This is a genomic window from Bacteroides sp. 14(A) (assembly GCF_000526555.1).
GTDB lineage: Bacteria > Bacteroidota > Bacteroidia > Bacteroidales > Bacteroidaceae > Bacteroides > Bacteroides cellulosilyticus.
In genome coordinates this window covers 173,015-230,685 of the sequence record NZ_JAGH01000002.1, presented here as the reverse complement: position 1 = coordinate 230,685, position 57,671 = coordinate 173,015, and the positions used below count along the sequence as shown (strand labels likewise).

The following is a 57,671-nucleotide window of genomic DNA, read 5'->3' as shown; positions in this document are numbered from 1 at the left end:
CATGTTCCCTTCTTCTTCGGCCCGCAACCGTGGAAGAAATGCCTCGACCAGCGAACTGGAAGACCTGATAAATGATATACTGACTATAGAAAACTGACAATCTAAAAAAATACTCAAAGTAGAATGAGAAAGTTCATTTATCCGTTCGCGATGATGGCCGGACTGATCATCGCCTCCTCTTGTACGGAGAACGAAGGGGTAAGAATGAGGGAACTACGCACAAGAAGCATCAGTACCGCAGCATCCGCCAGCGATAACACCGGCAACCCGGACGCAACTCCCGATGCCAACCGTCCAAGCCCCGACACGCGCATGGCGTATGAGGACAACAACGAGGCAGGCATGGCCCTGAGCTGGCAACCGACAGACGCCTTCAAAGGATTCTATACCACACCGCACGTGCAGGAAGTAGTGGGACAGGAAACATCCGCCCTGTTCACCTATAGCGAGGCTTCCGCAACCGGTGACAACGCTCACGCCCAGTTCACGGGAAACGTTGCCGAAGATGTGGATGCGAACACCTCTTTCAACCTCTTCTATCCTGCTGCCCGCAGCACCGGAAACACGTGGCAGGAAGCCCAAGCCTCTCTGACGGGACAAGTGCAGAACGGCAACAATTCCACCGCTCACCTCTCTACCTACGACTACATGCGTGCTACCGGTATTACCGGAATAGAATCCTCCCTCGTTCCCTTCGAGCATCTGCTCGCCATCATGCGCTTCGACCTCACGCTGGAAGGCTACGACCCGAAAGCTGACGGCGAACCTTGCCTCTTCCTGCTCCACTACGAAGGCGAAAAGCCTTTCTACGAAACCCTTTCCGCCTCCACCGCCGCCGGCATCGCCGACAGCCGGACGAGAAACCTAAGTGTCGGATTGGAGAACATAGAAATCCCCTCGCAAGCCACGGAAACCCTGCCTGCCAACGGGTTACGCGTCTACTTCATGATGGTTCCCACCACCTTGCCGGCAGGCGAACTTACCGCCACTGTGGTTTGCCGGAACGGCACGCGTTACGTGAAGACGCAAACGCTCTCTTCTGAAGTCACCTACGAGGCAGGCAAACGCTACCGCGCCATGAACTTCAGCCTCAGCAAAAGCGGTGAGGAAATAATAGAATATGATGATCCTCATGCTGTAACTCCTATGGAGTATAATGGAAGCGGAACTGAAGCAGATCCGTATATCATTGAATCTACCGAAAATCTGCAACAACTGATACAGTATGTCAACAGGGACGATTATGCCGGGAAGTATTTCCGGTTAACCAAGGACATCTTAATCAATTCCGACAAATGGAGCCCGATTGGCGGGCACAACAATGAAACCGGGGTAGACGGTAAATTCTTTTACTTCAAAGGACATTTGGACGGGGACGGGCATATAGTCAAAGGAGTCATGAAATGCCAGAGTTTTACCGCTGCATTCATAGGTGCGGCAAGTGAAGGGAGCGTAAAGGACCTGCATATTTTGGCGGATGTGGAAAATAACCCAAGAAGCACTGCACAAGCAGCCCATACCGCCGGACTGATAGCCTACATAAGCGGAACTGTGCCCTACAGCATCAGCAATTGCAGTTATAACGGTCGAATCACCAGTGCCGGAGGAGGGAATCACGTTGCAGGACTGATGGGAAGCACTTATGCTCCACTCACTATGAATGGTTGTATCAACCGTGGTTCTGTGTCAGCCACCGACAATGCCGCAAGCAGCAGCACCCAGACGTATGTAGGTGGCATCATCGGCTATGCCCAGTCAAACGTAACCATCAGCCAATGCAGCAATTACGGCACATTCCGAATAAAGGATGCTGTCAGTTCCGGTTCAGGCGGCATCATCGGTTACTCTTCTTCCTCCACCAACCTCGATTGCCGCTACTGCGACAACTATGCCGACATACATCGCGGTAGCGGATGTACCTACGTTGGCGGCATTTGCGGCCAGGTATCAGGTAGTGCCTCGCTGCATTCTTGCAATAACCACGCCGTTCTGTCGGTCAATGCCGACAAAGAAACAACCGTGCGTGGAAGCATAGCAGGCAAAGCCACCTCACAGGCTTCCATAAAGGATTGCTGTATAGATGCCCGCGGTAACACCCTACCTTTGATAGGAGAAGGGCAGACAATTTCTTCCTGTAACGAAAATCACGGGAATTCCACTTCCCTCTGAGCTGTTGCTAAGATAAGATGAAAATAGTCCGTCTCGTATGCCCAAATTGCGATCTGCTTTTCGGCTTACGAGACGGACTATTTTCAAATACTTTCAATTCCTGTTATTCTTTCTCTCTATAAGCGCGTTTCACTACCCACTTATCGTTGCTCTTGTAACACTGCACTACCATCATGGTGTTTTCTTTCTCGAAGTTGAAAGCAACCCATCCTCCTTTTTCCGTTGTCAGGAATACATTCATCGCTTCTAGAGCTGTCTTGTCACGACCATTCACGTAAGCGTCGAAATAGCCATTATTCTTTTCAGTGTCCGAACTCCAGTTTATCTCAACAGCCTCACCATACATCTTCTTTATGTCTCTATAATATTGGAACACTAAAGTGAAAGGCACTTGTGTATCAAACAGGTTTACTTCCTGCACCATATATAGCTTATCATTCTTGAAGGTGTAGCCGACAGTCGTCTCTTTACCTCCCTCCACTGAAGAACCGAACTCACTACTCAAGACAGCGGCATACAGGTCGGTATTCCCTTCTTGTTTCTCCAGCACACTGCCACAGTTCCGTTGCGTCTCTGCAAGGTTATCACCCCAGAAAGAATTACGCACATCGCAAGCCACTACCTGCAAATCTTTCTTTATGACATCGTCTCTGTAGATTTCGCCCGTCGCATCAGGATAGTTGAATAAGTAGCGTACCTTAAAACTAACCGGGTATGTACCCGCTTCTCTGAAGGCGTACGTATAGGTACAGACATTATTCTCCGCCTCTACGGGCAAATCGGCTATACCGCCCAGATTGAAAGAGTACTCTGCTTTCAACACGTCCGGGCTGACTGACGCGGGCAAAGCAAAACTCATTTTCACAGGCTGGCCTACTCCCACCCGCGTACGGTCAAACGTTATGTTTCCGGAAAGTTGCGGAACATTGGCAACCGGAGTATCATCCGAAGAACAAGCTCCCAATAAAAACACAGTAAGCAGGCATAAAGATAGCCTAAAAATTCTTTTCATCTTCATTTTCTTTTTATGTTTAGAAATATAGCGAGCAAAGTTAAGCCATAAACATTATTTATTAGCTGGAAAAGAGAAATGACAGGCGACAAATAGTCCATATAGATGCGACAAGATGCTAAATACAGGCAGATAAACTATTCTGGATGTGCAATATCTATATATCCATTGTATAAAAACAACGAAGGGCTTCCTCCCGGAACCCCTTTCGCTTGATGTTTGTTAAACTATCCTTTTTATAATAATCGTAAGAGAGAATCTTAAAGTTTGTACAAGCTCTTCTTCGGGTAATCCAGTTCCGGATTTCCTTTGTAGCCTATCTTTCCGCTGCCGCTGGTGCGTGCTTTCAGGAACTCGGTTGCAAAACATTTGATGCTGCCCGAGCCTGCTACACTGGCGGTAACGCGTTGAGCCTCGTAACCTTCTGTAAGCAAATCGCCTGATCCGGCTACGCTGTAAGTAGCTGTTTGGGTTGTACCGGTAATAGTTGCCGAGCCTGATCCGGCCACACTTGCTTCCGTGCCCGTAGCTGTTACATTTCTCAATACCATGTCACCCGATCCTGCAACGGATACTTTCAGGTTATTACAAGTAATATTATCAGCATTGATATCGCCCGATCCGGCTACAGATACTTTCATATCATTGCATTTGATGCCACTGCCTTTGATATCTCCTGAACCGGCAACATTGATTGATAAATTGTCATTAGTCTGGAGACCGTTTTTCAGGAAGACATCCCCTGAACCGGCAACAGAAATTCCATTCAGAGTTTCGGCAGATACACGTACTTCCAGTTTCTTGTAAGACACATTGACATCCTTCTTGAAACCTATATATAAGGTGTTGTCCTTTACTTTAATATCCAACAAATCAACAATATTGTCCGAGGTGTAGACTTCTACTTCGGGGCGTCCCGACTTTTGAGTAAACGTAACATCGGGGCTACCAGCTACACTGATTTTCTTGAAGTTATCTACCTTGATGTCCTTTGTTACGTATTTGTTGCTGGCTATCACTTTTTTACTACCCCAGTTGCCTGAACTGTAGTTCTTGCTTTGTGAGCACGCTGTTGTACTAAGGATTAAACAGATGCATGTAAGGAGGCTTGCTAACTTTTTCATAACTTTTTTAGTTTTATAATTATTCATTTATATTATTCCTGTTTATCTATTAGACGTAAGTTGCTTAAAAAAGGTTGCATACTTTTTTCTCTTTTTTCAGAAACTTTTTTGGCAACGTCCGGTTGCATCTTATAACTCAATATTCATGCCAATTTAATAAAGTGCTGATAATTAGTGTGCATTCTTTTAGGACAAGTGTTCATTTTCGGACACTTGTCCGTTTTTGGGTATCTAGTCATTTGTATATTCGAACGATATTTCGTTTATTTGTCTGTTTATTCATTGGGAGGTTTTGTCGTTTTGGAAAATGTATTGGAAGATAATGAACTTGGACGCTTTCTTATTAAAGTGAATACCCGTGCGCGGCGTTTGACTTTTCGTACGCGGGAAGACGCTATCTATGTAACCATTCCACCGGGAACTACACTTAAAGAGATAAAGAATGCGATAGAAGAACTGCGTCCCCGTTTGCGGGTGGCCCGGAAAAAACATACTCATCCTCTGATAGACTTAAATTTTCGGATTGATACGGAGTTCTTCAAATTAAGTCTTGTAAGCGGACAGCGCGAACGTTTCCTTTCACGCTCCGAGTTGGGAGAGATGCAGATTATCTGTCCGCCGGGAGCTGATTTTGCTGATGCGGAATTACAAGCATGGTTACGTAAAGTTATCGAGGAGGCTCTGCGTCGTAATGCAAAGATCATTCTTCCACCCCGTCTGTATATGCTTTCACAGAAACACAATCTGCCTTACCAAAGTGTAAAAATCAATTCCAGCAGTGGACGCTGGGGGAGTTGTTCGGCACGGCGCACAATCAACCTGTCTTACTATCTGGTTTTGTTGCCGAAACATCTGATAGACTATGTACTTCTGCACGAATTGTCTCATACTCGTGAGATGAATCACGGAGAGCGTTTCTGGGCACTTCTCGATGAATTGACGGAAGGAAAAGCCCAAGCTTTGCGGAAAGAATTGAGGCAATATCGCACGGAGTTTTAACCACTTGAAGTCGTGCCACATATTGCTACTGTACACTTACCGCGACTTACCGACTCACTTATCACGACTTGGCTTACCCTTAAATCGTATCTGAGCCGTACTTGCTCCGTACCAACTCCGTAGTTCCTTCGGTCAGAGGTACCTCTGAGTGGAGAATGTACGGTGCAGATACGGTTCGGGTACGATGCGGACATGATTCTGATACAATCGGTACACGGTATAGGGGTTGTCACTGTTTTCCGTGATTGTATTTCTTTTTTGAGTTAATAAACGTAAACGCTCTTGCGGTTTGATAACAAATGTTTATTTTTGAAAAATTAAAGTAAGATGCAAGTTCAGAAGTTTAAATTATATAATTCAAGAAGTTTATGAGAAAGATTGTACTCTTAGTGTTTTGTGTGGTATATTCACTTGCCGGTTATTGCCAGAACTTTGATGAGCCGAAGGGAAAACCTACGGTATTCATTGACTATTTCAAACGATCCAGCGATGCACCGTTCTCGTGGGTAGAGGGCTTGCGTAATACGGTGATTGAGGGTATACAGAAGATGGAACGTGTGATTCTGATTGATGTGGATGCACAGGATGCCTTGCGTATTGAATCGCAACGTCGCTCATCTGCTAATATCTCTTCGGGTGACGATAATGAAATGGACCGCCTCTCAGTGATGGAAGAATTGGGGGCACAGTTCATCATTACAGGTCAGGTATCTTCTATGACTGCTGCTTATAAGACAAGAGATGGAAAAGGATATTATGATGGCTCAGTATCTTATACACTGAAAGTTATCAATCCGAAGAACGGTACATTGATCGGTACAAAGACGTTCCAGCACAGCGGACTGACCGGAGGAACCGGTGGCAATAAGGAAGAAGCCATTGCCAACACTATCAAAAGTGCGGTATACAGCATGCGCGACTTTGTGGATGAATACTTCAAAATGGAAGGAACTATCCTTGAAGTAAATAGCGAGAAGAAGGGCAAGGCAGAGGAAGTGTACATTAACCTCGGCTCCATGAATGGTGTGAAAGAAGCCCAGAAATTTACTGTTTATGCCATACGTGAAGTTGCCGGACGCGAAGCCAAGAAGGAAATCGGCCGTTTGACCGTGAAGGCGGTTGAAGGAGATGATATCTCTTTGTGTAAGGTGCAGAAGGGTGGTGAAGAAATCATGAAAGCCATCCGTGATGAGCAACCGATAAAGATCGTTTCCCGCGAACAGACATTGATGGGCGGGATTTTCAACTAATAAAACCATACAGTTATTATGAAGCATTGTTTTATGTTTCTTTTGGGAATATTTCTGTCCGCCACTCTTTGCGGACAGAATTATTCCAGTGAAGTGGTCTTTCTGCAACAGCAGGGAAACACATTGACTGTCCGTGCCCTGGGTATCAGTGAGAAGAAGAAAGAGGCGGCAAATATGGCATTGAAGTCTGCCTTCTATACCTTATTCTATACGGGGGTGGATGGAGTCAATAAGGGAAATCCGATGGTTTCTACTGCAAAACCTGACTATGACCGCCGCTTTTTCGATGAAAACCGTTATTCCGTGTTTGTTAAGGACTATACAGTTACGGAGGGACCGGAAAAACAAGGTAAGCAATACCGCTGCACGGTGGAAATGACTATTCTGTTCGATGCTTTGCAGAAAGATCTGAACCGGAATAAGGTGCAGACTAATCTTGGTATGGCAGTGGGCACTCCCAACAGCCAGGTAAGTTTGCCTACGGTGACGGTGGTTCCTTATACCAGGGAAGATGAAGATATACGTGCTATCCTGGATCACAATCAGATGTTGAGTTATGCCGTGAGCAAAATGACCAGTGAGTTCAGTTCACGCGGATATAAGACGAAAGATTTCCTTGCCCAACTGAAACGGGCGAAACGGAATGACGTGCTGACAGCCGGTACTCAGTCTGATGCCGTAACTAAGATGATTCAGAATATGGGCGCGGATATCATTGTGACTGCCAAAGTGATGACAACCACTGATACAAGACGTCAAAGCGAAGTGTCGCTGGAGCTGACAGCAACTGAATTTCAGACGGCAGGCAATCTGGCAAGCGCCACTTTCCAAAGTGGTAAGTACGTCACTACAGATACCATTAAGCTGACGGACTATGCTCTCAAAAAGGTAAAAGATGAGTTCTTTACCAAGTTGCAGGCCTCTTTCAATGACATTGTGAAGAATGGTCGTGAGATGGCTATCCAAATGGTACTGGCGAAATCCATCACCGACTGGGATTTTGACCAGCCGGTGCCCGATGGAAGCGCAAGTTTCAAGACCGTATTGGAAGACTGGTTGCAGGTTCACGCCTTGAATGGTGTTTACGATATGAGCCGCAGCAACGACAAGGTGATCGATATGTCCGTACAAGTGCCAATTTGGGATGAAGCGCAGGGACGCGCTTATACCATTTCCCGCTTTAGTACCGAACTGAAGAACTTCCTCGATGAGAAATTAGGGGGAGAATATGTTGCCTCTGTAGTTACAATGGGGCAAGGGTTGACTGTAACCATTAAATAAATCTGCATTTTATGAAGAAGAATAGATTTCTATGGGCTTTACTGCTGCTCGTTTCGCTGGGTGCGGCGGCGCAGGATAACATTCATTTTGTGGCGGGTACGCCCACGCAGAAGGGATTAAGCCAGAAGAACATGGATGCACTGAAACTGAAAGTGGAGCAAATTATTGCCCGCAATAATGCCGGAACTGCTTCACTTTACAATGCGTTCGTCATTCAGCCCGAACTTGTTCTCGGAGAGACGAAGAAGACGGAAGGATTACTGCGGGACGTGACGCTGGTTACAGGTGAGTTTTCATTGACTGCCCGCAATAAGTATGACGACAGTGTATATGGAACGGCCGTTATCGAGGTACAGGGAGACGCTACCGGGAGTAAGGACGATGCGATTGCTTCGCTTATCTCCGGCATCAAGGTTACCGATCCGGCTTTTGTACGTTTCATCCGCACTACACGTAAGCGTATTGCTGATTTCTACCAGCAGAATTGTCCTGTCATCATTAAAAAAGCGGAGGTGCTGATAGATGCCGGGCTCTTGAATGAAGCTGCGGATTATTTGTCTATAGTTCCCGAAACGGTACCTTGCTACGATGAAGTGTTGGGTATATTGCAAAAGATAGGGAAGCGGGAGCCGCAAGAATCACCTGTTACTCCTGAACCGGCTCCCGAAGAACCGGCTTCCCCGGAACCTGCTCCGGAAGTGCAACCTACTCCTGTCGCAGAGCCTGTGACGTCTCCTGAACCGGTTGTCGTGCAGCCTGAGAAGTCTCCTTTGCCCGAATGTAAGATTTCGGTTTCCTGCAATGACCTTTCTTTCGAACTGGTGTCTTGTGAAGGCAATGAAACGGCTGAAAGTATTCGTGTCTATGCCCGCTTCACCAATACAGGTGTGACGAATAACAGTGCGACTATTCGTATGACTTCGGCGATTGATCCGGATGGTGCGACCTTTACTAATTTCTCTCAGATAGAGACGAATGGCTGTACTTCCTGGACTTATGGAAACAAGATGCCAAAAGGTGTCAGAATAGGTAAGGTGTTCGAAATCAAAGGTGTCAGTACTCCTTGTGCTACACTTTCGTATGTAGAAATGACGGTGGATAACTGTAAAGTGATTATCCATAATCTGCCCGTTGATTGGAAATAAAGAAAGGAAAACCGCTTATGAAGATGAAAAGAATAGGAATTACGGTTGCCTTGCTTTTCTGCATGGGAACAGTTTCATTGTTTGCCCAGGCATATAAAGTCGTTGAGAAGAGTGATAAGAAAGCTCCCGTCTGGTATGAGTCTGCGGAGTCCGGCTATATCGTGGCTTCTGCTGAGACTGGTTCGATGGAAGAGGCGCGTCAGCAATGCCTGGAAAGCGTGAAGAGACAGATTATTCAAGCTGTGGCACAGAATGTCGAGTTCTCGGATTCGCATACAGTGAAACAGACTTCCGGTAACGGTGACCGTATCACGGAGTTTGTCGATCAGTATATGGCCGAAGGTTCTACCCGTGCAGCTTCTTTGCCTTTTATCAAGGGAATCTCACTTTCTAAAGTTGATGGTTCGTACTGGGAGAAACGCCGTGATAAGAAGTCCGGTAAGATAACGTACGCTTATGCGATACGCTACCCCTTTCCTGAAAGCGAACATAAAGCGTTGGTCCGTCAGTTTGAAGAGCAGGACCGTGCGATGGAGGACTTGATAAAGAAGATGGAAGAGCATATTTCTGATATCTCTTCTGTGGAAGAAATAGACCAGTGCATCACAAAAATGCGTCCCGCCGTAGAATACTTCTTCGATAAGACACGCCGCGAATGGGCGGAAGGTGTCGTTCAGAACTATCGGAAGTTGCCAACCTTTATCACTGCCGAAGGAAAGTCGGACGGCAAGGATGCTTATATAGTCTCCTTATTTATAAAAGGAAAGAAGATAACTACGGCTGCTATGCCGAAACTTACTTCTAACTGCGCTTCCCAACTGAAAGCTGTGCCATGTGGCGAAGACATTCTGATAACTTATAATAGCGAAGACTGTCTGGAAGATGAAGAGAACTTTGTGGAACTGACATTTAAGATGCCGGGAAAATCACTGAAGCATAAGTTCTATTTTCAGGTGAAATAAGTTCTCACCACAGAGTAGCACAGAGTCTCACAGAGTTTTATTTCAATAGATTAAACTCTGTGAGACTCTGTGCTACTCTGTGGTGAATTATTTTTGCGCCAACTGTTTTACTTCCCCATTCTCTTTTTCAAACCGGTAGTTACCACCTTTCTCACTCAGTTCAAACAGGGATAGCTGATCCGTTGCTTTATCCACAATCAACAATGCGCTCTGTTCGGCAAAACGTTTCACATCCATACTGAATGGTTCTTCGGTTATTTTCTTATTCACCAGTACGCTGTCATTAATCATTAGTGACAGGGAGTCTCCAATAAATCCTTTTTCCAGGGTGATGGTGTACGTTTCGATAAAGTTCCGGTCTTCATCTTTCTGCTTCTGCAGGCGCAGGCTCATGTAAATGAAGATGACGACAACGAAAATAACTGCAAAGGCTAGGATGCCGTTGCCTACCATAAACTGTTTGTTGGTATTCAAGTGGTGTGCCATAATTGTAAGAAATTGAATGCTTGCGCAAATGTAATGATTAAAATTGAACGTACAGACAATCTTTTCAACAATTAAGAAGCCGCTCTTTAAAATTATTTGCCTAATATTGCAGCTACAAACCTTTAAACAAATATGCCATGAAAAGGAAAGTGACACTTCTGTTGCTATTATTCTGTATGTTAACCCTGCATGCGCAGGAAGTATATAAAACCGTAAAAGACCTGCCGTATATTGCCAAGTCCGAGACTGACGCTTACCGGAAGGAACGTTGCAAACTGGATGTCTACTATCCGGTGGACAAAAAAGATTTTCCCACTATCGTATGGTTTCATGGCGGTGGTCTGGAAGGCGGTGGAAAACACATCCCCCAGGAACTGATGAACAGAGGTTTTGCAGTGGTGGCGGTGAACTACCGTCTAAGTCCTAAGGCCAAGAATCCCGCTTATATTGAAGATGCTGCGGCTGCCGTGGCATGGACATTCAACCATATAGAGGAATATGGCGGCAGTAAAGACAAGATATTTGTTTCCGGACATTCCGCAGGCGGCTACCTTGCACTGATATTGGCTATGGATAAGAAGTACATGGAAGCTTATGGTGCGGATGCCGATAAAGTAGCGGCTTATCTTCCCGTCAGCGGACAAACAGTGACTCATTTCACGATTCGTAAAGAACGCGGGTTGCCGAACGGTATTCCTATTATAGATGAATATGCCCCGGTGAACCGTGTGCGTAAAGATACCCCTCCTGTCATACTGATTACCGGAGACCGCAATCTGGAAATGGCGGATCGATGGGAAGAGAACGCTTTATTCGCTTCCGTAGCGAAGAATATCGGCAATAAGAAGGTGACTCTGTATGAGTTGCAAGGCTTCAATCACGGCACAGTACTCGAACCTGCCTGTTTCCTGATTATAAACTATATTCGTGAACATTGATATATACATACTTATGAAAAGATTAACAGCTTTAACTGTCGCCTTGCTAATTGGTGTGACGATGTTTGCACAACAAGCCCTTTGGGGAACTGCTCCCGTGGTATCTCCCGAGATTCATGACAACAATACCGTAACCTTCCGCTTCAAAGCACCAAAAGCGGTGAGAGTACAGCTTACAGGAGATTTCCTGCCTGTACAGAAGAATGCTAAGTTCGAGGCTCCCGGAATTGTGGATCTGAAGGAAGGGCAGGAGGGTGTATGGGAATATACTACTCCCGAACCTCTGAAACCGGAGCTTTACAGCTACTCTTTCATAGTAGATGGCTTGCGGATGAACGATCCCGCCAATGTCTACCTGATCCGTGATGTGTCCACCTTAACCAACGTATTTATCATAGGCGGTGATCGTGCCGATTTTTATAAAGTCAATCCGGTGCCTCACGGAACCGTCTCCCGGATATGGTATGATAGTCCGGCGCTTGGTCTGGAACGTCGTATGACGGTCTATACCCCTGCCGGTTATGAAACCAGCGGCAAGCGCTATCCCGTGCTTTACCTCCTTCATGGAATGGGGGGTGATGAAGAGGCATGGATTTCCCTGGGCCGTACTGCACAGATACTGGACAACCTGATTGCACAAGGGAAAGCAAAGCCTATGATTGTAGTAATGCCGAACGGCAATGCTTCACAGGAGGCTGCTCCCGGAGAGTCATCCCGTGGAATGGTTCCCCCGACAATGCAGTTACCCAAGACAATGGAGGGATCTTATGAACAGGCGTTTCCCGAGATCGTGAAGTTCATCGATAAAAACTACCGTACGATAAAGAGTAAATCCGGTCGTGCCATTGCCGGTTTGTCTATGGGTGGTTTCCATTCTTTGCATATTTCCAAGCAATATCCTGATATGTTTAATTATATCGGACTGTTTTCTGCTGCCATTATGCCTAATAAAGAGGTGTCTTCACCGATATACGAGAATATGGAAGGAAAACTGAAAGTGCAGTTTGACAAGAATCCCGCCCTTTACTGGATTGCCATCGGTAAGACGGATTTCCTCTACAAAGCCAATGAGGAATACCGTAAACTGCTGGATGAAAAGGGATATAAATATACCTATTATGAATCGGACGAAGGACATATCTGGAAGAACTGGCGTATTTATCTGACGGAGTTCGTTCCGATGTTGTTCAGATAAGAAACTTATCCCCACAGATTACGCAGATTGACACGGATTGAATACAATATATATAAATAATCTGTGTGAATCTGTGTGATCTGTGGTAACTTTTGACATATCTTTGCCTCCGAAAACCCAAAAACAATACCATGAATAGAAAATTAATCTTATCCGCAGCCCTCTCCGGGCTGATGTTGATCGCTACGGCGCAAACTACAGTGGCTCCTGCCATCCCAAGAGACGGGAAAATAGAAAAGAAGGTAGAAGCCTTGCTCAAGAAGATGACCCTTGAAGAGAAGATTGGGCAGATGACCGAGCTTACCATTGACGTCATTACCAAACGTGATAATTCGACCCAAGAATTTCAGATAGACGATGCTTTGCTGGATACCGTTATCGGCAAATACAAAGTCGGCTCTATCCTGAATGTACCCCAGGGCGTTGCCCAATCCAAAGAGAAGTGGGAAGAAATCATCCGGAAGATACAGGACAAATCGATGAAAGTCATGGGTATTCCTTGTATTTATGGTGTAGACCAGATACATGGAACAACTTATACATTGGGCGGAACTTTCTTCCCTCAGGGCATCAATATGGCAGCTACCTTCAACCGCGAACTGGTGCGTGAAGGTGCCCGCATCTCCGCTTATGAAACCAAGGCCGGAAGTATCCCCTGGACCTATGCTCCGGTGCTCGACCTGGCACGTGACGCCCGCTGGCCCCGTCATTGGGAGAACTACGGCGAAGATTGCTACGTGAATGCCGAAATGGGGCGCGAAGCCGTATTCGGTTTTCAGGGCAGTGATCCTAACCATATAGGAAAGCAACAAGTGGCCGCCTGCATCAAGCATTATATGGGTTACGGTGTGCCTGTTTCCGGTAAAGACCGTACCCCTTCGTCCATCACCGTGCAGGATATGCGCGAGAAACATTTCGCTCCGTTCCTCGAAGGTATCAAGGCAGGTGCTTTGTCTGTTATGGTGAACTCCGCCATGAACAACGGGCTTCCTTTCCATGCCAACTACGAACTGCTGACCGAGTGGCTGAAAGAGGACTTGAACTGGGACGGCATGATTGTGACCGACTGGGCGGATATCAATAACCTCTACACCCGCGATAAGATTGCAGGCAGCAAGAAAGAGGCTATCAAGATAGCTATCAATGCCGGTATCGATATGTCGATGGTGCCTTATGAATGGAGTTTCTGTACATACCTGAAAGAATTGGTGGAAGAAGGCGAAGTGCCGATGAGCCGCATTGACGATGCTGTACGCCGCGTGCTGCGCATGAAGTATCGCTTGGGCTTGTTCGAAACACCTGCTTATAATCACAAGGATTTCCCCCTGTTCGGAGGTAAAGAGCATGCTGCGGCTGCTTTGCAGGCTGCCGAAGAGTCTCTGGTCTTATTGAAGAATACCGATCACATCTTGCCGTTACCCAAAGATAAAAAACTGTTGATTACAGGTCCTAATGCCAACTCCATGCGTACGCTCAACGGTGGTTGGTCTTACACTTGGCAAGGACACAGGGCGGATGAATTAGCGGCGGATTATAACACCATTCTTGAATCGTTCACTCAGAAGTTCGGTGCTTCCAATATCATCTATGAGCCGGGTGTCACTTATAAGGAAGGTGGCGCATGGTGGGAAGAGAATGCTCCGGAAATAGATAAGGCCGTAGCTGCTGCCGCCAATGCGGATTATATCATCGCTTGTGTGGGTGAGAACTCCTATTGCGAAACTCCGGGTAACCTGAACAACCTCTTCCTCTCCGAAAGCCAACTCAATCTGGTGAAAGCATTGGCTGCCACCGGAAAGCCGGTTGTTTTGGTTCTGAACGAAGGCCGTCCGCGCATCGTCAACGAAATAGAACCGTTGGCAAAGGCTGTTATCAACACCATGCTTCCGGGTAACTATGGAGGCGATGCTTTGGCAAACCTCGTGGCAGGAGACGCCAACTTCAGCGGTAAAATGCCTTATACTTATCCGAAGGAAATCAATTCATTGTTCACTTACGACTACAAGCCGTGCGAAGACCTTGAAAAGATGTCGGGTGCTTATGATTACGATGCCGTGATGTCCGTGCAATGGGCATTTGGTTACGGATTGAGCTACACTACCTATGCTTACAGCAATCTCAAAGCGGATAAAACCAACTTTACGGCTGACGATGTACTTACTTTCACCGTTGATGTGAAGAATACCGGTAACCGTATCGGCAAGGAAAGCGTTCTGCTGTTCAGTAGCGATCTGATCGCTTCCCTGACTCCTGATATCCGCCGCCTGCGTGCTTTTGAGAAAGTAGAACTGCAACCGGGAGAAACGAAAACCGTTACGCTGAAAGTGAAAGGCTCCGACCTTGCTTTCGTGGGTTATGATGGCAAATGGATTCTGGAAAAAGGCGACTTCCGCATACAGACGGGTAATCAAACTTTGAATATTACTTGTACGGATACCAGGAAATGGGATACGCCGAATAAATAAAAATATATAAAAGTTCAGGTACATTTTACCTCCTATGGATAGAGCCAATAGTTCCCTTATTTCGAACTATTGGCCTTCTAGTATGCAGAAAGATAGTAAAAAGCCTGTATTACTTACGCTCCGTTTTTATAAAAGAGTGGAAATAGCATCTTGTTCTGTCTCCTAAAGGAATATAAATACGGAATATTGAATAATATACTGTCGTTATACAGACTTTATGCAAGATAACTATGCATCTTACGCCTCAAAACTATATATCTAATGTCTGCTATCTATATATCTAACGCTTACGATCTATATATCTAATACTTGCCATCTATATATGGAACGCCTACGATCCATATATCCAATGCAAACCAACAGTTTATGGTTGCCAAACCGCGTCTGTTTTATTTTTCAGCATTGTCCGTATTTATGTATCCCTCTGTCAGTCTGCCGGATACACTTTTTTACTTGCGTATTTCCATTCAGACCGGCGGAAGGACGGATATACGGCATTCTCCTTATGCATAAAATACAAAATGTCAGAATCGACCTTGCCATATCGAAGCGGTTTTACAGAAGTCATTTGCATTACTTTCTTCTTTCAGGAGCGTTAAATCATTCTTTTTTTCTCTAATATTTTGTAGTCGAATAGATTATTTATATCTTTGCAACCGCAATGGATGAAAGGTGGAGGGGCAATTAAGCTCCTTTTTTTGTTCTTATATAGTTAATCAATGGTAGAAAAGAAAACTGTTTGTCAGATTGTTGACGAGTGGCTGGACGGAAAAGAGTACTTTCTGGTGGAAGTAGCTATCAGCCCGGACGACAAGATTGTGGTGGAAATTGACCACAAAGAAGGGGTTTGGATTGAAGATTGTGTGGAGTTGAGCCGATACATCGAATCCAAGTTGAACCGTGAGGATGAGGATTATGAGTTGGAGGTAGGTTCTGCCGGTATCGGACAGCCATTTAAAGTGTTGCAACAGTACACCAACCACATCGGAAAAGAAGTGGAAGTGCTGAGAAAAGATGGACGCAAGTTGTGCGGCGTGCTGAAGGCAGCCGATGAACAGCATTTCACTGTAACTGTAGAGAAGAAAGTGAAACCCGAAGGAGCCAAGCGTCCCCAGCTGGTGCAGGAAGACGAAATGCTTGCGTATGATGAAATAAAATATACTAAATACTTAATCAGTTTTAAATAAGACTATGGCCAAGAAAGTAGAAACTATCAGCCTGATAGATACATTTTCGGAATTTAAGGAACTGAAAAATATCGATAGAACCACCATGGTGAGCGTGCTCGAAGAGTCGTTCCGTAGTGTGATCGCGAAGATGTTCGGCACCGATGAGAATTACGACGTAATTGTGAACCCGGACAAGGGCGACTTCGAAATATGGCGCAACCGTGAAGTAGTGGCGGATGAAGACCTGGAAAATCCGAACTTGCAGATTGCATTATCGGAAGCACAGAAAATAGATGCTTCTTATGAAGTGGGCGAGGAAGTGACGGATGAAGTAATCTTCGCGAACTTCGGACGACGTGCCATCCTGAACCTGCGTCAGACGTTGGCCTCTAAAATTTTGGAACTGGAAAAAGACAGTATCTATAATAAATATATTGATAAGGTGGGTAATATCATCAATGCGGAAGTATACCAGATATGGAAGAAGGAAATGCTGCTGCTCGATGATGAAGGAAACGAATTGCTGCTGCCCAAGACGGAACAGATTCCGAGCGATTTCTATCGCAAGGGAGAAACGGCGCGTGCCGTGGTGGCCCGTGTGGACAACAAGAATAACAATCCGAAGATTATCCTTTCCCGTACATCGCCTGTATTCCTGCAGCGTCTGTTCGAGATGGAAGTGCCCGAAATCAATGACGGACTGATTACCATTAAGAAGATTGCCCGTATCCCCGGTGAGCGTGCCAAGATTGCCGTTGAGTCGTACGACGACCGTATCGACCCGGTAGGTGCCTGCGTAGGTGTAAAGGGTAGCCGTATTCATGGCATTGTTCGTGAGTTGCGCAACGAGAATATTGACGTAATCAACTATACGTCCAATATCCAGTTGTTTATTCAGCGTGCCCTCAGCCCCGCGAAGATATCTTCTATTCGTCTGAATGAAGAAGAACGTAAGGCAGAAGTATTTCTGAGGCCTGAAGAGGTTTCGCTGGCTATTGGTAAAGGCGGTTTGAATATCAAACTTGCCAGTATGTTGACCGAGTACACCATTGACGTATTCCGTGAGTTGGATCAGGCTGTTGAGGATGAAGATATCTATCTGGATGAGTTCAGAGACGAAATTGACGGTTGGGTGATTGATGCCATCAAGTCGATTGGTATCGATACAGCGAAGGCCGTGCTGAACGCTCCGCGCGAGTTGTTGATTGAAAAGACCGACTTGGAAGAAGAAACGGTGGACGAGGTATTACGCATTTTAAGTTTGGAGTTTGAAGAAGGCGAACCTGAATTGGAACCGGCACCTGAGGTTGTGCCTGAGACAGAGCCCGAGGTTGCCCCTGAGGCAGAGCCCGAGGCAGAATAAAGTGTCTGTCGACATCTGTTTCTGTTTGCACTAACTTCTTTCTCCACATTATTCATTAATTTTTTAGTATGACGATAAGGTTAAATAAAGTAACAAGAGATTTGAATGTAGGAATTTCAACGGTCGTTGAGTTCTTGCAGAAAAAAGGATTTGCCGTTGAGGCAAACCCCAACACAAAAATTAACGAGGAGCAATATGCCTTGCTCGTGAAAGAGTTCAGTACAGATAAGAATCTTAGACTTGAATCGGAACGTTTCATTCAGGAACGGCAGAATAAAGACCGTAACAAAGCATCGGTATCTATCGATGGTTACGAAGCTGAGACTACGGAGAAACCGAAAGTTGAAGAAATAAAGACTGTTGTACCCGAAGATGCACGTCCGAAGTTTAAACCTGTCGGAAAAATAGACTTGGATAAACTGAACCGGAAACCGGTAGTAGAAAAAGTGGAAGAAAAGAAAGTGGAAACATCTGCGCCTGTGGTAAAGGAAGAACCTAAACCGCAGCCCAAACCGGAACCGAAGCCTGAGTTCAGACCGGAACCGAAGCCGGAACCCAGACCGGAATTAAAGCCCGAACCGAAACCGGAACCGAAGCCGACTCCGGCTCCCGAACCGGCTCCTGTGGTGAAAGAAGAACCGAAGCCAGCAGTCGTTGCAGAAAAACCTGCACCCAACCCCGCTCCGGTAGTAGCGAAAGAAGTAGTAAAAAAAGAAACACCTGCTCCCGCGGCACCTGTCCGGGAAGAGGCGAAACCTGCTGTGGCAGAAGAAGCGCCTGCAAAGAGTGGTGAGGCGGAAATCTTCACAATTCACAAGCCGGAGTTTGTTTCTAAGATCAATATCATCGGTCAGATTGATTTGGCGACATTGAACCAGTCTACACGCCCTAAGAAGAAATCCAAAGAGGAGAAACGTAAGGAGCGCGAAGAGAAGGAGAAGATTCGTCAGGATCAGAAGAAGCTGATGAAAGAGGCGATCATCAAAGAAATCCGCCGCGAAGACACCAAAGCGAAGGATGGCAAGGAGAAAGATGCCGATGCCAACGCCAACAAGAAGAAACGTCTCCGCATTAATAATAATAAGGAGAAGGTGGATATCAACAATGCATCCAACTTCCAGCGTGGAGGCGACAACCGTGGTGGTGGAGGTAAAGGACCTCATGCCGGCGGCGGTCAGCAAGGTGCCGGTGGTGGTAATAATCACCAAGGTGGCAACAAGAACAACCGTAACAACAATAACAGGGATCGTTTCAAGAAACCGGTCATCAAGCAGGAGGTTAGCGAGGAAGACGTAGCTAAGCAGGTAAAAGAAACCTTGGCACGCCTCACTTCCAAAGGTAAGAGCAAGACTTCCAAATACCGTAAGGACAAGCGCGATATAGCGAACAGCCGTATGCAGGAGCAGGAAGACCGCGAAATGGCGGACAGCAGAGTGCTGAAGATAACGGAATTCGTGACTGCCAACGAGTTGGCAAGCATGATGGATGTTTCCGTGACGCAGGTCATCGCTACTTGCATGAGTATCGGTATCATGGTGTCTATCAACCAGCGTCTGGATGCTGAAACCATCAATCTGGTGGCGGAAGAGTTCGGATACAAGACTGAATATGTCAGTGCGGAAGTGGCACAGGCCATTGTAGAGGAGGAGGATTCTGAAGAGGATCTGGAACCGCGCGCGCCGATTGTTACCGTCATGGGTCACGTAGACCACGGTAAGACATCATTGCTCGACTATATCCGTAAGGCGAACGTTATTGCCGGTGAAGCCGGTGGTATCACGCAGCACATCGGTGCTTACAACGTGAAACTGGAAGACGGACGTGAGATTACGTTCCTCGATACTCCGGGTCATGAGGCGTTTACTGCTATGCGTGCCCGTGGTGCGAAGGTGACGGACGTGGTTATCATTATTGTCGCTGCCGATGATAACGTGATGCCGCAAACGAAGGAAGCTATCAACCATGCTATGGCTGCGGGTGTACCTATCGTATTCGCAATTAACAAGATTGATAAACCGACTGCCAATGCTGACAAGATTAAGGAAGAGCTGGCAAGTATGAACTATCTCGTTGAAGAATGGGGTGGCAAATATCAATCGCAAGATATCTCGGCCAAGAAAGGCTTGGGTGTGAAAGAACTGTTGGAGAAAGTATTGCTGGAAGCAGAAATGCTTGATCTGAAAGCAAACCCGAACCGTAAGGCAACAGGTTCCATCATCGAGTCTTCGTTGGACAAAGGACGTGGTTACGTAGCTACCATGCTGGTATCAAATGGTACACTTCAGGTGGGAGACATCGTACTGGCAGGTACAGCGTATGGTAAGGTGAAAGCTATGTTCAATGAACGTAACCAGCGCCTGAAAGAGGCCGGACCGTCTGAGCCGGTATTGATTCTGGGATTGAACGGTGCACCTGCTGCCGGTGATACGTTCCACGTAATCGATACGGAACAGGAAGCACGTGAAATCGCTAACAAGCGTGAACAGTTGCAACGTGAACAAGGTCTGCGTACTCAGAAGATGCTTACTTTGGATGAAGTTGGCCGTCGTCTGGCACTGGGTGACTTCCATGAACTGAATGTTATCGTTAAGGGTGACGTGGACGGTTCTGTTGAGGCGTTGAGCGATTCACTGATCAAACTGTCTACAGAGCAGGTACAGGTAAATGTAATCCACAAAGGCGTTGGAGCAATCTCCGAATCCGATGTTTCATTGGCTGCCGCTTCGGATGCTATCATCATCGGCTTCCAGGTACGTCCGTCGAATGCCGCTGCAAAGATGGCAGAGAACGAAGGTGTGGATATCCGCAAGTACTCAGTGATTTACGACGCTATCGAAGAGGTGAAGGCCGCTATGGAAGGTATGTTGGCACCGCAGGTGAAGGAGCAGGTAACTGCAACCATCGAGGTACGCGAGGTGTTCAATATCACCAAGGTAGGTCTCGTAGCCGGTGCGGTAGTGAAGACCGGAAAGGTGAAACGCAGCGACAAGGCCCGTTTGATCCGCGACGGTATCGTAATCTTTACCGGTTCTATCAATGCTTTGAAACGTTTCAAAGACGACGTGAAGGAAGTAGGTACCAACTTTGAGTGCGGTATCAGCCTGACGAACTGCAACGATATCAAGGTAGGCGATATGATCGAATCTTACGAAGAAATAGAAGTAAAACAGACTCTGTAAGCGAAATAATCTTTTAGACACGGATTACACGGATTTCACGGATTGGTTTAAAAGAAAAACCGTGCTTATCCGTGTAATCCGTGTCTTTTTTAGATATAGTTATGACAATAATAGATATCATCTTATTAGTGGTGATTGGTGCGGGAGCAGTCATCGGTTTTATAAAAGGCTTCATCAAGCAACTGGCATCCATCCTCGGATTGATTGTCGGATTGCTGGCTGCAAAAGCACTGTATGTGTCGGTAGCGGAGAGAGTCTTTTCTAAGATAACGGACTCCATGACGTTTGCCCAGATATTGGCGTTTGTTGTTATTTGGATAGTGGTTCCGTTGTTGTTCCTGCTGGTAGCGGCTTTGCTGACGAAGGCGATGGAAGCAGTCTCGCTCGGTTGGCTGAACCGCTGGCTGGGTGCCGGACTGGGCGCGTTGAAGTTTCTGCTGCTGGTGAGTCTGCTTATCTGTGTTGTCGAGTTTATCGACTCGGATAATACGATGATTGATAGAACAATGAAGGAGGAATCCGTGTTATATTATCCTATAGAGTCGTTCGCGGGAATGTTTTTCCCGGCTGCAAAAGAAGTTACAGAACAATATATACTTAATACATAATGCAACCCGAAGAACCCAATAAATATGTAAAGGAACTAACGCAGGAGAAGTACAAGTACGGCTTCACCACCGATGTACATACGGAAGTCATTGAGCGTGGGCTGAATGAAGATGTTGTACGGCTGATCTCTGCGAAGAAGAACGAGCCGGAATGGCTGTTGGAGTTCCGTCTGAAAGCATACCGTCACTGGTTGACGATGGAGATGCCTACATGGGCACATCTCCGTATTCCTGAGATAGATTATCAGGCTATTTCCTACTATGCTGATCCGTTGGCGAAGAAGAAAGACGCGCCTAAGAGCATGGATGAAGTAGACCCAGAGTTGATAAAAACCTTCAATAAGCTGGGCATCCCCTTGGAAGAACAGATGGCGTTGAGTGGCATGGCAGTGGATGCCGTGATGGACTCCGTATCTGTGAAAACTACGTTTAAGGAAACGTTGATGGAGAAAGGAATTATTTTCTGTTCCATCAGTGAAGCCGTACGTGAGCATCCGGATTTGGTGCAGAAGTATCTTGGTTCCGTAGTGGGATACCGTGATAACTTCTTTGCCGCACTGAACTCGGCGGTATTCTCCGACGGTTCGTTTGTATATATCCCGAAAGGAGTACGCTGCCCGATGGAATTGTCCACGTATTTCCGTATCAATGCGCGTAATACAGGTCAGTTTGAGCGGACACTGATTGTGGCGGATGATGATTCGTATGTTTCCTATCTGGAAGGTTGTACGGCTCCGATGCGCGATGAGAACCAGTTGCATGCCGCTATTGTGGAGATTGTGGTGCACGAGCGTGCGGAGGTGAAGTACAGTACCGTACAGAACTGGTATCCGGGTGATGCCGAAGGTAAAGGCGGTGTTTATAACTTTGTTACGAAACGTGGTAACTGCAAAGGTGCGAACAGTAAACTTTCCTGGACACAAGTGGAGACGGGATCAGCTATTACGTGGAAATACCCTTCCTGCATTCTGACTGGAGATAATTCCTCGGCTGAATTCTACAGTGTGGCGGTGACGAATAACTACCAACAGGCGGATACGGGTACGAAGATGATTCATCTGGGTAAGAATACCAGTAGTACCATTGTCAGCAAAGGTATCTCTGCCGGACATAGTGAGAACTCTTACCGTGGTCTGGTGCGTGTAGCTCAAAAGGCGGACAATGCGCGTAACTATAGTCAGTGCGATTCTTTGTTGCTGGGTGATAAATGTGGTGCGCATACCTTCCCGTATATGGATATCCATAATGAGACGGCGGTTGTGGAGCATGAGGCGACTACCAGCAAGATCAATGAAGACCAGATCTTCTATTGCAACCAGCGTGGAATTTCTACGGAGGATGCAGTAGGGCTGATTGTGAACGGTTATGCTAAGGAAGTGCTTAATAAACTGCCTATGGAGTTTGCGGTAGAGGCTCAGAAGTTGTTGGCTATTTCGCTGGAAGGCAGCGTAGGGTGATTTACTATTAGACGATTTACTATTTACTATTTTGCTGCACAATCGGCAGATGAATGGTAGATAAGTAAAAGGTCGGTAGTAATAGTGAATAGTGGAGAAGTGACATTAAATAGTAAATTGTAAATAGTCTAATAGTAAATATAAAGATGTTAGAGATAAAAGACCTGCATGCCAGTGTAAATGGCAAAGAGATATTGAAAGGCATCAACCTGTCGGTAAAAGCAGGTGAGGTGCATGCTATTATGGGACCGAACGGTTCCGGAAAGAGTACTCTTTCGGCTGTATTGGTAGGTAATCCTGCCTTTGAGGTGACGAAGGGAAGCGTGACTTTCTGCGGTAAGAACCTGTTGGACTTTTCACCGGAAGACCGTAGTCACGAGGGTATCTTTCTCAGCTTCCAGTATCCGGTAGAAATTCCGGGTGTGAGTATGGTTAACTTTATGCGTGCAGCGGTGAATGAGCAACGTAAATACAATCATCTGCCCGCTCTCAGTGCAAGCGAGTTCCTGAAGTTGATGCGTGAAAAGCGTGCCATTGTGGAACTGGATAATAAACTGGCTAACCGTTCGGTGAATGAAGGTTTCTCCGGTGGAGAGAAGAAGCGGAATGAAATCTTCCAGATGGCGATGCTGGAACCGAAATTAAGTATTCTGGATGAAACGGATTCCGGGCTGGATATCGATGCTTTGCGTATCGTAGCCGAAGGTGTGAACAAGTTGAAAACACCGGAGAACAGTACCATTGTCATCACCCACTACCAACGCTTACTGGATTATATCAAACCTGACGTTGTACATGTGCTTTACAAAGGTCGTATCGTGAAGACTGCGGGACCGGAATTGGCTCTGGAACTGGAAGAGAAGGGGTATGACTGGATTAAGAAGGAACTAGGAGAGTAATTACATTTTTTAGACGCGGATGGCACGGATGACGCGGATTTTTTATTAGTGTATTATGAGTTTGACACAGGCGGATAAAACTGATGCTATTATAAATGCATTTTATGATGTGTATAATGAGCTTGGGTATGGGTTTATTGAAAATGTATATCAGAATGCATTATATAGGGAGCTGTTGAGACGTGATATTCCCTGTGTAGCACATCCGAAAATAAATGTTTATTATAAGGATGAAGTAGTCGGTTATTATGAAGCTGATATAATTGTATATAATTCTGTTATTTTAGAATTAAAAGCGGTCACCCGACTATCTAAAGAACATGAATTGCAATTGGTCAATTATTTGAAAGCAACAGATATAGAAGTGGGATTATTATTAAACTTTGGTCCCAAACCAGAAATTAGTAGAAAGGTTTTTTCCCATTACTATAGAGAACGTCTACAGAATAATAGTGAATCCGCGTCATCCGCGTTATCCGTGTCTAAGAAATAAAATATAAACGTATATGAATGCAGAACAACAATACATAGATCTTTTCTCCCAGACGGAAGCGATGATATGCCAGCACAGCACCGAGGTGATGAATACCCCTCGTGCGACTGCGTTTGCCGACTTTGAGCGGCTTGGCTTTCCTACCCGCAAACAGGAGAAATATAAATATACCGATGTCAGCAAGTTCTTTGAACCGGACTATGGGTTGAACCTGAACCGCCTGGATATTCCGGTAAATCCCTATGAGGTATTCAAATGTGACGTACCCAATATGAGCACTTCTCTGTACTTTGTAGTGAACGATGCTTTTTACAATAAAGCGCTACCTGCTTCACATCTGCCCGAAGGAGTTATCTTCGGTAGTTTGAAGGAGATGGCGGCGAAGCATCCGGAATTGGTAAAGAAGTACTATGGCAAGCTGGCAGATACTTCAAAAGACGGAGTGACAGCATTCAATACCGCTTTTGCACAAGACGGTGTGCTGTTGTATATACCTAAGAACGTCGCTTTGGAACGTCCCATTCAGTTGGTAAACATCCTGCGTGGTGACGTGAACTTCCTGGTGAACCGCCGGGTATTGATTGTATTGGAAGATGGCGCACAGGCGCGTATGCTGGTGTGTGATCATGCCATGGATGCCGTGAATTTCCTGGCAACCCAGGTGATAGAAGTATTCGTCGGTGAGAATGCTGTCTTTGACCTTTACGAACTGGAAGAAACGCATACAAGTACCGTACGTATCAGCAATATGTATGTGAAGCAGGAAGCCAACAGCAATGTATTGCTGAATGGCATGACCTTGCATAACGGCACTTCCCGCAACACCACCGAAGTATTGCTGGCAGGTGAAGGTGCCGAAATCAACCTTTGCGGTATGGCCATTGCAGATAAGAATCAGCATGTAGACAACAATACAAGTATCGATCATGCCGTACCTAACTGCACGAGCAATGAACTTTTCAAGTATGTACTCGATGACCAGTCAGTCGGTGCATTTGCCGGTTTGGTATTAGTGCGCCCGGATGCGCAACATACCAATTCGCAACAAACGAATCGGAACCTTTGCGCTACCCGTGAGGCACGTATGTATACGCAACCGCAACTGGAAATTTATGCCGATGATGTAAAGTGTAGTCATGGCGCTACCGTTGGTCAGTTGGACGAAAATGCACTTTTCTATATGCGCCAGCGCGGTATTCCGGCACGTGAAGCCCGCTTATTGCTGATGTTTGCCTTCGTGAACGAAGTAATCGATACCATCCGTCTGGATGCATTGAAAGATCGCTTACATCTCTTGGTTGAGAAACGTTTCCGTGGTGAACTGAATAAGTGCCAGGGCTGTGCGATATGCAAGTGAGAATATATTAATACCTAAACAACATGTATGATATTCAACAGATAAGAGCCGATTTTCCGATACTATCCCGTGAAGTGTACGGCAAACCATTGGTCTATTTGGATAATGGGGCGACTACACAGAAGCCACGTTGTGTGGTGGATGCCATAACGGATGAATATTATTCTGTCAATGCCAATGTGCATCGTGGCGTACACTTTCTGTCGCAACAGGCAACGGAACTGCACGAGGCAAGTCGAGAGACAGTGCGAAAGTTTATCAATGCCGGTTCTATAAATGAAATCGTATTTACAAGGGGAACTACGGAAAGCATTAATTTGTTAGCCTCCAGCTTCGGCGAAGCATTCCTGCATCCGGGTGATGAAGTGATTGTTTCCGTAATGGAACATCATAGTAACATTGTCCCCTGGCAACTGCTGGCTGAACGGAAATGCATCAATCTGAAAGTTATTCCGATGAATGATCGCGGTGAACTTCTGATGGATGAATACGAGAAGCTTTTCACTGACCGAACGAAGATTGTGAGCGTGGTACATGTGTCCAATGTTTTGGGTACGGTTAATCCTATCAAGGAAATGATTAAGATTGCCCATAATCATGATGTACCTTTCCTGGTAGATGCGGCACAATCCATCCCTCACATGGCAGTGGACGTGAAAGATCTGGACGCTGATTTCCTTGTATTCTCCGGTCATAAAGTGTATGGGCCTACCGGTGTGGGCGTGCTTTATGGTAAGGAAGAATGGCTGAATAAGTTACCTCCTTATCAAGGTGGCGGTGAGATGATAAAGCATGTATCTTTTGAACGTACTACCTTCAATGAATTGCCGTTTAAGTTCGAAGCCGGTACTCCTGACTATATCGGTACTACGGGACTGGCGAAAGCTCTCGATTATGTTTCTGCCATTGGCATGGATAAGATTGCCGCTTATGAGCATGAATTGACGGAATATGCCACACAGCGATTGAAAACAATCCCTGGTATGCGCATCTTTGGTGAAGCTGCTGAGAAAGGGAGTGTCATCTCTTTCCTTATGGGTGATATTCATCACTTCGATATGGGCACATTGCTCGATCGTCTCGGTATTGCCGTACGTACAGGACACCATTGCGCCCAACCGCTGATGCAACGCCTCGGCATAGAAGGAACAGTGCGTGCTTCCTTTGGAATCTATAATACGAAAGAAGAAATCGATGTTTTGGTGGCAGGTATCGAACGTGTCAGCAAGATGTTCTAGTTAGTGATTAGGGGTTATCACTAACCCCTAATCACTAATCTTCGTTTCCGCCAGTTTCTTCTGCCACTTATCCCGTGCCAGCTTCTGCATATCCGTTACGGAGTCTTTTTCATCTACAATCTCAAAACCTAAGGCTGTTTCGATAATATCCTCCATTGTGACAATTCCCCAGAAGCAGCCATATTCATCAATCAAGATTGAAATATGCTCTTTTTTTTCAAGCATCTGTTCCCAGACTGTGGAAACAGAACTATTTTCCGGGAAGGAAAGGATAGGGCGGGCCACATCCTTCAGACACATATCGAATCTGTCTTCTGCTAACTTTTCGAGTACAGTCTGCCGCAACACATATCCTGTGATATAATCTTCACTATCATTATAGATTGGGATACGAGAGTAAAACTTATACTTTCCATCCTGATAGAACTCTTTCAGAGACATACTTTCGGGAGCTGTTGCTACTACAGTACGAGGAGTCATAATGGATTGTGATTTTACTTTATCCAGTTTAATGAGGTTTTGTATCATCTTGTTTTCTTTCATCTGGAAAACACCTTCTTCTACCCCGATGGAAATCATAGCCGAAACCTCTTCGCGGCTTACGGATAATTCTTGTTTGCCGGAAGAAAACAGACGGGTAATCAGCTCGGACAACCACACCAGGGGATAACAGATGATAATAAGGAAATTAATGATACGGGCTGATGGAAGTGCCAGTGTGCGCCAGTAGCAGGCGCCTATCGTTTTAGGAATGATCTCTGAGAGAACGAGGATTAAAATAGTCAGTATGGCGGAGATTACACCGAAGTAAGCTTCTCCGAATATCTTTACTGCTTCGGCACCTACACCGGCAGCACCCACGGTGTGGGCAATGGTGTTCAAGGATAATATGGCAGCAATAGGCCGGTCGATGTCTTGTTTGAACTTCTTTAATAAGATAGCGCTTTTCCCGTGTGTTTTCTCTTTGGTGGAGATGTACGACATTGGGGTAGATAACAAAACTGCTTCAAGAATGGAGCATAAAAATGATAAAGCTAATGCGAGGGTTAAGTATAATAAAACAAGTCCCATATATAAGTTTATTAATTAGACATAGCGGAACGAATGTATGATTCGTCCCGGATAGAATATAAAAATACGGTAATAGAAGGACTTGTGCTAAAGCCGATATATACAAAGTAGAGAGCGTTCGGGTGAATATACGCTCCTGAGGTTGTACGGTTGGCTGCCGTCACTATATTGATATAAATTAGTGTTCTCAGTAGAGAAAGTATAAGTAGTCGTAGTCTCTGCACAGAGCTTACGCGCACGGTTTAAAGAAAGTGTACGTGAGATAACAGCTTCATCGTTAAACTCTTCAGGCGAATGATGCTCATTTTGTTCGATGCAAAGAAAGGGAGGTTCGTTTTCGGAAAAGGAATTATAATCTTCTGGTTGCAGAGCAAAAAGCACTACGACCAGATACATCATTATTTTAAATATAAAATGCTTTGTTTCCATTTCTTCGGCACAAAGATAGATAAATGCTGACTTTGCTCATATATAGGTGCTCTCTTTTTTGTTTTTTTATTATAATGAAGAGGTATAAAAGTTCTCGCCACTGCAACTTTTCGCCCTATTCATGCGTCTAATAGGGTGCAAATAACTTAAATAAATAGAGAAAGATTATGTTAGTAACAACAACACCAACTATCGAGGGTGGACGTATCACCCGCTATTACGGTATCGTTTCAGGCGAGACGATTATCGGTGCCAATGTATTCCGTGACTTTTTTGCCAGTATCCGCGATGTAGTGGGCGGACGTAGCGGCTCTTATGAGGAAGTGCTGCGCGAAGCGAAAGATATCGCCCTGCGTGAAATGCAGGAACACGCCAGAGCTCTCGGAGCCAATGCTGTGATTGGCGTGGATTTGGACTATGAAACTGTAGGTGGAAGCGGTAGTATGCTGATGGTAACCGCTTGCGGTACGGCTGTGACAGTAGAATAATAAATACAGGGGGAAGAGCCGAAAAGCTCTTCCTCTGCGTATCAATGCTTGGGAGAATAATTGCTGATGATTACTTTTCCCTTTTTTTGTTCCAGTTTGGCTATTCCCAGATCATTGAGCGCTTGCACTACTTCTTCCAAAGAAGTTGTTCGCGGGAAGCGGAAATGGATGCGTTGTTTCAGCAAGTCGGGCGAATGAAAGATGATACTGGTGTTATACCATGTGCCTACAGACTTCATAATCTCCGCTAGTTCGGCATCATCGAAGCTGAATTCTCCTTTGGTCCATCCTTCCGTTGCGGTGAGTTGTGCTTCGGATATGGTGAAACCATTATCTTCAGACAATATAGCTTGCTGTCCGGGCAATATGTCTTTCTGCTGTGTTTGTTTCTCGTCGCTGACGCGGACGCGCCCCTGAAATAAAGTAACTGCCGCTACTTTTCCCGGATAGGCATTTACATCGAATACCGTGCCCAATACCTGTGTCTGTATCTTACCGGAAGAAACAATGAAAGGACGTGCACTATCTTTTGCCACTTCGAAACGTGCTTCTCCTGTCAGATGGACTTCACGGGTCCCCTCTGCCGGGAATTGTTTAGGATATTCCAGGCGGGAATTGGCGTTGAGCGTAACCTGTGTACCATCGTCCAGGATGATTTGCGTAGTAGTGGCTGGGGGAGTCGAAAGAGTAATCCTACCATTGCTCTCTGAGGTGATGATTGCTTCGGGGGCATCCAGGGCCGCAAAGATTTCAATATCTTGAATCGTGTCTTCGTTGGTAATACGGGGCACGATAAGCACTACCAGCACTACGATGGCAGCTGCAATGCCGGAAGTCCACATCTGTATGATGCGTCTGCGTTTTTGAGCGTCTTGCCGGGAGGCAAAAGCATTCCATGCCGCGCGGGTTTCTTCTTCCGAAGGTAAGTCTCCGATCGCTTCTCCGAAAGCATTCAGTAATCTGAGGTCTTCAGTATCCATCTTGAAATCATTTTCTTTTTTCTCTTCCATCATCGGTTCCTCCTTTCAGGGCATAGCTTCGCGCAAGGTACGCAAAGCTTTGGATATATGTTTCTTTACGGTGTCGGGACTGATGCCAAGCTGTTCGGCTACTTCCCGATAGGTTTTATGTTCATAATAGCAGAGCCGCAATATCGTGCAGGTTGGTTCCGGTAGGTTGCGGGCAATGCTTTCCGCTTGTTGCAGTAGTCGTTCATGTTCCCGGTAGTCGGTCGCTACATCCATACGAGTGGCTTCGCGCAGCGCTTCCAGGTTGGTGGCTTCTACTTGCAGATGCTTCAGACGGTTAAGGCAGGCGTTACGTGCGGCAGTATAAAGCCAGGCTCCCCGGTTTTCCGGTTCCAGCTTTTCGAATTGTTTCCACGCCTGCTCCATCACACTACCCACAATATCACGGGCTTCTTCTCCGTCGCCCAATAGTTGGGTGGCGTAACGCACCAGACGGGGATATAGCTCCGTGAACATCTGTCCGAAAACTTCTCTTTTTGTGTCTTTTTTATGAAACAAGGACATTCTCCGATTCTTTTTTTAGTCCGCAAAGGTAAGGATTATCCTTTATCCCTCGTTTACTGCAATGCTTAAAGACGTCCTTTTTCACTTTCTCCGGCACCTTTACCTTTATATTTATTCTTAGTGGCATTGAACTGATAGTTGAGGCGTATGCCGAAACGTTGTTTGTCGGCATAATTTTCAAACTCGTTGTAGGTGCGGTCGCCATATACACGAAAGTGATAGGTACCTGTACGAAATATATCATTCGCTACCAGTGAGACGCGCAACGCACGGTCTTTCAGGAAAGATTTGGTAAGTTGCGCATCTACAGTCCCTTCTGTTTTTTTGATGGCATAGCTTTGCTTTGCACTAAATGCCAGTCTTCCTTTTATATTGAGAAACCAGCCACGAGGCAATGTAAAACTGTTATTCAAAATGAAATCCGGTTGCACCTCATTCCAAAGAGGTTGAATATTCAGTGAACGGGCGTTGGACTGGAACCAGAACAGGCTGGCCGTAAATTGCGGTTGCCACCAGCCGAACTTTGGGGAGAGTACCAAGGCACCTCCGTATGCATAGGAGTTAGGGATGCTTGCCATTGTCCACAATACTACACCGGGGTGCTTTGCGTCATCATAGGGTTTGGCATAAGTGGTGTACATGTTTCGTGAATGATCGAAGTATAAACTGGCATTGATCCATTTCCAGCCCCCTTCCAATGAGAAGGCATTATGCTTTTGCGGTTCCAGTTCAGGATTTCCGTTGTGGTATTGGTACTTGCTTTGGTAACTGATGGTACTGGACAGCATGCTGTAACTGGGATTAAGCTTCATCATACGATAGGACAGACCGATATTCCAGTCCTCCTTTTTATAGAAAATAGTGACTATGGGGATTAAGTCATGATAAGAAGGACTTTTCTCTTCTTTATAGATATCTGATTCGTAATAATCCGTCTTTTGATATTCGTAGCGCAACCCTGCCGTCAGGTTGAACTGCCCGAGTTCTATGGAATAATCGGCAAAGGCAGAGGCGATGGATTGTTTGATGCGGTTATCGGCATCATTGGAGAAACCGCTTTGTTTGAAGATGTCGTGGCGCTCGGTGAAAGTTTCTTCAGTACCGAAAGAGAGTTTGCCTTGACCAAGCGGTGCCGTAATCACCAGTTTAGCGGCATACAGGCGGTTTTTTACTTCACTGTCGGATGAGGCATCTGTTTCACCATTGTTGTCTACCTTCTGCCCACCTCCGGAGCGACCGTAGAGGTAGTCGGCATTGAAGTCGATGTTCCATTTTCCGAAAGTACCGTTATAATAGCCATTCACGGTATGATTCCAGTTGGTGTGCTTGCGACCGTGTGAGTCGGATGTGAGACGATCTACCTCTTCTCCGTCCTGCAGCATCACGGTTTCACCTTGCGAATAAAGCTCCTGATCGCCCAGTCCGGTTTTGGGTACATAGCGTATACCGAAAGACTGGTGGTCATCCGGTTCGTAGTTGAAACCTACTTCGCCATTGAAGTTTGCATCATGTGCACGATTGACGTTGTCAGATATGCTTTTCCATTCGGAGGAAGTGTTCAGTTGCAGTTGGGTATGACTGGTGGAATATGTGTCCGACTCATTGAAGTGCCCTTTGACAAAGATGTCCAGTCCGCCGGTACGATAATTTAGGGAGGCGCCTTGTTTGCCTTTTGCCGAGTGTCCCTGTGTATAGTCTGCGTAGGCATTGGCACTTAAACCTTGCCCGCGCTTGCGGATGGTACGTAGCCGGATAACGGATGACACGTTGGAGGAATAACGTGCTCCGGGCGTGGTTACAATTTCAGCGGAGAGTATTTCGTTAGCCTGAAGTTGGTTTAGTTCGGAGGTGTCGCGTACTTTTCGGCCATTGATGTAGATCTCCGGTTTACCTCGTCCGATAACGGTATAGTTACCGTCCGAGCCGGTGACAAAAGGGAGGTGACCGATCATATCGCTTGCAGAGCCCAGCATAGAAAGTGGTGTCCCTGCTACGTTGGCAACGAAAGCGCCATTCTTGCGTTCCATCAGTGGACGAGAGGCAGTAACGGTCACTTCTTTCAGCATTTGTGCGTCTGGTTGCAGGTGAATGTCATTTTCCGGTTGGCAAGGAAGCGTCAAGGGTTGATAGCCTATGTAGGTTACTTTCAGCAAATGTTTTTTTTCATTGTTGCCGGGTAGGATAAAGCTACCGTCTTCCGCTGTGACGCATCCTGTAATAAAGGCGGAATCAGCTGCTGCCAGCAGGATGACGTTGGCATACGCTAACGGTTCATTTCGGTCTCCGTATATGGTTCCGCGCACTTGGGTAGTCTTGCCATCTTTTCCCTTCCGCTGAATCACGAAGTAATCAGTACGTTCGATACAGTTGAAAGGTTTTCCTTTCAGTACTGTGCGGATGGCTTCGTCTTGCGTCTGTTTACGGATACTTGCTGTTACGTGATAATTCTCCGTCTCTTCATAGGCAAAAAGGATATTCTTGCCGCCCATCTTTTCTATCTGTTTCAGTGCGGCAGACAGTTTTTCGTTTTTTAGTTCCAGGCTGACCAGTCTGGATGTTTGCTGTGCATTTAAGGTGGGGGTAAAGAGTAGAAGAAAATATACTGTGTATATCATCCATGCCTTTCTAAAAGTAAAATCTGTGCGTTTCATTATTCCTTTGTTTTTATTGATTTTACTTATACTACAACATGGGTGCTCAATCGGGTACGGTTTTCGCCTGCAAATTTAATAGAATGAGTTGATTTTTCTTTTATTCCTTTGCTTATTTCGTTTCAAATCAATACTTTTAGACTTTCAATCAACCTTTTAATACGATTAACACCATGGACAGTTTGCTTTTCTGGCTGATTCCGGCCGCTTCCGTTTTAGCTCTCTGCTTTGCTTATTATTTCCATAAGCAAATGATGAAAGAGAGTGAGGGTACTCCGCAAATGATAAAGATTGCCGCCGCTGTGCGTAAAGGCGCGATGTCTTATCTGAAACAACAGTATAAGATAGTTGGCTGGGTATTTCTGGGACTTGTGGTCCTTTTCGCTATTATGGCTTATGGTTTCGATGTACAGAATCGTTGGGTACCGATTGCTTTCCTGACGGGCGGTTTCTTCTCCGGCCTCTCTGGATTCCTCGGTATGAAGACGGCAACGTATGCTTCGGCACGCACAGCAAATGCTGCCCGTAGCTCACTGAATGCGGGATTGCGTGTTGCTTTCCGTAGCGGTGCGGTAATGGGACTGGTCGTAGTGGGTTTGGGCTTGCTCGATATTTCTTTCTGGTATCTGTTATTGAATGCGGTTATACCGGAAGATGTTTTGACTCCGACTCATAAACTCTGCATTATCACTACCACCATGCTTACTTTCGGAATGGGTGCTTCCACACAAGCGCTCTTTGCCCGTGTAGGTGGAGGTATTTATACGAAAGCTGCCGATGTAGGCGCCGACCTGGTTGGTAAGGTTGAGGCCGGTATTCCCGAAGATGACCCGCGTAACCCTGCAACAATTGCAGATAATGTAGGTGACAACGTAGGCGATGTAGCCGGTATGGGTGCAGACCTCTATGAAAGCTATTGTGGCTCTATCCTGGCAACTGCCGCTCTGGGTGCTGCTGCCTTTATTCATACGGGAGATACGGCCATGCAGTTCAAAGCTGTTATAGCTCCGATGCTGATTGCGGCCGTAGGTATTCTTCTTTCTATTATCGGTATCTTCGCAGTACGTACCAAGGAGAATGCGAAGATGAAAGACCTGCTTGCTTCGTTAGCTTTCGGTACGAACCTGAGTTCAGTGCTGATTGTTGTGGCTACTTTCTTTATTCTTTGGTTATTGAAACTTGATAACTGGATGTGGATATCTTGTGCCGTTATAGTCGGTCTGGTAGTCGGCATCATCATCGGACGTTCTACGGAATATTATACCTCACAATCCTATCGTCCTACTCAGAAGTTGAGCGAAAGCGGAAAGACTGGCCCGGCAACGGTGATTATCTCCGGTATCGGTTTGGGTATGCTGTCTACTGCGATTCCTGTGATTGCTGTGGTAGTCGGTATTATTGCTTCCTACCTGTTTGCATCAGGGTTCGATTTCAATAATGTAGGTATGGGACTTTACGGTATCGGTATTGCTGCCGTAGGTATGCTTTCCACCCTGGGCATTACGCTTGCTACGGATGCTTATGGTCCTATTGCTGATAATGCGGGCGGAAATGCTGAAATGTCCGGTCTGGGTGCGGAAGTACGTAAACGTACGGATGCTCTCGACTCTTTGGGTAATACTACTGCCGCTACCGGAAAAGGTTTTGCCATTGGTTCGGCTGCACTTACGGGACTTGCCCTGCTTGCTTCTTATATTGAAGAAATCCGTATCGGACTGACTCGTTTGGGAACCACTGATTTAACGCTTCCTCATGGTAACTCCGTGGCCCTTCAGGATGCCACTTTCTTCGACTTCATGCATCATTATGATGTGACGCTGATGAATCCGAAAGTTCTTTCAGGTATGTTCTTGGGTAGTATGATGGCATTCCTTTTCTGCGGATTGACAATGAATGCTGTTGGCCGTGCTGCCGGGCACATGGTGGATGAGGTGCGCCGCCAGTTCCGTGAAATCAAAGGCATACTTACCGGTGAGACAGAACCGGATTACGAACGTTGTGTAGCTATCTCCACAAAGGGGGCGCAACGTGAAATGGTAGTTCCTTCGCTGATAGCCATTTTAGCTCCGATTGCTACGGGACTTATCTTTGGTGTTCCCGGTGTGCTGGGCTTGCTGATCGGTGGATTGAGTAGCGGTTTCGTTCTTGCCATCTTTATGGCGAATGCGGGCGGTGCATGGGATAATGCAAAGAAATATGTGGAAGAAGGTAACTTTGGTGGTAAGGGTAGCGAAGTACATAAAGCTACTGTGGTAGGCGATACGGTAGGTGACCCGTTCAAAGATACTTCCGGTCCGAGTTTGAATATACTTATCAAGCTGATGAGTATGGTAGCTATCGTGATGGCGGGGCTGACGGTTGCGTGGAGCCTCTTTTAAGAAGCCTGTTTGTTATTCCCTCTAATAGAAGAAGGTGTGTCAAAACTGGAAAGTAACTTAAGCTCCCCTCCTCCCGGGAGGAGGAGAATTGAGATAGTACTGCATTATGACACACCTTCTTTTATTAGAGGGAATGGGAATTACTTCCCGTAATCATCGTACATCATCAATAGATGGGATGAACTCCAGCTAAAGTGTGGCGCTTTCAATCGCTCTCCGGTGTGAGTGCCGTAGTTCTCATGGATGGGCGCTCCTTCTTTCAGTCCGTTGAGGCGGTCGAATACCTGCAATGTATATTCATCGGCAAGCTTATGATAACCATAGTTGCGGAGCCCGCGAATGGCAAAGTAAGTTTGATCTAGCCAGATAGGACCACGCCAGTAGCCGCGTGGGTTATACTTGGGATTATCTGCGGCAATGGTGGGGAAAGGAATATACGTTGAGAACTTTGCTGTATCCTGAAGCATGGGTAACATCTTATCTACCTGCTCTTGCGTGGCAATCTGTGTCCACAACGGAGTATAGGCTTCGCATCCCGGTTCTTCAATGAATGAACCGTCTTTCAGACGGCGGTCAAAGAAGAAGTTGAGTTTGGGATCAAAGAAATAATCGGCTACTTTATTACTATAGTCGGGAGCATCGAATGAGACATTCAGTAATCCGGAAAATTTCTTTAGTAACTTACATTCCAGTGCCAGGTAGGCATTCAGGTCTACACTTTCCTGGTCCATACTCCAGGCATCCTCGCCTCCGTCGTTCTTCAGCATCATGGCGTCGTCAAAACGAATGGCATTGTCCATTCCGCTTTCCCAAGCGGCTGCTTCCAGAGTACCGTCAGTGGCACCGTATTCGCACATACCATTATGATTATGGTCACGTTTCTGATACCACCACTTATAATAAGCAAGCAGTTGCGGATACATCTCGGAAACGAAAGCCGTGTCGCCTGTATGCGTGAAAATCTCGTCTACAGCCCAACATACCAAAGGCGGTTTGCTGTCACGGGCATTGTTTTCGGATGGATCAGTGTAGATACAGTCGATTATCATACCGTCCGGTTGCTGATAATCGAACATGGCGCGGATGTTATTCTTTGCCAGTTCAGGATCGAACTTAGCAGTCCCCGCACTGAAACGCCAGGTATCCCATGCCCAGAAACCTACAAAGTAGCCAACTGCATGGCTTGGGACAATACCCTCGTGCAACAGACCGCCACGGTGGGTGCGCCAGTTGGAGATAAGAGTGGTTACGGCTTTCACGGCGATGCGGTCGTATTCGGGTTTCATGTCGGTACGCAGTATCTTCGCTAGGTATCCTTCCCAACGTTCGGCATTGGCTTGCAATGCTTTCTCGGGATTATTGAGCAGGTTGGGGAGGTTCTGTAATCCGACTGTCATTTCCTTTTCGGAGGTGAAGAAGGAAATGGTTACATTTACGGGATACTTAGAGGTGTGGATAAGGGCGGTGTAATTGTTATCCGTTCCGGTAAGTTTCACATCGGGAGGGAACGTTACAGTTACGCTTTCTCCACTGGGATGGCGGGCTATTACAGAGTTCTGCTCTACGCTTACGGTTATATTCTTCCCCCATTGGCTGCCAGTCAGCATCAGTTCTTCCGCTTTGTCGGCTTCTATACGAAGCAATGCGGTGGAGGCACTTACGAAGTTAAGCCGCTGGGTGATAGTTCCGTTGCCGGAATGGGCGGACATATACAGTTCTCCGGGATAGTAACAGGTGGAGTCAGGCACAAAGGTATCCGAGACTTTCTGACTAAAACCTACCGTAACAGCGGATTGAGCCATCCACTGGCGGCGGAACATATCCAGACTGAATGGGCCGCAGAAACCGTTTACCCAATTCTCTTTCTCGGGAAGAGTGAAACCCATCCACGAGCCGGCATCTGTGAACCAGCCGTAGCAGCGGTGCAAGGTATCGGGAGTGTAGGCAATATCCAGTATATTATTGAATGTATACCGCTTCTCCGCAGTGTTTTTGTTGCCGGGAGTGCAGGCGGTGATGCCTGTAACCAGCAGAGTAATACAAATAATGTGTATAAACTTATGTCGCATGATCTAATTTATAATTAATGATTTCTTTTTAGGTGATAAATTATCATTTATCTCTCAGAACCAACATTTGTGAGCCTGTTCCGCTGCATCATCCTTTGCTCCGAGCGGTTGCAGTGTAAAACTGTATTTCCACTCGTGTGGCGTGATAGTGTATTCGGGATGTACCTGTGCTCCCCAGGTATTGTCACCACCCACACCCATCTGCTGATGATCGATGTTTAGCCAAATTATATCCTTTTTCAGGATACTTCCTCCATGACGGCGTTCTACCTGCGAGGGACGATATTCAATGTCCTCCATCGGAAAGTTCCAGGCACTTACGCTCAGAGGCTCTTCTCCGGTTATCAGCAAACCTTCTCCGGCAACATTGCGCAGGGCAACCCAACGCACATCACAGTGATTGGCCGTTTCCTGAGCACGTACATACGGATGGAATTGTTCCCAAACCGTAGCATTATACAGGCCTACTAATGCTCCTGTCTTTCGGTCTGCATAGTTTTCCTGCGGACCGCGTCCCAGCCAGGACATCATTTCATATTCTGCCGAAAGTATCATACGCATACCCAGACGAGGCATTTCATTCAGCGCCTGTTTGCCCGGGGTGAAGTGCATGCTCACCCGGACGGCACCGTCAGGATGAATATCATAGATTGTTTGCAATGTAGAGCCTTGTGCCTCCATCTTATAAGTAACCGTTACAATGACAATCTGCTGTTTCTCCGTAACTTCCAGATTCTCCAGTTTAGCATCCTTTCCGGCAGTCTTCCAGGTGGCGCAGCGATTGAGATGTCCATTAGGAATATCGTTGTCCGTCAACGGACGCCAGAAGTTGGGTTGTAATCCCTCTTTAATCAGATTCTTTCCATGGTAGATCAGTTCTGTCATCTCACCGTTTTGGGTAGAGAAGGCTATCTGGAAGTTATTTCCTTTCAGTGTGATCGCTTCATTATTCCGGTCTGTTGCCAACGTACTGTTGGCGGGCTGAACCTTTCCGGTGATTTGAGTCGTGGGGAGTATCCATTGCTCGATGGCCACTTCATGTCCTTTCGGTATCAGCGGAGCTTCATGCTTGGTGAATGCGCGCAGAGTCAGGAAGTATTCCTTACCGTCGGCAGGCAATGCTTTCAAGGGTAATTCTATATTGGCAGAACTTCCCGGAGTGATTACGGGGAAGTCCATTTCACCTCCTTGTACCGCTTTTCCGTCGCACTCTACTGCCCAATGCAGGGTATATCCTTCCAAACCGATGAAATCATGCCGATTGCTGACTTTTATCTTGTTCGGAGTAAAAGCTACCGGTTCGAAGTGAATGTATTGCAATACTTTCTTCACCTCATAGATGTGCGGATGGAGAGAACGGTCGGCAGCTACCAGTCCGTTGGCACAGAAGTTAGAGTCGTTGACGATGCCTACAAAGCCCATGTCGCCTCCGAATGCCCAGATATCACGGTTGTTTTTATCTTTGATGGCGAATGTCTGGTCTACCCAGTCCCAGATAAATCCGCCTTGTAGCTGGTCATATTTATAAATCAAATCCCAGTAATCCTGGAAGTTTCCTACGCTGTTACCCATTGCATGGGCGTACTCACACATAATCAAGGGGCGTTTGTCACGCTGATTGATGTGGCGGCGCAGTGACCAGATACGTGCATACATCGGACAGTAAATGTCGCTTTTTGCATCGTAGCCGCCTCCTTCGTATTGTACCGGACGGGTAGGATCTACTTTCTTAGTATAATCGTACAGCGTTTCAAAATGTTTGCCATACCCGGATTCATTACCCATGGACCAGGTGACGATAGCTGAGTAGTTACGGTCGCGTGCAATCATGCGGCTCATGCGTTGCATGAAGGGGAGTTCCCAGTCCGGATAATTAGCCAGCGTTCCATCCTTGTGATCCATCATGCCGTGACTTTCGATATTGGCTTCATCCACCATGTACAGACCGAATTCGGTGCAAAGCTCGTACCAAGCAGAGTAGTTCGGATAGTGGCAGTTGCGTACACCGTTCAGATTAAACTGTTTCATCAACTGAATATCATGTATCATGGAAGCAACGCTGATAGTGCGTCCTTTGTGCGGATCGTGCTCGTGACGGTTTACTCCTTTAAACAGTACTGCTTTCCCGTTAATCATCTGCATTCCGTTGTGCATCTCTACCGTGCGGAAACCAAAAAGGTGAGTGAAAGATTCCAGCGGTTTTCCCTGGGCGTCGAAGGTGCTGACTACTAATGTGTAAGTATTCGGCGTCTCCGCATTCCATGCACGTATATTCGGGAAAATCTCCTGTTGGCTGAACAGAGTATCAGTGGTGAAAGTGATGGACTTCTTCCGGTTGTAAATCTCCCTGCCTTCATCCAATAGCTTAACTTCGACGCTTTCTCCGACTTTCGGCTGATGAAGTAATATATCGAGGTCTAGTTCCCCATCTTTGTAATCATTGACTAACTCGGCAATCATCCGGAAGTCACGGACACGGCTTTGCGGACGGGCATAGAGATATACATCCCGTTCAATACCACTGTATTTCCAGTAGTCCTGCCCTTCAAGATAGGAGCCATCGCTGTAACGAAATACTTTCACGGCAAGTTTATTACTGCCTTTTTTCAACAGCTTCGTAACGTTGAAGTGAGACGGTAGACGGCTGTCTTCGGCATATCCGGCAAGCTCACCGTTCACCCATACATAATAAACGGATTCCACTCCTTCGAAGTCAAGGAAGATATCCATACCTTCCCAACCATTCGGGACGGTAAACTCACGGATGTAAGCTCCTACCGGATTGTAATCGGCAGGTACATACGGAGGATTGGCAGGAAATGGATAGCGGGTATCCGTATAGATAGGAGCATCGAATCCTTGCAGTTCCCAACTTCCGGGAACTTGTATTTTGCTCCACTTCCGGGTATTGTATCCGGGTTTATGGAAATTCTTGGGACAAAGATCGTTATTCTTTGAGAACAGGAATTTCCAGGTTCCATCCAGCGAAACTCGCCTTTCTGTCGCAGGATTCACATCGAAACGCACATCGGCGGGGAGAGAGCGTTGTTTCAAAGCGTTGGCTTCATTCGTAAATGGGATGAAATGTGCATACATCGGCTCTCTGTTTATCTCGTTGATTTGTGGGTTCTGCCAAGGTTCGTTATCAGCCAGGGCAGAAACACAAAGCAATGAGGAAAAGAGTAAAGTATAAACTTTGGCTTTCATGATAATTTGCTTTAAGTTCTGAAATGAAAATTAAAATCCGCATTTGTCCGCTTCGTCTGTGTCGTCCGCGTACCAATTCGCTTCTAAGCTGTCATTTCAAAACAGTATTAAATAGAACAAAACAGTGTCACAAGGAACGGAACGCAGAAATCCACTACAAATCCGTGGAAGATGGAGACAACTACAAACTGTTGTCCGGCCGTTCGTGTAATGATGGGCAGTGTGGTGTCCATCGTAGTTGCCCCTCCGGCAGAGATAGGGGCGAGGTTGCCGAACCAGCGCACCAGTAATGGTGCAGCCAGCAGGGTCAGAATCTCACGGCTGATGTTGGCGAGCAGGGCAATTGTCCCTAATTCAGCTCCTTTATATTCGGTAATGAAGATACTGGAGAGTGAATAGTAACCGAAGCCCGAACCTACAGCCAGGCAATCTGTCAGGGAACGGTGTGTCAGTATCAGGCTGACTGCGGCAGAACCTGCCAACGTGCCCAGAATGGTCATGATAGGCAGGAATATCAACCGTGGATTGAGTGAACGGAAATTTTTCAACGTTTGCGGGTCATTGCCTACACTTATCCCTACACTGAACATCAGTGCGCAAAGTGCATAAAAGCTGACTTTACTATCTACTACGATGTCGATAGGTATCAGGTGAAAGACTCCGCAAAGTGTCCCCAGCACAAAAAAGCCGACTATGATAAGACTTCCTTTCATGCTTGTCCTCCTTTCCGTTTGTATAAGGCCCTCCACAGTGCCCAAGCGGCAATTACACTTCCCAGAGTTCCACCTATGGTGAGTATGATGGCTTCAAGGCCAATGGTGTGCAGTCCTTTGATAATTTGCTCGTTTCCTCCCACTTCAATGCCGAGAATGAAGAGCAGCCCCCAGATCAGCACTGTGATCACCTTATGTATTTTACTTAAATTCCGTTTCCGTAAGAGGTAGCCCAGCAGCATTCCTGTGAGCATCAGTCCGATAATTGTAAACATATCTATGTCGTTTTTGAGGGCAAAGATAATTCATTTAAAGGTAAATAAGGCGGCATCGCCGCAGGCAAACGCCGCCTTATTTTGGTATATTTAAAGAGAGGATTATTCTTCAGTTCCTTCTGTAGTGTTGTTTAACGCAGAGTTTGCGTTGACTTCCCACAAAGGAATCGGGAAGAAGTTGTGCTTACCTTCCGAAAATCCGCGTTTGCCCAGCACCTCGCTCAGTTTGCCCCAGCGACGCAGGTCGTACCAGCGGTAGCTTTCCAGTGGGAACTCGATGATGCGTTCATGTTCTATTTGAGCCTGTACTTCGGCTTGTGACGTTCCTTTCATAGTAGGCATTTTTCCATGCTTGGCTCTGATTTCATTAATTAGAGGAATGGCTTGCTCGGGATGTCCTTGCTTGTTCAGTACTTCGGCTTTCATCAACATAACGTTAGCATAGCGCATCAAAGGAATGTTGAACGGACAGTAGTCGCTCAGTTCCTCATATGTTTCCGGAGTGAAGCGACGGAAGTTGGGGCGGTCGTATACATCTTTCACGCCACCATGAGATTCCAGATATTCGTCTGTGTCTTCTCCTGTCGGGATATCGATGACATTGCCGTTTGCATCCACATACTTCTTATTCTCGTTCTGTCTCCATCTCCAAAAACACTCGTCGTAAGTGAACTCTCCAAAAATCAGTTCGCCGTTATCAGCGTCGTTGAAGTAGTCATCCTTGAAGTAAATCGTATTATAAAGACGTTGGTCGTACAACCCGTCCGATGTCTTTCTGCCTTCTTTCTTGTACTCTTCCACCAGGCGGGCGCTGGGCAGGATTTCATCCCAACCGCCAATCTCAGAGCAGGCAATGAAACAGTGTACGAATGAGTAGTAGCTGGCGCCATTGTCAGTGTTGGCAGAATATTGCAACTCGAAGATGGATTCCGGGCAATTCTTGTTCTTGCCGTTGAACATTTGCAGCATCTTGTCGCTGTCTACCAGTTCGTAGCCTTGCACTGCATTCAGAGCCTTCAGGGCTGCTGTTAAGTGGGCCGACTCATTGGCAGGTTCTTCATAAGCACGTGTCAGGTAGGCAAATCCCAGGTAGGCATTGGCTGCTCCCGAAGTGGCGCGACCCAGTTCCGAACTGGGGCGTGTGGCAGGCAATGCAGTGGCTTGCGACAATTCGCTTATTACCAGTTCCCAGCAAGCCACCCGGTCGCTCAATGGCTTGTTCAGGTCGGCTGCATCTGAAATGTAGATGTCGCGCAGGATAATCTTCTCCCAGTTCAGTAACAGCATCATGTGGAAATAACCTCTCAGAAAATGAGCCTCGGCAATAATCTCTCCGCGTTTGGCTTCGGTGATGTTTTCTGCTGGGATTTTGGGTGCGTACTCCAATACCTGATTGGTGAAGTTGATACCCCGGTAAAGGTCTTGGTAGTAATAAGAGAACTGTGTATTTCCGTTGGTATAGGTGAAGTTGTAGATGTCTGTCCAAGTTTGGTAATTGTTGGCATCGTTACCTACATCGTAAAGGTCGGTGCGGTAAGCCTCCACCGGCCAGCGCACTTCACTGGTGGCATAGCTGTCGCCGTGGTAGAGTTGGGCGTATGCCGAGGCCAGGGTGGCTTCTGCATCTTTTTGGTCTCTCCAAAAGTTGCCGGTAGTCAGCTTGTCGGGAGAAGAAACAGTCAGGAAGTCATCGCAAGACGTAAAAGCCATTGCGAGACACATACTTGCTATATATAGAACTTTTTTCATATCGTTTCTTTTATATTTAAGTTAAACATTAGAATGTAAGCTGTGCACCCACGGTGTAGGAGCGGGTAAACGGATAGATGTATCTGTCTACACCGGAGTTCAGTGGGCTGCTGGTTGAGAATTCCGGGTCTACGCCGGAGTAACCGGTAATGGTGAATAGATTGTCACCGCTGATATAGAAGCGGAGCTTTTCTATTTTTACTTTCTTCAGCAGAGATACGGGCAGTGTATATCCGATTTGAGCCTGGCGCAAGCGGACGAAGCTACCATTCTCCAGAAAGCGTTCGCTTTCGCGGGAGTTACCGTTGGGGTCGCCGTTCACGGCACGTGGAATGTCGGTATGTGTGTTTTCCGGTGTCCAGGCGTTGGCTACGGTGCTCAGCATATTGATGGGAGCATTCATGGATTCATAGAAGTAGCGGTTACCGTTGTAAATCTTATGCCCGAATACACCACTCAAACTGAAAGAAAGGTCGAAACCTTTGTAAGAAGCGGAGAAATTGAGGTTAGTTTCGAATTTAGGGATACCTGTTCCGCAATATTCTTTGTCATCTTCGTCGATGACACCGTCACCAGTTACATCTTTGAAGCGGATGTCACCGGCTTTTGCGTTGGGCTGGAAGCGTTCTCCTTTATCGTTCACGTAAGCTTCAGCTTCCGCATCGCTTTGGAAGATGCCGTCTGTGCGGTAGAGGTAGAAGCCGCTGATGGGCTTGCCTTCTTTGGCGTATGCCGGGATATGGTCGGTATCGTACAGCAGACCGGTGGCGGGCAGTGCTTGTCCTTTGTCTGCTAGTTCCACTACTTTATTCTTGGTTGTGGAGAAGTTGAAGCCCAAGTTGTATTCAAAGTCCTTGATTTTGTCGGTCCAGTTCACTTCCAGTTCCACACCGTTGTTGCGAATCTTACCCACGTTCAGAATGGGATTCTGGTAGCCGGCAGAGGGAGAGAGGCGCTTGGTAATCAGCAAATCTTCCGTCTGGTTGATGTAGTAGTTGATGCTACCTGTCAGTTTGTTGCTGAGCATGCCAAAGTCGAAACCGATGTTTTTGGTGTCGGTAGTTTCCCATTTCAGACCGCGGTTTTCCATAGTCCATGAAGCAGAACCCGGCCAGGCGTTGCCACCTTGTATGTAGCCGCCGTAACGATTGTTGCGAGACAGAATCAAGGCCTGGAAGTCATAATATCCCAAAGCGTTCTCGTTGCCGAGGCGTCCCCAGCTGGCACGGAACTTCAGGCTATTGATGAAGAAATCTTTCGGATAGAAGGCTTCTTCACTGATTCTCCAGCCTACAGCTACGGAAGGGAAGCAACCCCAGCGGTTGTTCACGCCGAATTTGGAAGAACCGTCATAGCGCATGGTGGCCTGGATGAGGTAACGGTTGTCGTAGTTATAGTTCACGCGTCCGAAGAAAGAGGCGCGATTATATTTGTATTTTTCGCCGTCACCATAGAACGTTCCTCCGATACCTGCATCCACTGTATCAAAACTCGGGTCGAGGAAACCGGCTACCTCGTCCTTGGTGGCCAGGTTGCCGTTGGCATCAATGTAGTATTTGGTAGACTTACCAGTTACACCTACGCCATTGTCGGTATATTTGGTGGAAGTGATAGAAGAACCGGCCATTACATTCAAACTGTGCTTATTGAAATCTTTATTGAAAGTCAGCACATTGTCAATGGTTTGCTCTTCCCAATAATAAGTTCCCTCGTAGTGCTCGGGGTAGTTGTGGGGACTTTGTGCATTAGAAATGTAATCCGGATTGTGCTCCACATAACGGTAGTGTAAGCCGCGGTAGGCATAGCTGGTTTTAAAGTTCAGCCAGGGAGCGAGTTTCACGCCCAGTGATACGTTGGCATTGGTATAGAACTTCTTGGTAGCGGCTTCGTTGTAGACGTGGTCGGCCATCACGTTATTGTTGGTTGGCAATCCGAGCGATTGCGTCAAGGCAAAGCCGTATTTCTCATTCTCGTCATAAATGGGAAGCAATGGAGAAAGACCGTACATCTCACGCAAACTGTACTGTGGCTGTTTGCTCTTGGTATAGCGGAAGCTCAAGTTGGCATCAATGTCGAAGATGTATTTGCTCATGTGCATTTTCATGCGGGCATTGTCCTGGCGGAAGTTATTGCCCAAAAAGATACCTTTGTCGTCAGCATGGTTATAGGACACGGAATATTGTGCCGTTTCGCTGCCACCGCGCACACTGAACATATAGTTTTGGGATAAACCGTTGCGAAGCATCAGATCCTGCCAGTCTGTGTTTATGCCCGTATCGCTGGTACAATAGGCGGGAACCGGTTTGCCTGCATTTTCGAACATGGTTTTGATCGTATTCTTATACTGTTCCGCATTGGTCATTTCCAGTTTGTTGGCTACAGTAGTCATGCTCAAGTATGTATTGAAATCAATATGTGTTTCACCTTTCTTGCCATTCTTAGTAGTGATGATGATTACTCCATTGGCAGCTACCGAACCATAGATAGCAGCAGCGGCACCATCCTTTAGTACCTCCATAGACTGGATATCCTGCGGATTAACATTATCAATATCTCCGGGGAAACCATCGATAATATAAAGTGGCTCATTGCTGCCGAAAGATTTTACACCACGAATCTTGACAGAAATACCTGCACCCGCATTACCACCGGCCTTCATAATATTTACGCCGGCAATTTTTCCCTGCAACGCTTCGGCGGGATTGGTTGTAGCACGCTTGGTCAATTCTTCTGTGTCAACTGAAGAAATAGCTCCGGTCATATCACTTTTCTTCATTGTACCATAACCGATTACTACTACTTCATCCAGCATTTCAGTATCATCTTTTAGAGTTACTTTCAATACTTTTTGTCCGTTCAGAGGAATCTCTTGAGCGACATAGCCCACATAAGAGATTACCATTGTCGCATTAGTAGCAACAGTCAGTGCAAAATTACCGTCGATGTCGGTAATGCAACCATTGGTTGTACCTTTTTCCAAAACACTGGCGCCAATGAGAGTTTCTCCTTTGGTGTCGGTTACTGTACCGGTTAATTGGATGGTTTGTGCTAAAGAACTTAGCGGTACCAAACATACAAAGAGCAAGGCCAACAAAGCGGCTCTTTGTATTAAGGAATACTTTTTAATTTTACCCATGTGTGATAGTTTTTAAGGTTAATAACATTTGTTTCTCACATGGCAAAGAAAGAGATATAATTTGGAGTATTCCTATGAAGAATGATCTGTAAAATGTCTACAAAGAGGGTGAAATCTATGAGTTTTTAATCTACAATAATATTTGTAAATGGCTGAAATACAGTGATAAATCTTGTACTGCTATATCTACAAACATAGCATCTGCTGTAATGGTAACTTTAGAAGTTTTGCAAGTATTCCACCAGGTCTTTTTCTGTTGGTAAGTTCAAAGCCTTACGTAATCTATAGCGATTCATATTAATTGTTTTAGGACTATTCCCGCTAATCATTGAGATTTCTTTCGTTGAAAGATTGACACGCAGCATTGTTGCCAGATATTTTTCTCCTTGTGTCAAGTTGGGGTGTTCCTTTGTAAGCTTTTCAATGAATTCTTTATTCTTTTCTTCAATATTCAGCAGCAATGTATTATTGGTCTTATCTCCGCTTTGGTATTGGCTGATAAAAGCATTTACCTTCTTTAAGTGGGGAACCAGTGCTTGATTATCCATTCTATACCCTTCCTTAATCATCTCACGTATTTTGCCCAGCAACTCGTTACGGCTTCTAAGAAATACGGCAAAGCTGGTTACTTCTTGTTGACTGTTGTCTAAGGCACTCTGTACATTTTGCAGTTCCAATTCCTGTTGGTGCAGTTTTAATTCGGATATTTCCCGTTGTGACAGTTCCAGTTGATATCGGGCTTCTATAAGTTGAAGACCTTTTCTGCGTTTATACCATTTATATAAGAATATACTGAAGGCTAAACCAAGAACAAGTATACTGCCCAAAAGCCATAGGTTGCGCTTTAGTAGTTCTATCTTATAAGTTTGCTCCTGCATTTCGGTAGCATATTTCTGATCCTGATATCTTTTATAAGAGATTTCCTGTTCAATGTTGCGCAACTTGTTGCTACTTTGCAGCTCTTTGCTCAAGGCATACATTTGACTGAGCCGTTTATAGGCCTGGTCATAATCACCTATGGCGGCATATACCCAGGACGAATATTCATAATAATCACAAATCAATTCCTTGGCGCCGATATTATGGGCATATTCATAGGCTTTCTGCAAAGCTTCCAAAGCTTTGGAGTATTGCTCGCCGAAGTAATATTGCTTGCCCATATTGTTGTAGTTCTCTCCCAATGACCATTGTGCATCCAGATTTTTATTGATGGCTATGGCTTCCTGAATAAAGGACAGTTTCTTTTCCGTATCTCCTTGATATAGACATAGATTGTTCAGATTGGTAGCAATCTCTTTTAAGTTCCTTTGGGCACGATTGATAGTCAAGGCCCGTTGAAGAAATCTTTCTGCTACCAGAAATTCATCAAGCAGATAATGCATGACTCCACGCTCATTATAACATCCGGCCACTGAAGCTGAATCTCCTAAAGACTTGAAAATAGAGGTTGCCTTATCGTTCAGTTCTATCCCTTTGTTATAATCGCCCAACTTACTATATACACGTCCCATGAGTGAATAAAGCTGAGCTGTTTGCCGTTTGTTTGCGGGATTGATATATCTCTGTGTATCATATAAATTCTTGATACTCAAATCGAAGTTGCCCAGCAGTTGTTCTGCTTGGCAATAGAGTATCATAGCTTGTGCACGGGTTTCATTGGGTTCGTCTTCGGGAAATAAGGCAGCTGCCTGAGCTGCATAGTATGATGCCTGCTTGGGATTGCTGAACAGGGCTTTTTGAGCTTGTTCTAATAAGGTCTGGGCTTGTTTGCTGTCTTGAGCCTGTAAGGGGATCGTGGTTAATAGGGAAACTGCAAATATTAGATACAGTACTTGCTTCATAGTATATTTGTTGTTTCTGCAAATGTAATTATTTTCCTTTAAAAGTCCGGTTTGCTTTCAAAAAGATTTATCTTTGTGCCTCTAAATTAATGCTGTATGCTATTGCCTTATTTGAATAAAGATCTGATTGAAGCCGGTTGCGATGAGGCCGGACGTGGTTGCCTGGCAGGAGCTGTATATGCTGCTGCCGTGATTCTTCCCAAAGATTTCAAGAACGAACTACTGAATGATTCCAAACAGTTGACGGAACATCAGCGCTATGCTTTGCGTGAAGTGATTGAGAAAGAAGCACTGGCATGGGCGGTTGGCATCGTATCTCCCGAAGAGATTGATAAGATTAACATCCTGAACGCTTCTTTCCTTGCCATGCATCGTGCCGTAGATCAATTAAAGATGCGTCCGCAGCATCTGCTTATAGATGGCAACCGTTTCAAGAAATATCAGGATCTTCCGCATACCACGGTGATTAAAGGCGACGGTAAATACCTTTCCATTGCGGCGGCTTCTGTGCTTGCCAAAACTTATCGTGATGATTATATGAACCGTCTTCACGAAGAATTTCCATATTATGATTGGGACCATAACAAAGGATACCCCACGAAGAAACATCGTGCGGCCATCTCCGAACGTGGAACTACGCCTTATCACCGCATGACATTCAATCTATTGGGTGATGGGCAGTTAGCACTTGATTTCAAGTGATTATTCTATCGCTTCATCCAGATCGATAAATAGGAATTGGTTTTCATTGTTAAGTAGCAGCAGCTTATTACCAATCACCCGTCCTTTTTTGAACTCCGTATCAAGATGGGCTACAGGCATCCCCATTTCGTGAATGAACCAATAGTCTCCACGATTGCCGATACATAAATAATCTTTTAGTTGGATATTGGGGCTGTAAATCCGCTCCCGTTCATAGGTACTCCTGATGTTCAAATCCTTGTCTACTTCATAGATAACTCCTTGATCATTATATACCAGGCAATGTTCTCCATCGAAAGCGAGCGACTTGAAAGCGGTTGTATCTTTGTTGGCTGCATAGAATGTACCGGGCAGCATCGCTTCCAGCTTTCCGTATTGCTTGGTATCCCAAGGTACAATATTTACGATGGAATCCGTCAGCTCCTGATAAGCCATTCCGTCATCAAACAGCATGTAGAGTGCGTCGTCAGTTCGCAGGGCATCTTCAATCATATCTTTCTTTACGCTTAGTTGGTTGAAGAAGATTTCTTCTCCGTTTAGCAAGTTATAACAGGCTATAAATGGGCGCCCATATTTCTTGCGGCTTGCTCCTTCGCGTAATCCGTAGCCGTAATTCAGCATGAATAACTTATCATCTTGCACGAAAAGTTTAGAGCAGGAAGCTTTCACATCAGGAAACTCTGTTTGCCACATTACGTTGAAAGCCGTGTCCATACAGGAGATGTGTTGACGGTCTGCCCAGTAATAGAGTGAATCCTGAGACAGTATATTGGAAGTCAACCCCGTGATTGTATTATTGGCAATGGGAACATAGCTGTAATAATAGGCACCACCGGTTGCTACGCCACCGGCTACTCCGACTGCTACAGCGGCTAATCCTTGCAGCAATGCCGCTTTTGTATCATGAGCTCCCGGTTTTCCCGGATAGGTCAGTAACTCTCCGGTCATGAAATCCAGCTTATGCAATGCATCCGCTACAATCAGGCGTTTATTTTGTTCCAGATCAAGAACTTCGTTCCAACCGTATTGATGAGGTATTTTGTTTTCCCACAGATCGTTACCGAATTTCAAGTTGACAGCGCGGAGTTTGTTGGAGGTAGGGGAGTTATAACCTAAGACCAATCCCAATGAATCGTCCACATATACCGGAAATAAACTGGCTTCCCATCTCTTCGCTCCTGTTTCTCTACTGAGCAATGATATCTTGCTGCCGATTTCAGTTATCAAGACCCCTTCCGAAAGACAAGTTATCCGTGATTTGCTGAAGTCAATCGGCTGTTTCCATAGGAGCTGACTGCTCTTTGTGTCATAGAAACCTATTTCTCCTTTATTCTTCAGATACTTACCGCTTTTAGTGGTTTCCCTGAAACTGACGCAGAGATAATCGCCTTTATCACTCATGGAGAAAGTTTCCACCCGCTGCGGAAAAGTGTAGCACTGTGCTTTTAAGTCCGTTCCGTCCGCTTTTTTTCCTACAACGATGGTTTCGGATTGAGCATAAGAGATTGATGCCATGAGGAGCAGGCATACAAGCATTAGATTTCTGTGTATTTTCATGTTCATTGACCTATTTGGCGCAAACATACGTATTATTTGCGAAATCTGGTCAAAAAGGGGAAAATATTATTCTCATACTGAAGAATGACTATATCTGATTTCAATTAGTATATTTGGACGGAAGCGAAGTAAAGGAAATATACGAGGTGGAAAAACAAAACTGACGTCGTTTTAGGTAAAGTGTCTTTCTTTGTATATCTTTGTACACAAAGAAAGACACTGTTATGAATTGCAATAAACATTTGAATGACTACGCTGTCGCCACCTGCGCATCTTGCGGAGTGGGGTTATGTCAGAACTGCCTGAATAGTTCTGTTTATTCTTATGACAGCAAACCTTTGTGCCACGATTGTAATCTGAAAGCCGCGGAAGATGAAATGTCTACATTAAGTAGGAGAAAGGTATGGGCGCTGATAAAGTGCATTTTCGTATTGGTCTTTATGATATTGGGTTTCTCTATCTGGCAATCTACCGGTGATGCCATGAATGCGTGGATATATGCAGGTATTGGCGGCATTCCCTCGGCGTTTAAATCTACAAAATCCTCTGGAGGAATGCGGGTAGTCAGTAATGATATCATTGACAGTCTTTTTTATCCGTTTATAATGTTGCTGATCCGACTGGCGATTATCATAGCTCTTGCGCCCCTTGCGGCTGTCTTTCTGGTGATCATGAATCTAGTTACTTTCTTCAAAACTTCGAGTGCCTTGAAGGATACGAAGAATACGTATGCTTTCCTGCTGAACGCTTCGAATCAGCCGGTACAGATGTCTTCCGCATCCCAATCTCCTGTACTTCAATCTTCGGCGGCTACGAATTTGAAGAATGTTGACGATGCTGACGACTCCTGGATGGACAGCTTCATGAAACCTTCCAGTACTAAACCTTCTGTTATGACAACGCGCCTTACCTGGAAAACCCGACCTACTGCTGCCGGAGCCGACAAGGTGAATAAAGTAGAAAAGGCGGAAGAGGAAATAAAAGAAGAAGATGATGATAGTCACGAGGTCGTAACTACACCATCTTTGATACAAAAACAAATGCGGTAATGGTAGTTTAGAACCACTTAATCTTCCTGAACCAGATAAATGTTCCTGCCGATAATATTACGGAGATCAGGATAATGAATATGAAAGCATACGGGAAACCTTCCAGGTGAATATCCACATTCATACCGTAGAAACTGGCTATCAGTGTCGGTATCATGAGCGTGATGGAAAGGCTCGTCATGCGTTTCATGATAGCATTGACGTTGTTGGAAATAATGGAGGCAAAAGCATCCATCGTTCCTGTCAGGATGTCGCTGTAAATGTTTACGGTATTGTATGCCTGTTTTAGTTCAATGATTACATCCTCCAACAGCTCCATATCCAGATAGTCGGTATCCTGGAAGATATTCTTCAATCGCCCGATCATCACTTCATTTCCGCGGATGGAAGTGTTGAAGTAGACAAGGGTTTTTTGCAACTTCATCAGACGGAGCAAGTCTTCATTGCGGATACTTTTCTCCAACTCTTTTTCCGCATTGGCTACATCATTGTTTATCTGTTTCAGATACTTCAAAAACCAGACGGCGGAAGAATAAATCATCCGCAGGATCAAGTCCAGCTTATTGTTCACTACGATACCTTTGCGACGTGTATGTTGGATAAAATCCGAGATGAGTTCAGTCTTGTGATAACATACCGATACGATAATTTCATTATTGGTAATGATGCCTATTGGCACGGTAATAAAGGGAATGCCATGCTGACTGCTCTGCATCGGGATACGCAGGATGGTTAGCAACCAGTTGCCTTCCGTTTCCGTACGCGGGCGTTCATCCGCATCGGCGATATCTTCCAAAAAAGATTCCGGTACTTTCAACTCTTGGGTGAGGAAATCAAAATCATTGTCATCGGGGCATTCAACGTTTACCCAGCTATTGGGCATCCATTGTGACTTTTCTATAAAGCCGGCTTCAGAATAAAGGTACGTTCTCATCGTAATGGCCTCCTTTCTTTAGGAACGAACTGAGGCATTGCGGACAACGTCTCTGTTCGCTTTAATTATAAATACTATTGCACGTTCGTGGGTTTGAATCGTCCATATTTCTTGTTTTTTGTTTTTTAAAGCGCGACAAAAGTACATAAATCATTTGAAACAGTACGCTTTAACCGTGCTTTTTTGTACCTTTGCAGCCGGAAAAATCGTTCTCTCTATAAAGAACGTTTTTGCTAAGGTTAAAGATTGTACATTTAAAATCAATTAATATTATGAGTAAGAAAGCCCTTTTAATGATTCTTGATGGCTGGGGTATCGGCGATCAGGGGAAAGATGACGTGATTTTCAATACACCTACTCCGTACTGGGACAGTCTGCTGGCAACATATCCTCACTCACAGCTTCAGGCAAGCGGTGAAAATGTAGGTTTGCCCGATGGTCAGATGGGTAACTCGGAAGTAGGACACCTTAATATTGGCGCCGGACGTATCGTATACCAGGATCTGGTAAAGATTAACCGTGCATGTGCTGACAATAGCATTCTAAAGAACCCGGGAATCGTTTCTGCCTTCACTTATGCCAAAGAAAAAGGTAAGAACGTTCACTTCATGGGATTGACTTCCAACGGTGGCGTACACAGCTCATTCGACCACTTATTCAAACTTTGCGATATTGCCAAAGAATATGGTGTGGATAATACTTTTGTTCACTGCTTCATGGATGGACGCGATACCGACCCGAAGAGTGGTAAAGGCTTTATTGAACAACTGACTGCACATTGCGAAAAGTCAGCAGGTAAGATTGCTTCTATCGTAGGTCGTTTCTATGCAATGGATCGCGACAAACGTTGGGAACGTGTGAAAGTGGCTTATGACTTGCTGGTAAACGGCGAAGGTAAAGTAGCTACCGATATGGTTCAGGCTATGCAGGAGTCTTATGATGAAGGTGTGACGGACGAATTTATCAAGCCGATTGTAAATGGTAACTTCGACGGAACCATTAAGGAAGGTGATGTAGTTATCTTCTTCAACTATCGTAACGACCGTGCGAAAGAGCTGACCGTAGTACTGACTCAACAAGATATGCCGGAACAGGGTATGCACATCATTCCGGGCTTGCAATACTACTGCATGACTCCGTATGATGCATCTTTCAAAGGCGTACATGTTCTTTTCGATAAGGAAAATGTTCAGAATACATTGGGAGAATATCTGGCAGCTCAAGGCAAGACTCAATTGCACATTGCTGAAACGGAAAAGTATGCTCACGTAACTTTCTTCTTCAACGGTGGTCGTGAAACTCCGTATGACGCTGAAGAGCGTATCTTGGTTCCGTCTCCGAAAGTAGCTACTTACGACTTGAAACCGGAGATGAGTGCTTACGAAGTAAAGGATAAATTGGTGGAAGCTATCAACACTCAGAAGTTCGATTTCATTGTTGTGAACTACGCTAACGGTGATATGGTAGGGCATACCGGTATTTATAGCGCTATCGAGAAAGCTGTAAAAGCTATCGACGAATGTGTGAAAGATACGGTAGAAGCTGCCAAAGCCAACGATTATGAAGTTATCATCATCGCTGACCACGGTAATGCAGACCATGCACTGAACGAAGACGGCACTCCGAACACTGCTCACTCTCTGAATCCGGTTCCTTTTGTTTATGTAACCGAGAACAAGAACGCTAAAGTTGAGAATGGTGTTTTGGCAGATGTTGCTCCTTCTATCCTTCACATTCTGGGTATGGCGCAGCCGGCCGATATGACAGGAAAAGACTTGATTAAGTAAGCAACTGCCTGCAATATTCAATAAAGGAGATGTTTCAAGAGATTTTATGCTCTTGGAACATCTCTTTTTTTGTGCTTCAATGGCAGTCCTTCTCTCTAAAAGGTTATCTTTGCAGACAATACACGCAATTGATGGAATGAAACTACTCATATTACTATTGATATTTGTCTTGTCCGGGATGCCGTCATCTCTTTGTGCAGAAGAGGTAATAGTAGATAGCTTGTATTGGCAAAATGCCGAACAGAAAATGGAAGAAGAAGAGTACAAAGATGCGGCCCGAATTTATAGTGAAATGATAGTGCTTGGTGATTCTCTGTTTCGTGTATACACCGGAGAGCGGGTGGAAGATATGCGCAAAGATTATACCATCGATGAACTGGAATTGCAAAATAGTGCACAGCAAAAGCGTTTGTTACAACTCTCTTTTATCATCATCCTATCCCTTGCCGTTTTTTTATTGGGTGGTTTTTTCTATCTGAAAAAGGTAGGGAAGCGGTTGCTTCATTCTAAAAATGAACTTCAGAAAGCTAAGTCCATGGCCGAAGAATCCATTCGTAACAAGAGCTTGTTCCTTTCCAATATGAGTCATGAAATCAAGACTCCCTTGAATGCATTGGCGGGTTTCTCGGAAGTGTTGACTACGCCGGGAATTGATGAGGCTACCCGTGTACAGTGCAACGATGTGATTCAATTGAACTCCGAATTGCTGCTTAAACTGATTAATGATGTCGTGGATATTTCATGCCTGGATGTAGCGAATATGAAGTTCAGCATCACTACGCATGAAGTGGTGGCTCTCTGCCGCAATGTGGTGAAGATGCTGGATAACATCAAGCAGACATCAGCGGATATTCGTTTTGAAACGGAATTGACTTCATTGGAGATAGAGACGGACCAAGGGCGTTTGCAGCAAATGCTGGTGAATCTGCTGGTAAATGCCACTAAGTTTACGAAAGAGGGAAGCATCACGCTTGCATTGCGATTGGATGAACAGGGTTTTGCAGAGTTCTCGGTGACGGATACCGGTTGCGGTATTCCTCTTGAAAGGCAAAGCACGATCTTCGGTCGGTTTGAGAAGCTGAATGAGGGAGTGCAGGGCGCAGGCTTGGGGTTGTCCATCTGCAAGTTGATTATCAAGCGGCTGGGTGGAGAAATCTGGGTGGATTCCGGCTATACTGCCGGTGCGCGGTTTGTGTTTATTCATCCTCTAAAGCAGGAGGTGGTGCGATGAAAAAGCTGATTCTTTTGTTGCTTTGTGCAGTCAGCTCGTTTTCGCTTGCTGCTACCCAGGCCTCGGATGGCAGTAATTTGCGTGACAGTATCTTCCGGATTTATCGGTCGATGCCTGCTGATACTGCCCGGACTCAGTTTCTGAAGGATCTCTTTGTACATAATATTGATAAAGACTGGTCGGCTGAATTGCTTGATTCGGCATTAGCCTCTGCAATAAGCATGAAAGATGTGGAAAGTGAATTGGCGCTTCGTTACGAATATTTCCGCTATTACACTTTCAGACTGGATGGTGAGAATATGGATAAAGCATTAGCCTTGCTGAAGGAAGTCTGTTATCGCTCTAAGATCTATGACAATTACTTTTCCGCATTACATTACATGCTTCAACTTAAGGGGAGCAGAGGTGATACGGAATCAGCGATTTTGGAATCACAAAAGATGCGTGAAGAAGCTATTCGTCTGAAAGACAGTCGGGGCATATTTCTGTCTTATGTGACAGAGGGTAAAGCGTATGTTTTTGCCCGGAACTACGAAAAAGCGATTGAATATTATAAAAAAGCAGCGGAGTTAACTTCACTTTCCACGGAGGATGAACTAATGGTTCACCAATATTTGACAAGTGCTTATTATTTGTTTAATAAACATCCTGAAATGATAGCGGAATTGGAGGCTCAACGGAGAATCATTGATGGTATCATAAAGGAGCAGCCTGCGATGCTTGATTCTTATAGGAGTAAAATCCTGGAAATAGAATTAATGTATTGTAAAATCTATCTGGCTGTTGAGGATGCTCCTAATCTGAAGAAGCATCTGGACGAAGCTGCAAAGTTCTACACTGATGATTCTTTTTCCTCTACTGTAATTGCTTATAATTTTTCGTGGGCGGGCTATTATTATATAACGAAGGATTGGGATAAATGTTTTCCGCAATTTGAATTAACATTGTCTGCCTTTAAAGGCACTCAGCCGATGTATGAGATGGATATACGCAGAATTATGGGAGATGCTTATGCTGATGCGGGACGGTATAAAGAAGCTGCTGAAACATATAGAGTCGCTGTGCTGAAATGCGATTCTATCAATAAGGCTACGTTGCGTATGAATGAGGAGACCGTTCAGGCCAATTATAGGATACAGAAAGCCCTGCTTGAAAAGGAAATTGGTGCAAAGCGTTTCTGGCAGATAGCAGTAGGCGGTGCATCTCTGTTTGTCATTTTACTTGTAGGGGGAGTGTTACGAGTGTCCCGGATTTATCGGGAACTGGCGAAGTCGGAGCGTGAAATGCGTGAATCGTATGCCGTGGTTCAGGCGGCTGATAAGATGAAAGAAGTCTTTCTTCACAACATCACGAATGAAATTAGTGTTCCTCTTCATTCTGTTGTGACTCTTTCTGATTCTCTTTGTCAAAGAAATGATCTGACCATGGAGGAGCAGCAGGAATATTCGGCGGTTATCCGGCGAAATGCTGAGAAGCTGATCGATTTGATATTCAACATTCTCGATCTTTCGCGCCTGGAGTCGGGCATGATGAAATTTAATGTGCAGGAGTATGACATGGTACAGTTGTGCACAGATGCCAGAATGCAGGCAGAGTTACAGGAAGGAATTTCTGTTCAGGTTGATTTCCTTACTGATTTGCATACGCAGCTTGTTCAGGTGGATACCGTCCGCTTCATGAAGCTGCTTTCTTCCGTTCTGATGTCACCAAAAGGGAGGCGTGAGCCGTATGCGGTGCAGTATATGTTGGATTATAAAAGTATAGATGAATTGAGGATAGTGGTTACAAACAGTCCGCTACTTATGGATGCAGAAAACGAAAGAGAACGTGAAATTCAGCATGCCATAAACCGTCTGTATCTGGAAGCCTTCCAAGGCAGCTATCAGTTGTGCGAGGAAGATGGTAAACAGTTGATTATAATAACATATCCCATAAAGTCCTTTTCGTAAATGTAGTTTTTCCTACTTTTGTTGAAATACTTCTTCTTTTGACGGTATGCTTCTTCTCTTTTAATGGGCTGGCATATTACTATGCTCGCGTAGGAGATGACGGTTCTTATGTGAGCGGTTTCGTGGATAAGAGC

General features: G+C 45.6%; 43 protein-coding genes (1 of these 43 cut by a window edge). 26 read left to right on the top strand and 17 right to left on the bottom strand.

Annotated features, from left to right (window positions below; translation table 11 throughout):
- Positions 1 to 97, top strand: partial view of a hypothetical protein gene (locus tag K429_RS0108690; RefSeq protein ID WP_007216855.1) — the end only. The gene continues 137 nt to the left of window position 1, outside the view; the window shows 97 of its 234 coding nt (coding positions 138–234); its start codon lies beyond the left edge, outside the window; the stop codon is at positions 95 to 97.
- 26 nt (positions 98 to 123) lie between these two features.
- Positions 124 to 2,169, top strand: a complete 2,046-nt coding sequence (locus tag K429_RS0108685) for a hypothetical protein (RefSeq protein WP_026366643.1) — start codon at positions 124 to 126, stop codon at positions 2,167 to 2,169.
- Positions 2,170 to 2,272: 103 nt separating this feature from the next.
- On the opposite strand, the gene K429_RS0108680 is transcribed toward K429_RS0108685, so the two are convergent.
- Together K429_RS0108680 and K429_RS0108675 are read right to left on the bottom strand one after the other, a co-directional pair.
- Positions 2,273 to 3,181: a hypothetical protein gene (locus K429_RS0108680; RefSeq protein WP_081750902.1), complete on the bottom strand. Its 909-nt coding sequence runs from the start codon at positions 3,179 to 3,181 to the stop codon at positions 2,273 to 2,275.
- Between the two features lie 260 nt (positions 3,182 to 3,441).
- Entirely contained in the window at positions 3,442 to 4,305 is an 864-nt protein-coding gene (locus tag K429_RS0108675) for a head GIN domain-containing protein (protein ID WP_026366641.1), read from the bottom strand.
- A 282-nt stretch (positions 4,306 to 4,587) separates the two neighbouring features.
- Between K429_RS0108675 and K429_RS0108670 the strand changes: the two genes are divergently transcribed.
- From K429_RS0108670 to K429_RS0108650, 5 genes are all read left to right on the top strand, one after another.
- On the top strand, positions 4,588 to 5,304 hold the full coding sequence (locus K429_RS0108670; protein WP_026366640.1) for a SprT family zinc-dependent metalloprotease: 717 nt from the start codon (positions 4,588 to 4,590) through the stop codon (positions 5,302 to 5,304).
- A 368-nt stretch (positions 5,305 to 5,672) separates the two neighbouring features.
- A complete protein-coding gene (locus tag K429_RS0108665) occupies positions 5,673 to 6,554 on the top strand; it encodes a hypothetical protein (RefSeq protein ID WP_007210930.1) in 882 nt (293 codons plus the stop codon).
- Between the two features lie 18 nt (positions 6,555 to 6,572).
- Positions 6,573 to 7,835, top strand: a complete 1,263-nt coding sequence (locus K429_RS0108660) for a DUF6175 family protein (RefSeq protein WP_044096583.1) — start codon at positions 6,573 to 6,575, stop codon at positions 7,833 to 7,835.
- An 11-nt stretch (positions 7,836 to 7,846) separates the two neighbouring features.
- Complete coding sequence (locus K429_RS0108655; RefSeq protein WP_007210928.1) at positions 7,847 to 8,980, top strand: hypothetical protein; 1,134 nt, start codon at positions 7,847 to 7,849, stop codon at positions 8,978 to 8,980.
- Positions 8,981 to 9,003: 23 nt separating this feature from the next.
- On the top strand, positions 9,004 to 9,942 hold the full coding sequence (locus K429_RS0108650; protein ID WP_022208417.1) for a hypothetical protein: 939 nt from the start codon (positions 9,004 to 9,006) through the stop codon (positions 9,940 to 9,942).
- Between the two features lie 87 nt (positions 9,943 to 10,029).
- Here K429_RS0108650 and K429_RS0108645 read toward each other — a convergent pair whose 3' ends face one another.
- The gene (locus K429_RS0108645) at positions 10,030 to 10,428 is read right to left on the bottom strand and encodes a hypothetical protein (protein WP_007210926.1); all 399 of its coding nucleotides are present in this window, start codon (positions 10,426 to 10,428) and stop codon (positions 10,030 to 10,032) included.
- 137 nt (positions 10,429 to 10,565) lie between these two features.
- Between K429_RS0108645 and K429_RS0108640 the strand changes: the two genes are divergently transcribed.
- The 12 genes from K429_RS0108640 (at position 10,566) to K429_RS0108580 (ending at position 26,789) form a co-directional block, all read left to right on the top strand.
- Positions 10,566 to 11,366, top strand: coding sequence for an alpha/beta hydrolase (locus tag K429_RS0108640; RefSeq protein WP_007216864.1), 801 nt, complete (start codon positions 10,566 to 10,568; stop codon positions 11,364 to 11,366).
- A gap of 13 nt (positions 11,367 to 11,379) precedes the next feature.
- Positions 11,380 to 12,561, top strand: coding sequence for an esterase (locus K429_RS0108635; RefSeq protein WP_022208419.1), 1,182 nt, complete (start codon positions 11,380 to 11,382; stop codon positions 12,559 to 12,561).
- A 131-nt stretch (positions 12,562 to 12,692) separates the two neighbouring features.
- Complete coding sequence (locus K429_RS0108630) at positions 12,693 to 15,026, top strand: glycoside hydrolase family 3 N-terminal domain-containing protein (protein WP_026366637.1); 2,334 nt, start codon at positions 12,693 to 12,695, stop codon at positions 15,024 to 15,026.
- Between the two features lie 719 nt (positions 15,027 to 15,745).
- Positions 15,746 to 16,213, top strand: a complete 468-nt coding sequence (rimP, locus tag K429_RS0108620; protein ID WP_007210917.1) for a ribosome assembly cofactor RimP — start codon at positions 15,746 to 15,748, stop codon at positions 16,211 to 16,213.
- A gap of 4 nt (positions 16,214 to 16,217) precedes the next feature.
- Positions 16,218 to 17,558 (top strand): transcription termination factor NusA, encoded by a 1,341-nt coding sequence (gene nusA / locus K429_RS0108615; RefSeq protein WP_007210916.1) that lies wholly within the window; start codon positions 16,218 to 16,220, stop codon positions 17,556 to 17,558.
- 68 nt (positions 17,559 to 17,626) lie between these two features.
- Positions 17,627 to 20,737 (top strand): translation initiation factor IF-2, encoded by a 3,111-nt coding sequence (gene infB / locus K429_RS0108610; protein ID WP_026366636.1) that lies wholly within the window; start codon positions 17,627 to 17,629, stop codon positions 20,735 to 20,737.
- Positions 20,738 to 20,838: 101 nt separating this feature from the next.
- Positions 20,839 to 21,345: a CvpA family protein gene (locus K429_RS0108605; protein ID WP_007210914.1), complete on the top strand. Its 507-nt coding sequence runs from the start codon at positions 20,839 to 20,841 to the stop codon at positions 21,343 to 21,345.
- Positions 21,345 to 22,802, top strand: a complete 1,458-nt coding sequence (sufB, locus tag K429_RS0108600; RefSeq protein ID WP_007210913.1) for a Fe-S cluster assembly protein SufB — start codon at positions 21,345 to 21,347, stop codon at positions 22,800 to 22,802. Before K429_RS0108605 ends, sufB begins: the two co-directional genes overlap by 1 nt.
- Positions 22,803 to 22,948: 146 nt before the next feature.
- Complete coding sequence (sufC, locus tag K429_RS0108595) at positions 22,949 to 23,701, top strand: Fe-S cluster assembly ATPase SufC (RefSeq protein ID WP_007210912.1); 753 nt, start codon at positions 22,949 to 22,951, stop codon at positions 23,699 to 23,701.
- A gap of 55 nt (positions 23,702 to 23,756) precedes the next feature.
- Positions 23,757 to 24,194 (top strand): GxxExxY protein, encoded by a 438-nt coding sequence (locus K429_RS0108590; RefSeq protein WP_007216870.1) that lies wholly within the window; start codon positions 23,757 to 23,759, stop codon positions 24,192 to 24,194.
- Between the two features lie 13 nt (positions 24,195 to 24,207).
- On the top strand, positions 24,208 to 25,551 hold the full coding sequence (sufD, locus tag K429_RS0108585; RefSeq protein ID WP_026366635.1) for a Fe-S cluster assembly protein SufD: 1,344 nt from the start codon (positions 24,208 to 24,210) through the stop codon (positions 25,549 to 25,551).
- Between the two features lie 23 nt (positions 25,552 to 25,574).
- Positions 25,575 to 26,789: an aminotransferase class V-fold PLP-dependent enzyme gene (locus K429_RS0108580; protein ID WP_026366634.1), complete on the top strand. Its 1,215-nt coding sequence runs from the start codon at positions 25,575 to 25,577 to the stop codon at positions 26,787 to 26,789.
- A 27-nt stretch (positions 26,790 to 26,816) separates the two neighbouring features.
- On the opposite strand, the gene K429_RS0108575 is transcribed toward K429_RS0108580, so the two are convergent.
- Together K429_RS0108575 and K429_RS0108570 are read right to left on the bottom strand one after the other, a co-directional pair.
- Entirely contained in the window at positions 26,817 to 27,860 is a 1,044-nt protein-coding gene (locus K429_RS0108575) for a CNNM domain-containing protein (protein ID WP_007216873.1), read from the bottom strand.
- Positions 27,861 to 27,947: 87 nt separating this feature from the next.
- Positions 27,948 to 28,259, bottom strand: coding sequence for a hypothetical protein (locus K429_RS0108570; protein ID WP_225979491.1), 312 nt, complete (start codon positions 28,257 to 28,259; stop codon positions 27,948 to 27,950).
- 197 nt (positions 28,260 to 28,456) lie between these two features.
- On the opposite strand from K429_RS0108570, the gene K429_RS0108565 reads away from it, so the two are divergent.
- On the top strand, positions 28,457 to 28,777 hold the full coding sequence (locus K429_RS0108565; RefSeq protein ID WP_007210905.1) for a heavy metal-binding domain-containing protein: 321 nt from the start codon (positions 28,457 to 28,459) through the stop codon (positions 28,775 to 28,777).
- A gap of 41 nt (positions 28,778 to 28,818) precedes the next feature.
- On the opposite strand, the gene K429_RS28555 is transcribed toward K429_RS0108565, so the two are convergent.
- The 3 genes from K429_RS28555 to K429_RS0108550 all read right to left on the bottom strand — a co-directional run bounded on the left by K429_RS28555 (position 28,819) and on the right by K429_RS0108550 (position 32,960).
- The gene (locus K429_RS28555; RefSeq protein ID WP_052340643.1) at positions 28,819 to 29,790 is read right to left on the bottom strand and encodes a FecR family protein; all 972 of its coding nucleotides are present in this window, start codon (positions 29,788 to 29,790) and stop codon (positions 28,819 to 28,821) included.
- 12 nt (positions 29,791 to 29,802) lie between these two features.
- Positions 29,803 to 30,309, bottom strand: coding sequence for an RNA polymerase sigma-70 factor (locus K429_RS28550; protein ID WP_044096581.1), 507 nt, complete (start codon positions 30,307 to 30,309; stop codon positions 29,803 to 29,805).
- A gap of 65 nt (positions 30,310 to 30,374) precedes the next feature.
- Positions 30,375 to 32,960 (bottom strand): outer membrane beta-barrel family protein, encoded by a 2,586-nt coding sequence (locus K429_RS0108550; protein ID WP_026366633.1) that lies wholly within the window; start codon positions 32,958 to 32,960, stop codon positions 30,375 to 30,377.
- Positions 32,961 to 33,133: 173 nt separating this feature from the next.
- Between K429_RS0108550 and K429_RS0108545 the strand changes: the two genes are divergently transcribed.
- Positions 33,134 to 35,338, top strand: a complete 2,205-nt coding sequence (locus K429_RS0108545) for a sodium-translocating pyrophosphatase (protein WP_026366632.1) — start codon at positions 33,134 to 33,136, stop codon at positions 35,336 to 35,338.
- 140 nt (positions 35,339 to 35,478) lie between these two features.
- Here the strand turns inward: K429_RS0108545 and K429_RS0108540 are convergent, their stop codons facing one another.
- From K429_RS0108540 to K429_RS0108510, 7 genes are all read right to left on the bottom strand, one after another.
- Positions 35,479 to 37,407, bottom strand: a complete 1,929-nt coding sequence (locus K429_RS0108540) for a trehalase family glycosidase (RefSeq protein WP_026366631.1) — start codon at positions 37,405 to 37,407, stop codon at positions 35,479 to 35,481.
- 54 nt (positions 37,408 to 37,461) lie between these two features.
- Positions 37,462 to 40,614 (bottom strand): glycoside hydrolase family 2 TIM barrel-domain containing protein, encoded by a 3,153-nt coding sequence (locus tag K429_RS0108535; RefSeq protein WP_026366630.1) that lies wholly within the window; start codon positions 40,612 to 40,614, stop codon positions 37,462 to 37,464.
- A gap of 107 nt (positions 40,615 to 40,721) precedes the next feature.
- Entirely contained in the window at positions 40,722 to 41,327 is a 606-nt protein-coding gene (locus K429_RS0108530; protein WP_026366629.1) for a lysine exporter LysO family protein, read from the bottom strand.
- Positions 41,324 to 41,602 (bottom strand): LysO family transporter, encoded by a 279-nt coding sequence (locus K429_RS0108525; RefSeq protein WP_026366628.1) that lies wholly within the window; start codon positions 41,600 to 41,602, stop codon positions 41,324 to 41,326. The genes K429_RS0108530 and K429_RS0108525 overlap by 4 nt, the downstream gene beginning before the upstream one ends.
- 102 nt (positions 41,603 to 41,704) lie before the next feature.
- Positions 41,705 to 43,351 carry a RagB/SusD family nutrient uptake outer membrane protein gene (locus K429_RS0108520; RefSeq protein ID WP_026366627.1) on the bottom strand — a complete coding sequence of 549 codons (1,647 nt, stop codon included), beginning with the start codon at positions 43,349 to 43,351 and terminating at the stop codon, positions 41,705 to 41,707.
- 28 nt (positions 43,352 to 43,379) lie between these two features.
- On the bottom strand, positions 43,380 to 46,487 hold the full coding sequence (locus K429_RS0108515) for a TonB-dependent receptor (RefSeq protein ID WP_026366626.1): 3,108 nt from the start codon (positions 46,485 to 46,487) through the stop codon (positions 43,380 to 43,382).
- Positions 46,488 to 46,705: 218 nt separating this feature from the next.
- Positions 46,706 to 48,328 carry a tetratricopeptide repeat protein gene (locus tag K429_RS0108510; RefSeq protein WP_026366625.1) on the bottom strand — a complete coding sequence of 541 codons (1,623 nt, stop codon included), beginning with the start codon at positions 48,326 to 48,328 and terminating at the stop codon, positions 46,706 to 46,708.
- Between the two features lie 96 nt (positions 48,329 to 48,424).
- Between K429_RS0108510 and K429_RS0108505 the strand changes: the two genes are divergently transcribed.
- Positions 48,425 to 49,030, top strand: coding sequence for a ribonuclease HII (locus K429_RS0108505; protein WP_007210891.1), 606 nt, complete (start codon positions 48,425 to 48,427; stop codon positions 49,028 to 49,030).
- Here K429_RS0108505 and K429_RS0108500 read toward each other — a convergent pair whose 3' ends face one another.
- Complete coding sequence (locus K429_RS0108500; protein ID WP_226810441.1) at positions 49,031 to 50,587, bottom strand: PQQ-like beta-propeller repeat protein; 1,557 nt, start codon at positions 50,585 to 50,587, stop codon at positions 49,031 to 49,033.
- 224 nt (positions 50,588 to 50,811) lie between these two features.
- On the opposite strand from K429_RS0108500, the gene K429_RS0108495 reads away from it, so the two are divergent.
- Entirely contained in the window at positions 50,812 to 51,636 is an 825-nt protein-coding gene (locus K429_RS0108495; RefSeq protein ID WP_007216885.1) for a hypothetical protein, read from the top strand.
- A 7-nt stretch (positions 51,637 to 51,643) separates the two neighbouring features.
- Here K429_RS0108495 and K429_RS0108490 read toward each other — a convergent pair whose 3' ends face one another.
- Positions 51,644 to 52,570, bottom strand: coding sequence for a magnesium transporter CorA family protein (locus K429_RS0108490; protein WP_007210881.1), 927 nt, complete (start codon positions 52,568 to 52,570; stop codon positions 51,644 to 51,646).
- Between the two features lie 272 nt (positions 52,571 to 52,842).
- Between K429_RS0108490 and gpmI the strand changes: the two genes are divergently transcribed.
- The 3 genes from gpmI to K429_RS0108475 all read left to right on the top strand — a co-directional run bounded on the left by gpmI (position 52,843) and on the right by K429_RS0108475 (position 57,537).
- Positions 52,843 to 54,357: a 2,3-bisphosphoglycerate-independent phosphoglycerate mutase gene (gene gpmI, locus K429_RS0108485; protein WP_026366624.1), complete on the top strand. Its 1,515-nt coding sequence runs from the start codon at positions 52,843 to 52,845 to the stop codon at positions 54,355 to 54,357.
- 136 nt (positions 54,358 to 54,493) lie between these two features.
- Positions 54,494 to 55,588, top strand: coding sequence for a HAMP domain-containing sensor histidine kinase (locus K429_RS0108480; RefSeq protein ID WP_026366623.1), 1,095 nt, complete (start codon positions 54,494 to 54,496; stop codon positions 55,586 to 55,588).
- Complete coding sequence (locus K429_RS0108475) at positions 55,585 to 57,537, top strand: histidine kinase dimerization/phospho-acceptor domain-containing protein (protein ID WP_026366622.1); 1,953 nt, start codon at positions 55,585 to 55,587, stop codon at positions 57,535 to 57,537. The genes K429_RS0108480 and K429_RS0108475 overlap by 4 nt, the downstream gene beginning before the upstream one ends.
- The last annotated feature ends 134 nt before the right edge of the window (positions 57,538 to 57,671 follow it).

Excerpts from the sequence above, each read along its gene's own strand:
- K429_RS0108685 (WP_026366643.1), top strand. The coding sequence starts at position 124 with ATGAGAAAGTTCATTTATCCGTTCGCGATGATGGCCGGACTGATCATC.
- K429_RS0108680 (WP_081750902.1), bottom strand. The coding sequence starts at position 3,181 with ATGAAAAGAATTTTTAGGCTATCTTTATGCCTGCTTACTGTGTTTTTA.
- K429_RS0108675 (WP_026366641.1), bottom strand. The coding sequence starts at position 4,305 with ATGAAAAAGTTAGCAAGCCTCCTTACATGCATCTGTTTAATCCTTAGT.
- K429_RS0108665 (WP_007210930.1), top strand. The coding sequence starts at position 5,673 with ATGAGAAAGATTGTACTCTTAGTGTTTTGTGTGGTATATTCACTTGCC.
- K429_RS0108660 (WP_044096583.1), top strand. The coding sequence starts at position 6,573 with ATGAAGCATTGTTTTATGTTTCTTTTGGGAATATTTCTGTCCGCCACT.
- K429_RS0108655 (WP_007210928.1), top strand. The coding sequence starts at position 7,847 with ATGAAGAAGAATAGATTTCTATGGGCTTTACTGCTGCTCGTTTCGCTG.
- K429_RS0108650 (WP_022208417.1), top strand. The coding sequence starts at position 9,004 with ATGAAAAGAATAGGAATTACGGTTGCCTTGCTTTTCTGCATGGGAACA.
- K429_RS0108645 (WP_007210926.1), bottom strand. The coding sequence starts at position 10,428 with ATGGCACACCACTTGAATACCAACAAACAGTTTATGGTAGGCAACGGC.
- K429_RS0108640 (WP_007216864.1), top strand. The coding sequence starts at position 10,566 with ATGAAAAGGAAAGTGACACTTCTGTTGCTATTATTCTGTATGTTAACC.
- K429_RS0108635 (WP_022208419.1), top strand. The coding sequence starts at position 11,380 with ATGAAAAGATTAACAGCTTTAACTGTCGCCTTGCTAATTGGTGTGACG.
- K429_RS0108630 (WP_026366637.1), top strand. The coding sequence starts at position 12,693 with ATGAATAGAAAATTAATCTTATCCGCAGCCCTCTCCGGGCTGATGTTG.
- rimP (WP_007210917.1), top strand. The coding sequence starts at position 15,746 with ATGGTAGAAAAGAAAACTGTTTGTCAGATTGTTGACGAGTGGCTGGAC.
- nusA (WP_007210916.1), top strand. The coding sequence starts at position 16,218 with ATGGCCAAGAAAGTAGAAACTATCAGCCTGATAGATACATTTTCGGAA.
- infB (WP_026366636.1), top strand. The coding sequence starts at position 17,627 with ATGACGATAAGGTTAAATAAAGTAACAAGAGATTTGAATGTAGGAATT.
- K429_RS0108605 (WP_007210914.1), top strand. The coding sequence starts at position 20,839 with ATGACAATAATAGATATCATCTTATTAGTGGTGATTGGTGCGGGAGCA.
- sufB (WP_007210913.1), top strand. The coding sequence starts at position 21,345 with ATGCAACCCGAAGAACCCAATAAATATGTAAAGGAACTAACGCAGGAG.
- sufC (WP_007210912.1), top strand. The coding sequence starts at position 22,949 with ATGTTAGAGATAAAAGACCTGCATGCCAGTGTAAATGGCAAAGAGATA.
- K429_RS0108590 (WP_007216870.1), top strand. The coding sequence starts at position 23,757 with ATGAGTTTGACACAGGCGGATAAAACTGATGCTATTATAAATGCATTT.
- sufD (WP_026366635.1), top strand. The coding sequence starts at position 24,208 with ATGAATGCAGAACAACAATACATAGATCTTTTCTCCCAGACGGAAGCG.
- K429_RS0108580 (WP_026366634.1), top strand. The coding sequence starts at position 25,575 with ATGTATGATATTCAACAGATAAGAGCCGATTTTCCGATACTATCCCGT.
- K429_RS0108575 (WP_007216873.1), bottom strand. The coding sequence starts at position 27,860 with ATGGGACTTGTTTTATTATACTTAACCCTCGCATTAGCTTTATCATTT.
- K429_RS0108570 (WP_225979491.1), bottom strand. The coding sequence starts at position 28,259 with ATGATGTATCTGGTCGTAGTGCTTTTTGCTCTGCAACCAGAAGATTAT.
- K429_RS0108565 (WP_007210905.1), top strand. The coding sequence starts at position 28,457 with ATGTTAGTAACAACAACACCAACTATCGAGGGTGGACGTATCACCCGC.
- K429_RS28555 (WP_052340643.1), bottom strand. The coding sequence starts at position 29,790 with ATGATGGAAGAGAAAAAAGAAAATGATTTCAAGATGGATACTGAAGAC.
- K429_RS28550 (WP_044096581.1), bottom strand. The coding sequence starts at position 30,309 with ATGTCCTTGTTTCATAAAAAAGACACAAAAAGAGAAGTTTTCGGACAG.
- K429_RS0108550 (WP_026366633.1), bottom strand. The coding sequence starts at position 32,960 with ATGAAACGCACAGATTTTACTTTTAGAAAGGCATGGATGATATACACA.
- K429_RS0108545 (WP_026366632.1), top strand. The coding sequence starts at position 33,134 with ATGGACAGTTTGCTTTTCTGGCTGATTCCGGCCGCTTCCGTTTTAGCT.
- K429_RS0108540 (WP_026366631.1), bottom strand. The coding sequence starts at position 37,407 with ATGCGACATAAGTTTATACACATTATTTGTATTACTCTGCTGGTTACA.
- K429_RS0108535 (WP_026366630.1), bottom strand. The coding sequence starts at position 40,614 with ATGAAAGCCAAAGTTTATACTTTACTCTTTTCCTCATTGCTTTGTGTT.
- K429_RS0108530 (WP_026366629.1), bottom strand. The coding sequence starts at position 41,327 with ATGAAAGGAAGTCTTATCATAGTCGGCTTTTTTGTGCTGGGGACACTT.
- K429_RS0108525 (WP_026366628.1), bottom strand. The coding sequence starts at position 41,602 with ATGTTTACAATTATCGGACTGATGCTCACAGGAATGCTGCTGGGCTAC.
- K429_RS0108520 (WP_026366627.1), bottom strand. The coding sequence starts at position 43,351 with ATGAAAAAAGTTCTATATATAGCAAGTATGTGTCTCGCAATGGCTTTT.
- K429_RS0108515 (WP_026366626.1), bottom strand. The coding sequence starts at position 46,487 with ATGGGTAAAATTAAAAAGTATTCCTTAATACAAAGAGCCGCTTTGTTG.
- K429_RS0108510 (WP_026366625.1), bottom strand. The coding sequence starts at position 48,328 with ATGAAGCAAGTACTGTATCTAATATTTGCAGTTTCCCTATTAACCACG.
- K429_RS0108505 (WP_007210891.1), top strand. The coding sequence starts at position 48,425 with ATGCTATTGCCTTATTTGAATAAAGATCTGATTGAAGCCGGTTGCGAT.
- K429_RS0108500 (WP_226810441.1), bottom strand. The coding sequence starts at position 50,587 with ATGAAAATACACAGAAATCTAATGCTTGTATGCCTGCTCCTCATGGCA.
- K429_RS0108495 (WP_007216885.1), top strand. The coding sequence starts at position 50,812 with ATGAATTGCAATAAACATTTGAATGACTACGCTGTCGCCACCTGCGCA.
- K429_RS0108490 (WP_007210881.1), bottom strand. The coding sequence starts at position 52,570 with ATGAGAACGTACCTTTATTCTGAAGCCGGCTTTATAGAAAAGTCACAA.
- gpmI (WP_026366624.1), top strand. The coding sequence starts at position 52,843 with ATGAGTAAGAAAGCCCTTTTAATGATTCTTGATGGCTGGGGTATCGGC.
- K429_RS0108480 (WP_026366623.1), top strand. The coding sequence starts at position 54,494 with ATGAAACTACTCATATTACTATTGATATTTGTCTTGTCCGGGATGCCG.
- K429_RS0108475 (WP_026366622.1), top strand. The coding sequence starts at position 55,585 with ATGAAAAAGCTGATTCTTTTGTTGCTTTGTGCAGTCAGCTCGTTTTCG.